This window comes from Bacillota bacterium LX-D, from assembly GCA_031628995.1.
GTDB lineage: Bacteria > Bacillota > DUOV01 > DUOV01 > Zhaonellaceae > JAVLUO01.
In genome coordinates this window covers 57,672-109,534 of the sequence record JAVLUO010000007.1, presented here as the reverse complement: position 1 = coordinate 109,534, position 51,863 = coordinate 57,672, and the positions used below count along the sequence as shown (strand labels likewise).

Annotated in this window: 56 protein-coding genes and 1 pseudogene (1 of these 57 only partly in view); 45 read left to right on the top strand and 12 right to left on the bottom strand. The window is 38.8% G+C overall.

The genetic code is table 11. The features are described from left to right. Positions 1 to 196: 196 nt before the first annotated feature. The 5 genes from RDV78_07760 to RDV78_07740 form a co-directional block, all read right to left on the bottom strand. Positions 197 to 613, bottom strand: a complete 417-nt coding sequence (locus tag RDV78_07760; GenBank protein ID MDS1030378.1) for a hypothetical protein — start codon at positions 611 to 613, stop codon at positions 197 to 199. A 94-nt stretch (positions 614 to 707) separates the two neighbouring features. After that, a complete protein-coding gene (locus RDV78_07755; protein ID MDS1030377.1) occupies positions 708 to 1,040 on the bottom strand; it encodes a hypothetical protein in 333 nt (110 codons plus the stop codon). Positions 1,041 to 1,147: 107 nt separating this feature from the next. Beyond that, positions 1,148 to 2,530, bottom strand: a complete 1,383-nt coding sequence (locus RDV78_07750; GenBank protein ID MDS1030376.1) for an ATP-binding protein — start codon at positions 2,528 to 2,530, stop codon at positions 1,148 to 1,150. Then, positions 2,523 to 3,218 (bottom strand): response regulator transcription factor, encoded by a 696-nt coding sequence (locus tag RDV78_07745; GenBank protein MDS1030375.1) that lies wholly within the window; start codon positions 3,216 to 3,218, stop codon positions 2,523 to 2,525. The genes RDV78_07750 and RDV78_07745 overlap by 8 nt, the downstream gene beginning before the upstream one ends. Positions 3,219 to 3,599: 381 nt before the next feature. After that, on the bottom strand, positions 3,600 to 5,066 hold the full coding sequence (locus RDV78_07740; protein MDS1030374.1) for a stalk domain-containing protein: 1,467 nt from the start codon (positions 5,064 to 5,066) through the stop codon (positions 3,600 to 3,602). 134 nt (positions 5,067 to 5,200) lie between these two features. Between RDV78_07740 and trmB the strand changes: the two genes are divergently transcribed. Next, positions 5,201 to 5,842: a tRNA (guanosine(46)-N7)-methyltransferase TrmB gene (gene trmB / locus RDV78_07735; GenBank protein ID MDS1030373.1), complete on the top strand. Its 642-nt coding sequence runs from the start codon at positions 5,201 to 5,203 to the stop codon at positions 5,840 to 5,842. 11 nt (positions 5,843 to 5,853) lie between these two features. After that, a complete protein-coding gene (locus RDV78_07730; protein ID MDS1030372.1) occupies positions 5,854 to 6,894 on the top strand; it encodes a tetraprenyl-beta-curcumene synthase family protein in 1,041 nt (346 codons plus the stop codon). Positions 6,895 to 6,904: 10 nt separating this feature from the next. On the opposite strand, the gene RDV78_07725 is transcribed toward RDV78_07730, so the two are convergent. Together RDV78_07725 and RDV78_07720 are read right to left on the bottom strand one after the other, a co-directional pair. After that, a complete protein-coding gene (locus tag RDV78_07725) occupies positions 6,905 to 7,876 on the bottom strand; it encodes a polyprenyl synthetase family protein (GenBank protein ID MDS1030371.1) in 972 nt (323 codons plus the stop codon). 121 nt (positions 7,877 to 7,997) lie between these two features. After that, entirely contained in the window at positions 7,998 to 9,323 is a 1,326-nt protein-coding gene (locus tag RDV78_07720) for a glycosyl hydrolase (protein ID MDS1030370.1), read from the bottom strand. Between the two features lie 211 nt (positions 9,324 to 9,534). Here RDV78_07720 and RDV78_07715 point away from each other — a divergent pair, with 211 nt between their 5' ends. The 28 genes and pseudogenes from RDV78_07715 (at position 9,535) to RDV78_07580 (ending at position 34,669) form a co-directional block, all read left to right on the top strand. Next, positions 9,535 to 10,122, top strand: a complete 588-nt coding sequence (locus tag RDV78_07715) for a sigma-70 family RNA polymerase sigma factor (GenBank protein MDS1030369.1) — start codon at positions 9,535 to 9,537, stop codon at positions 10,120 to 10,122. Continuing rightward, the gene (locus tag RDV78_07710) at positions 10,103 to 11,608 is read left to right on the top strand and encodes a zf-HC2 domain-containing protein (GenBank protein ID MDS1030368.1); all 1,506 of its coding nucleotides are present in this window, start codon (positions 10,103 to 10,105) and stop codon (positions 11,606 to 11,608) included. The genes RDV78_07715 and RDV78_07710 overlap by 20 nt, the downstream gene beginning before the upstream one ends. A gap of 244 nt (positions 11,609 to 11,852) precedes the next feature. Further along, positions 11,853 to 13,529 (top strand): arginine--tRNA ligase, encoded by a 1,677-nt coding sequence (argS, locus tag RDV78_07705; protein ID MDS1030367.1) that lies wholly within the window; start codon positions 11,853 to 11,855, stop codon positions 13,527 to 13,529. A 64-nt stretch (positions 13,530 to 13,593) separates the two neighbouring features. Continuing rightward, positions 13,594 to 15,198: a CTP synthase gene (locus RDV78_07700; GenBank protein MDS1030366.1), complete on the top strand. Its 1,605-nt coding sequence runs from the start codon at positions 13,594 to 13,596 to the stop codon at positions 15,196 to 15,198. A 74-nt stretch (positions 15,199 to 15,272) separates the two neighbouring features. Beyond that, on the top strand, positions 15,273 to 16,361 hold the full coding sequence (locus tag RDV78_07695) for a peptidoglycan bridge formation glycyltransferase FemA/FemB family protein (GenBank protein ID MDS1030365.1): 1,089 nt from the start codon (positions 15,273 to 15,275) through the stop codon (positions 16,359 to 16,361). Between the two features lie 10 nt (positions 16,362 to 16,371). Next, positions 16,372 to 17,568: an alanine racemase gene (gene alr / locus RDV78_07690; GenBank protein MDS1030364.1), complete on the top strand. Its 1,197-nt coding sequence runs from the start codon at positions 16,372 to 16,374 to the stop codon at positions 17,566 to 17,568. A gap of 108 nt (positions 17,569 to 17,676) precedes the next feature. After that, positions 17,677 to 18,042, top strand: a complete 366-nt coding sequence (locus tag RDV78_07685) for a response regulator (GenBank protein ID MDS1030363.1) — start codon at positions 17,677 to 17,679, stop codon at positions 18,040 to 18,042. Positions 18,043 to 18,152: 110 nt separating this feature from the next. Next, the gene (locus RDV78_07680; protein ID MDS1030362.1) at positions 18,153 to 18,836 is read left to right on the top strand and encodes a hypothetical protein; all 684 of its coding nucleotides are present in this window, start codon (positions 18,153 to 18,155) and stop codon (positions 18,834 to 18,836) included. A 46-nt stretch (positions 18,837 to 18,882) separates the two neighbouring features. Then, positions 18,883 to 19,737 (top strand): class II fructose-1,6-bisphosphate aldolase, encoded by an 855-nt coding sequence (locus RDV78_07675; protein ID MDS1030361.1) that lies wholly within the window; start codon positions 18,883 to 18,885, stop codon positions 19,735 to 19,737. Positions 19,738 to 19,919: 182 nt separating this feature from the next. Continuing rightward, entirely contained in the window at positions 19,920 to 20,564 is a 645-nt protein-coding gene (gene fsa, locus RDV78_07670; protein MDS1030360.1) for a fructose-6-phosphate aldolase, read from the top strand. A 90-nt stretch (positions 20,565 to 20,654) separates the two neighbouring features. Next, the gene (gene glpX, locus RDV78_07665; GenBank protein ID MDS1030359.1) at positions 20,655 to 21,635 is read left to right on the top strand and encodes a class II fructose-bisphosphatase; all 981 of its coding nucleotides are present in this window, start codon (positions 20,655 to 20,657) and stop codon (positions 21,633 to 21,635) included. A gap of 251 nt (positions 21,636 to 21,886) precedes the next feature. Next, complete coding sequence (gene rho, locus RDV78_07660) at positions 21,887 to 23,140, top strand: transcription termination factor Rho (protein ID MDS1030358.1); 1,254 nt, start codon at positions 21,887 to 21,889, stop codon at positions 23,138 to 23,140. Between the two features lie 157 nt (positions 23,141 to 23,297). Then, positions 23,298 to 24,023 (top strand): LysM peptidoglycan-binding domain-containing M23 family metallopeptidase, encoded by a 726-nt coding sequence (locus RDV78_07655; protein MDS1030357.1) that lies wholly within the window; start codon positions 23,298 to 23,300, stop codon positions 24,021 to 24,023. A gap of 78 nt (positions 24,024 to 24,101) precedes the next feature. Beyond that, a complete protein-coding gene (locus RDV78_07650; GenBank protein MDS1030356.1) occupies positions 24,102 to 25,367 on the top strand; it encodes a radical SAM protein in 1,266 nt (421 codons plus the stop codon). A gap of 105 nt (positions 25,368 to 25,472) precedes the next feature. Beyond that, on the top strand, positions 25,473 to 25,673 hold the full coding sequence (gene rpmE, locus RDV78_07645) for a 50S ribosomal protein L31 (protein ID MDS1030355.1): 201 nt from the start codon (positions 25,473 to 25,475) through the stop codon (positions 25,671 to 25,673). A 70-nt stretch (positions 25,674 to 25,743) separates the two neighbouring features. Continuing rightward, on the top strand, positions 25,744 to 26,655 hold the full coding sequence (locus tag RDV78_07640; GenBank protein MDS1030354.1) for a DUF1385 domain-containing protein: 912 nt from the start codon (positions 25,744 to 25,746) through the stop codon (positions 26,653 to 26,655). After that, positions 26,645 to 27,712: a peptide chain release factor 1 gene (prfA, locus tag RDV78_07635; protein ID MDS1030353.1), complete on the top strand. Its 1,068-nt coding sequence runs from the start codon at positions 26,645 to 26,647 to the stop codon at positions 27,710 to 27,712. Before RDV78_07640 ends, prfA begins: the two co-directional genes overlap by 11 nt. Position 27,713: 1 nt before the next feature. Further along, positions 27,714 to 28,586 (top strand): peptide chain release factor N(5)-glutamine methyltransferase, encoded by an 873-nt coding sequence (prmC, locus tag RDV78_07630; GenBank protein MDS1030352.1) that lies wholly within the window; start codon positions 27,714 to 27,716, stop codon positions 28,584 to 28,586. Positions 28,587 to 28,605: 19 nt separating this feature from the next. Next, entirely contained in the window at positions 28,606 to 29,691 is a 1,086-nt protein-coding gene (locus RDV78_07625) for an L-threonylcarbamoyladenylate synthase (GenBank protein ID MDS1030351.1), read from the top strand. 66 nt (positions 29,692 to 29,757) lie between these two features. Continuing rightward, positions 29,758 to 30,483 carry a ZIP family metal transporter gene (locus tag RDV78_07620; GenBank protein ID MDS1030350.1) on the top strand — a complete coding sequence of 242 codons (726 nt, stop codon included), beginning with the start codon at positions 29,758 to 29,760 and terminating at the stop codon, positions 30,481 to 30,483. A 27-nt stretch (positions 30,484 to 30,510) separates the two neighbouring features. After that, positions 30,511 to 31,068 (top strand): manganese efflux pump MntP family protein, encoded by a 558-nt coding sequence (locus RDV78_07615; protein ID MDS1030349.1) that lies wholly within the window; start codon positions 30,511 to 30,513, stop codon positions 31,066 to 31,068. A gap of 72 nt (positions 31,069 to 31,140) precedes the next feature. Beyond that, entirely contained in the window at positions 31,141 to 31,614 is a 474-nt protein-coding gene (locus tag RDV78_07610; GenBank protein MDS1030348.1) for a low molecular weight protein arginine phosphatase, read from the top strand. A gap of 82 nt (positions 31,615 to 31,696) precedes the next feature. Continuing rightward, entirely contained in the window at positions 31,697 to 32,146 is a 450-nt protein-coding gene (gene rpiB, locus RDV78_07605; GenBank protein MDS1030347.1) for a ribose 5-phosphate isomerase B, read from the top strand. An 18-nt stretch (positions 32,147 to 32,164) separates the two neighbouring features. Further along, entirely contained in the window at positions 32,165 to 32,710 is a 546-nt protein-coding gene (locus tag RDV78_07600; protein ID MDS1030346.1) for a TIGR01440 family protein, read from the top strand. 38 nt (positions 32,711 to 32,748) lie between these two features. After that, the gene (gene upp / locus RDV78_07595) at positions 32,749 to 33,378 is read left to right on the top strand and encodes a uracil phosphoribosyltransferase (GenBank protein MDS1030345.1); all 630 of its coding nucleotides are present in this window, start codon (positions 32,749 to 32,751) and stop codon (positions 33,376 to 33,378) included. Beyond that, positions 33,353 to 33,835 (top strand): deaminase, encoded by a 483-nt coding sequence (locus tag RDV78_07590; GenBank protein ID MDS1030344.1) that lies wholly within the window; start codon positions 33,353 to 33,355, stop codon positions 33,833 to 33,835. Before upp ends, RDV78_07590 begins: the two co-directional genes overlap by 26 nt. Before the next feature lie 205 nt (positions 33,836 to 34,040). After that, a pseudogene (locus RDV78_07585) lies at positions 34,041 to 34,232 on the top strand (manganese catalase family protein). Between the two features lie 50 nt (positions 34,233 to 34,282). Further along, positions 34,283 to 34,669, top strand: coding sequence for a hypothetical protein (locus RDV78_07580; GenBank protein ID MDS1030343.1), 387 nt, complete (start codon positions 34,283 to 34,285; stop codon positions 34,667 to 34,669). A 43-nt stretch (positions 34,670 to 34,712) separates the two neighbouring features. Here RDV78_07580 and RDV78_07575 read toward each other — a convergent pair whose 3' ends face one another. Further along, the gene (locus tag RDV78_07575) at positions 34,713 to 34,988 is read right to left on the bottom strand and encodes a spore coat protein (protein MDS1030342.1); all 276 of its coding nucleotides are present in this window, start codon (positions 34,986 to 34,988) and stop codon (positions 34,713 to 34,715) included. Positions 34,989 to 35,006: 18 nt separating this feature from the next. Then, positions 35,007 to 35,195: a hypothetical protein gene (locus RDV78_07570; GenBank protein ID MDS1030341.1), complete on the bottom strand. Its 189-nt coding sequence runs from the start codon at positions 35,193 to 35,195 to the stop codon at positions 35,007 to 35,009. Positions 35,196 to 35,392: 197 nt separating this feature from the next. On the opposite strand from RDV78_07570, the gene wecB reads away from it, so the two are divergent. From wecB to RDV78_07500, 14 genes are all read left to right on the top strand, one after another. Then, positions 35,393 to 36,538 carry a UDP-N-acetylglucosamine 2-epimerase (non-hydrolyzing) gene (wecB, locus tag RDV78_07565; GenBank protein ID MDS1030340.1) on the top strand — a complete coding sequence of 382 codons (1,146 nt, stop codon included), beginning with the start codon at positions 35,393 to 35,395 and terminating at the stop codon, positions 36,536 to 36,538. 164 nt (positions 36,539 to 36,702) lie between these two features. After that, the gene (locus RDV78_07560) at positions 36,703 to 36,939 is read left to right on the top strand and encodes an AtpZ/AtpI family protein (protein MDS1030339.1); all 237 of its coding nucleotides are present in this window, start codon (positions 36,703 to 36,705) and stop codon (positions 36,937 to 36,939) included. 7 nt (positions 36,940 to 36,946) lie between these two features. Next, positions 36,947 to 37,312, top strand: coding sequence for an ATP synthase subunit I (locus RDV78_07555; protein MDS1030338.1), 366 nt, complete (start codon positions 36,947 to 36,949; stop codon positions 37,310 to 37,312). A 54-nt stretch (positions 37,313 to 37,366) separates the two neighbouring features. Further along, positions 37,367 to 38,041: a F0F1 ATP synthase subunit A gene (gene atpB, locus RDV78_07550; GenBank protein ID MDS1030337.1), complete on the top strand. Its 675-nt coding sequence runs from the start codon at positions 37,367 to 37,369 to the stop codon at positions 38,039 to 38,041. Between the two features lie 72 nt (positions 38,042 to 38,113). Then, entirely contained in the window at positions 38,114 to 38,365 is a 252-nt protein-coding gene (gene atpE / locus RDV78_07545; protein ID MDS1030336.1) for a F0F1 ATP synthase subunit C, read from the top strand. Positions 38,366 to 38,496: 131 nt separating this feature from the next. Then, positions 38,497 to 38,982 (top strand): F0F1 ATP synthase subunit B, encoded by a 486-nt coding sequence (gene atpF, locus RDV78_07540; protein ID MDS1030335.1) that lies wholly within the window; start codon positions 38,497 to 38,499, stop codon positions 38,980 to 38,982. Further along, positions 38,979 to 39,515, top strand: coding sequence for an ATP synthase F1 subunit delta (atpH, locus tag RDV78_07535; protein ID MDS1030334.1), 537 nt, complete (start codon positions 38,979 to 38,981; stop codon positions 39,513 to 39,515). Before atpF ends, atpH begins: the two co-directional genes overlap by 4 nt. A gap of 66 nt (positions 39,516 to 39,581) precedes the next feature. Beyond that, positions 39,582 to 41,087, top strand: a complete 1,506-nt coding sequence (gene atpA / locus RDV78_07530) for a F0F1 ATP synthase subunit alpha (GenBank protein MDS1030333.1) — start codon at positions 39,582 to 39,584, stop codon at positions 41,085 to 41,087. Between the two features lie 67 nt (positions 41,088 to 41,154). Next, the gene (atpG, locus tag RDV78_07525; GenBank protein ID MDS1030332.1) at positions 41,155 to 42,027 is read left to right on the top strand and encodes an ATP synthase F1 subunit gamma; all 873 of its coding nucleotides are present in this window, start codon (positions 41,155 to 41,157) and stop codon (positions 42,025 to 42,027) included. 34 nt (positions 42,028 to 42,061) lie between these two features. Beyond that, on the top strand, positions 42,062 to 43,471 hold the full coding sequence (atpD, locus tag RDV78_07520) for a F0F1 ATP synthase subunit beta (GenBank protein ID MDS1030331.1): 1,410 nt from the start codon (positions 42,062 to 42,064) through the stop codon (positions 43,469 to 43,471). A gap of 13 nt (positions 43,472 to 43,484) precedes the next feature. Further along, positions 43,485 to 43,886 (top strand): F0F1 ATP synthase subunit epsilon, encoded by a 402-nt coding sequence (locus tag RDV78_07515; protein ID MDS1030330.1) that lies wholly within the window; start codon positions 43,485 to 43,487, stop codon positions 43,884 to 43,886. A gap of 258 nt (positions 43,887 to 44,144) precedes the next feature. After that, positions 44,145 to 44,900, top strand: a complete 756-nt coding sequence (locus RDV78_07510; protein ID MDS1030329.1) for a YwmB family TATA-box binding protein — start codon at positions 44,145 to 44,147, stop codon at positions 44,898 to 44,900. 79 nt (positions 44,901 to 44,979) lie between these two features. Beyond that, positions 44,980 to 46,257 (top strand): UDP-N-acetylglucosamine 1-carboxyvinyltransferase, encoded by a 1,278-nt coding sequence (gene murA, locus RDV78_07505; GenBank protein ID MDS1030328.1) that lies wholly within the window; start codon positions 44,980 to 44,982, stop codon positions 46,255 to 46,257. A gap of 218 nt (positions 46,258 to 46,475) precedes the next feature. Next, a complete protein-coding gene (locus RDV78_07500; protein MDS1030327.1) occupies positions 46,476 to 47,189 on the top strand; it encodes a hypothetical protein in 714 nt (237 codons plus the stop codon). A gap of 323 nt (positions 47,190 to 47,512) precedes the next feature. On the opposite strand, the gene RDV78_07495 is transcribed toward RDV78_07500, so the two are convergent. Then, entirely contained in the window at positions 47,513 to 49,279 is a 1,767-nt protein-coding gene (locus tag RDV78_07495; GenBank protein MDS1030326.1) for a B12-binding domain-containing radical SAM protein, read from the bottom strand. A gap of 122 nt (positions 49,280 to 49,401) precedes the next feature. On the opposite strand from RDV78_07495, the gene RDV78_07490 reads away from it, so the two are divergent. Next, positions 49,402 to 50,808 (top strand): sodium-dependent transporter, encoded by a 1,407-nt coding sequence (locus RDV78_07490; protein MDS1030325.1) that lies wholly within the window; start codon positions 49,402 to 49,404, stop codon positions 50,806 to 50,808. A gap of 168 nt (positions 50,809 to 50,976) precedes the next feature. Here the strand turns inward: RDV78_07490 and RDV78_07485 are convergent, their stop codons facing one another. Both RDV78_07485 and RDV78_07480 read right to left on the bottom strand, forming a co-directional pair. Continuing rightward, complete coding sequence (locus RDV78_07485) at positions 50,977 to 51,411, bottom strand: hypothetical protein (protein MDS1030324.1); 435 nt, start codon at positions 51,409 to 51,411, stop codon at positions 50,977 to 50,979. A gap of 7 nt (positions 51,412 to 51,418) precedes the next feature. Further along, positions 51,419 to 51,863, bottom strand: partial view of a nitrite reductase gene (locus RDV78_07480; GenBank protein ID MDS1030323.1) — the 3' portion only. Its footprint extends 269 nt past the window's final position; 445 of the gene's 714 nt are visible here — the last part of the coding sequence; its start codon lies beyond the right edge, outside the window; its stop codon occupies positions 51,419 to 51,421.

Sequence of the window (51,863 nt, the reverse complement as noted above, 5' to 3'; positions counted from 1 at the left end):
CCTCCAGCGCCGATGGTACTAGGGAGTATTCCCTGGGAGAGCAGGTCACTGCCGGAATTAATTTTTAAGTCCAGTTACAAGAGTAGCTGGACTTTTTGAATTTAAACGTGACAGGGGCTGTTCTTTGACATAGCTCTGTTATCCTTTGAGAAAATAAGAGGACGCTGAATAAAATAATTATTCAGCTCCTACTCAATTATTTAGCAAATTTATTCAGCTTGTTTATACAAGCTAAGGTGTTATTAAGTACAGTTATTTTTTCTTTTTGAGTAGCTAATATTTTACTTAAAGCAGTTAGATGGTCAGCCTTTTTGTTTCTTGCCTTAGCTATTTTTAAAGAATTATTGTATTGGACAAGTCTTTTTTCCAGCGCTACAAGGTTAGCATTATTACTGCTGATTTTTTGGAGTAAAGCTTTAACTTGGATAGCATTATTTTTAGTTAGTTTGTTTTTTTGTCGTTCAATACGTACTTTAACTATAGCCGCTTGTTGTTTAACCTGCTTTTGTAGTTTAAGGATAGTTAAATTATTTTTTTTATATTGTTGCAATTTAGAGTTAAGGTTTGGTTGGACAGCGACAGTTTTAGGTGAAACTGTTTGCTTACTTGCCAAAGCAGGTTCCACTTGGACTAAAGTTATACTGCAGCCGAACAAAATACTGAAAACCAATAGAACTGTAACTATTCTGCGCATTTAATTTATCTCCTTAATATTCTAAATCTTCCTCTGGTATCTGGTTGGACTCCATTTGATCAAGGGTTTCAATCAAATCTGTTAGCTGTTCGTCTACTTCTTGAATAAGTTCATCAGCTTCCTGTTCAGAAATTTTGTTTTCAGTCTTGATTAGCAAATCATTTTCTTTAGGTTGTCCAGTGCCGCTATTTTTAGCAGGTTTGGTTGGAGCTGCTTTCTGCGTTGCTTTAGGCTGAGCTGTTGTTGGTTTTTTTTCGGCCTTGGTCGGCTGTATTTCCTGAAAACACCCGCTTAGTACGAAGGATGTTAAGGATAAACATAAGAGCATGATGAATTTTTTATTCATTTTATTCTCCTAAGATAATTTATGCTTGTTTGTCCTATCCTTGATGTGGATTATACAATACATTTGTAAAATAAGTTATAATTAAATGTAAATTGTTTGTAAAGTTGTTATTTGGGCAGACGGACGAAAAAGGTTGTACCTACATGGACGGTGCTTTCCACCCATATTTTCCCCCCGTGCAATTCCACAAGTTCTTTGGCAATTGCTAATCCAAGGCCAGTGCCAGGCTTCTGCCGGCTAGTATCCTTAGCACGGTGGAATTTAGTAAAAATATAAGGCAGTTCATCTGCGGAAATTCCAGGTCCAAAATCTTGCACTTTAATTTGAACCCACTTTTTTTCATCCAGTACTTCAATCCGGATGGGAGTATTGGGCAGAGAGTACTTAAGTGTATTATCTACCAAGTTAAGTAAAATTTGCTGCAGTTTATCTCGGTCTGCATTTAGGGTTAGATTTTCAGTTGAAAAAAAGGTTTGGAAAACAATGTTTTTTTCCTGGGCTCTAAAATGGGTTTGTTCTATTACTTGCTCAATTAATTGTTGTAAAGGAGTTTGCTTTTTTTCTATTTTTATATTTCCTGTCTGTAGCCGAGCTAAGTGCAGTAGATCGTCGACTAATCTGTGGAGCCTAGTTGTTTCTTGAAAGACAATGGTTAAGTATTTAGGATGTTCTTTAGGTTCAACTACCCCATCCAAAATTGCCTGAATAAATCCCTTAATGGAGGTTAGAGGAGTCCGAAGTTCGTGAGAAACATTAGCAATTAAATCTTTGCGCATAGCCTCAATTTTATGAAGCCGGTTTTTCATGTAATTAAAACTTTGGGTAAGCTCAGCAATTTCATCTTGACCTATAACAGGAATGTCTTTGGTATTAAATCCTTCTGCCAGCCGGACAGCAGACTGCTGAATATTTTTAATGGGGCGAGAAATTCTCCAGGAAATAAACAGAATAATCAGGGTTCCGGCTAAAACGGAAAAACAAGCTGTTCCCCAGATTAAGGTATATATTTGATGTAGAGCTAAATTTAATTTTTCCACAGGGGAAAATAAAAGCACAATTCCGGTGCTGGCCTGGCTTAGTTTAATTGGCATGCCCACGAATACAACATATCTTTGCTGGTCATTAACAAAATGTTTTTGATGAATAATTGTTTTACCTTGCAGAATTTGCTGTAAATCTTTGGCTAAAGAGCCGGCCTTGGTAGGATCAGAATTTTTTAATCTGGCACTATCTAAAACATAAATTCTGCTGTCTGTAATATAGCCTAAATTATTAATTGCTCTGTACATTTCTCCAGCCGTAATTTTTTGTGCTTTAGAGTCTAAAACAATCTTCTGCACTTGTTGACCTGCTTTAAGCAGCGTGTTTTGTTTTTGATTAAAAAAGTAAAAGTTGAAAAAATAAGATAAACTGCCTGCTAAGAGCACAACTGTGCCTAAAATAATAGCAGTATAGGTAAATAATAATTTAGTAAAAACATGTTTAAACATTTATAACCTCTAATTTATACCCTACACCATAAACAGTTTTAATCTGCCAATGGTTACTTCCGCTGAATTTTTCCCGTAAATTCCGCACATGCATATCCACCGTTCTGGTTTCTCCTGCATAGGCATAACCCCAAACTTTTTCTAAAATTTGTTCCCGGGAAACAACAATTCCTTGATTAGCGATGAAGTAATTTAAAAGCTGAATTTCCTTTGGAGTTAGGGAAATTTTCTTCCCTTGGAAAATGACTTCATACTTATACATGTTCACCACCAAATCCCCTAAGATTGTTTCCTGTTCAGCAGGGTTATTTGAGTGATTAACATTTTGACGTAAACGGGCTCTGACACGAGCTAATACTTCGTTGGGATCAAAGGGCTTAACTACATAATCGTCTGCTCCTAAGTCTAGTCCCTTAACTTTATCTTCACTAGAATCTTTAGCAGTCAACATAATAATCGGGATATTGCTTTCCTCCCGAATTAGTTTACACAGCTCCCAACCACTAATGTTAGGCAACATGAGGTCTAGCAGTAATAAATCTGGTTTAATTTCTCGAAGCATTTTTAGGCCGGTGCTGCCGTCGTGAGCTAAGAAGACTGTATAGTTTTCCCTTTGCAGATATAAGTTTAGCAGTTGACATATATTTGGGTCATCATCAATAATTAAAATTTTTATTTTAGTTGTCATATTTTTCACCTATGGCTAAAATTTGTTTTTATATATTCTACCTTATTTAGGAGGATACCTGCTAAAAATATATTGCCAAAATATGTATAGGGATAAGGGGAAGGGGGAAGATAGAAGGAACTGCTTTTTGCTGCAGCTTAAAAGTTGTAGCAGACTTGGACAGGAGGCTAGACCTTTAATATTGCTGTAGAGAATTGAGAGCGGCGATTTTAGGCAGGCAAATCGATAAAGGAAGTGTTTATTGCAGAAGCAACCGGAAGGTGACAGTTGTACGGCAAGGGAATCGCTATATAATAGTGTAATGGTTATCTAGCTTACTTATAAATAAGCCTTTTTGATAACCATTACACCTTGTTAAAAACTTAATTTTTCAACAGCTTTTTATAATTGAAAATCAGAAGGTTTAATTATTGTAGCTTTATTAGTCTTTTTCTCCCAGGAAATGCGATAATCTACTTTTTCAAACTCTCTAATTTTCACAAATGTCCGGCCGTTGAAGATTTTGCCGGTAACTGGAACCTCTTCGCCATAACGGATAATAAATGCTTTATTCTGTCTTTGATCCCAGCCTACTTCTTCACCGAAGGTTTCGGCAATCTGGCGCATGGGCAAGTAGGTAGAACCATCGATTACTTTACAGCTCATTTTATTGGCAGTAGTAGTGCCTCCGGTGCTAAAGGTATAGACACCGTTTTTTAAATAGATATGCATAGTCTTAGTTGTTCTTTTAATTAAATTTTGTAAAGTTAAAACATTTTTTTTAGGAGCTTGGACACTAACAGATTGTATAGCTTTGACGTTATTTTTGCTTTCCATTGTTAGTCCAAAAGCTTCATCCCTTTCTGGATCAGCAAATTTAAGCACTGCTGTTAGATTACTTTGAATAGAATCATCTGCTTTTTTTTCTAAGTTGGAGGTAAAAGAAGTTCCCTTCAGGGAATTGGCGGCATCTTTAAATTCAGCACTTTCCAAAGTGGCAGCAAAATCTTTTTTATAGTCTGCCCCATTGGCTTTTACGTCTGCAACAAAAGATTTAATTTGGTCAAGATAATCCTGCTTTTCTTCAGGATTTAAACCTAAAGCAGCTAATTCAGCGGAAGTTAAATTACTGACGTAGGACTCTAAATAAGTGCCTATTAAATCAATGTTGTCAATGGAATAAGAGACAATAGAATCAAGGAATTTAACTGTTCCGGCAGTATCTAATTTAAGTGTATATTTTTTAGTTCCGTCTTGGGTTATTAAATTTGTTTCATAATTTTGGTATACTTGAGTCATTAAGCCATCAAAGAATTTTTCTGCAGAAGATTGCTGCAGAGAAGATAATTCAAATAGGTTTTGCGGCAATTGGTCAGGCAAGTCCGAAGCTTGAGCTAAATCCTGGTTGCTGAGTTTAAGGTATTCAGCATTGCCTAAAGCCCAATTTAGTTCTTTAGTGAGTTCAGGGTCTTTGAAAGTTTTCAAAAATTCTACGGTTTCTTTGATGCGAATGTAGAAGGCATCATTTTGATACATTAACCCTAAAATTTTAGTTTTCTTACCGCTGTTTTTATCGGTAAGATAGAAATTGTAGTCAAAAGTTTTATTTGGTAAATCAACTTGTCCTTCATAGGATAAAGTGTTCTTTTGTAAACTTTCGACTAGGAGCTTTAAATCTGGATCTTCCGTTAGTTCCGTTGGCAGCTGGTTTAAATTAAGAGTTAATTCGCCGCTGTGTCCATAGACTTTTTGTTGATTCATTTCCTTAAGTAAACTGTAGTACCCTTGTTCGGCCTGGCTGCAACCTGCTAGGCTTCCTAAAGCTATAACTAAGACTAGGCAGATAGCCAGCCATTTTACTTTTGGCATTATGTCTCCTCCTTAATTATATATTTTAAACAAACTGTATAATTCGTGAATTATTGGAAAATACCTTTATGTAAATATTGGGGAATTGGTCCAATTTTAGTCAGTTAGATAAGCAAAGAAATGAGGTATGTTTTATGAGATTGAGGAATATTCCAGGGGCGGAAGAAAAATTACAAACTTATGGGTCTTTTGTGCGAGAACCCTTTAAAAATTATGGAAAATGGCAGCAATTTTGGGGAAATAAGAACCCCCTTCATCTTGAGCTGGGAACAGGAAAGGGACAATTTATAACTACTCTTGCTAAGGAAAACCCAGAAATAAATTTTATTGGAGTTGAAAGGGCAGAAGAAGTTTTACTTACGGCTGTAAAGAAAGCTTCCCAGCTAGAATTAGCCAATATGGCTTTCCTTTGGGTGGATATTAAAGATATTTCGCAAATTTTTGCTGCTGATGAAGTAGACAGGCTCTATATAAACTTTTGTGACCCTTGGCCCAAGAAACGCCACCGGAAAAGGCGTTTAACTCATGCTAGCTTTTTACAGGAATATAGTAAATTACTAAAACCTGGTGGGGAAGTTCATTTTAAAACCGATGGAGAGGAATTATTTGAGTTTAGTCTTAATGAATTTAGCGAAAATGGCTGGCAGTTAAAAAATATTTGTTTAGATTTAGCAGCTAGAGGTGCAGAAGGCAACGTTACTACTGAGTACGAGGATAAATTTCGTCAGCGGGGGATGAAAATTTATCGTTGCGAGGCTGTTAATTTATACAAATAGGAGGTAGCAACGTGTCTTTAAAGTTGGTTTATCAATTTGTACGCAAAATTTTTCCTTTAGTTACACTTGAGTTAAAAGCTTGGGAAAATCTTGCCCGGAAGGCACCGGATCAGGAACTAGGTAAACAGGCAGTAGCTAGTCTAAGACAAAAAAAATTTCACGCCCAGGGGGGGAGTATTTTTGCCCTCTATCCAGGGACAGAACATTTGTCTCAGGTAAAATTTATTGTGGCCCTGCAAACAATTAGTGACTATCTAGACAATTTGTGCGATCGGGGAGATTGTTTTGATGGAAATGCTTTCCGGAGGCTGCATCAAGCAATGCTTGATGCCTTAAGACCTGGAAAAGAGCATACTTATTATGAATTTTACCCCAGGAAAAATGACGGAGGTTATTTAGCGGCTTTGGTAGGAGAGTGCCAAAAACAAATTAATGCTCTGCCTAATTACTCCATGGTTCAAGAACAAGTTAGGAAATTGGCACAACTTTATACAGATTTACAAACTTATAAACATGTGGAATTAAGTCAGCGGGAAAATTTGCTTACTAATTGGGCAGCTGAGTATTTAAAAATCTATCCGGAACTTTCTACCTGGGAATTTGCTGCTGCCACAGGGTCTACCTTAGGCATTTTTGTCCTGTCAGCAGCTGCTCATTCGCCTTTTCTAACCCAAGGAACCATTGATAGAATTTATGAGGCCTATTTTCCCTGGATTGGAGGCCTCCATATTTTACTAGATTATTTTATTGACCAAGAAGAGGACCGCCAGTACCAGGATTTTAATTTTGTTGCTTACTATCAAAATTCCCAAAAATGCCAGGAAAGATTGAGCTATTTTTATCAGCAGTCCCTGGAAAGAGCTAGAAAGCTGCCTAATGCACTTTTTCATGTTACTGTGTTGGAAGGTTTGCTTGCGCTATATCTTTCGGACCCTAAAGCTCAAAAGGGAGTATTAGCTGAAATCAGCAAATACTTATTACAGAAGGCGGGTAAGAGAGCAACCTTACTATATAACACTTGTAAATTATTGCGTTTTCTGCAGGTAATTTAAGGTTGACTTCTTAGCAGCTACGGTCAATAGCTAGTAAAGCTATTTCCTGCAATGTTTCTTTGTAAATAGTTGCCGGAATATTGTGCAGGCAGTTGCGGGCAGCTTCGGCATAGGAGTAAGCAATATCTTTAGCTTTTTGCAAAGTACCTGTGCTTAATAGTGCCTCAATAATTTTTTGGCGGTTAGTTGAGCTTATGTTCTTTTCTTTTAAAATATTTTGTACCCAGCTCCTGTGGTTGGGGTTATGCAATAAAAAAATAATGGGCAAGGTAAGAGTTCCTTGTTTTAAATCGGAGCCTACGGGCTTTCCTAAAATTTCCTCTTCCCCCGTAAAGTCTAAGATATCGTCAGTTATTTGGAAGGCGTAACCTAAGTTTAAACCATAATTGCGTAAACTCAGTGCTGTTTCTTCGTCTGCTTCTCCTGCTAAAGAACCGGACTGACAGCTGACGGCAATTAATTTGCCTGTTTTTTTGCTAATTTTATTGTAGTAGCTATTTTCCTCCTGCTCCAGATTAAAGCTGTCCAGAGCCTGTTCAATTTCCCCGGAACACATATCTTCAATGGCTTCCACCACTAAATTTAAGATGTTGTATAAACCGTTTTTAGCTAAAATGTCAAATGCTTTAGCATACAACTTGTCCCCTGCTAAAATAGCAACTTTATTGTCCCACAACTGATTAATTGTTGGTTTTCCATGTCTGCTGCTGGAGTTGTCAATTACATCATCATGGATTAAAGAAGCCAGATGGATTAATTCAACTGCCGTAGCGGCACAAATAACTTTCGGTGAAACATTTTCCTGATGACATTTAGCCGACAAGAGGACCAGAGTTGGACGCAATCTTTTTCCACCGGCCTTGAGCATATATTTGCATATTTCACCTAAAAACCCTGGTGTACTTTGTATTTCTGCATAAAGCTGTTCTTCTACCTTAGCTAGCTCCGGCAGTTCAATAGGTAAACATATCTTTTGTTTCATAGTATACTCCTTTAGCTTTCTTTAACTGCTTAGTTTTCTTATTATTTCCTAGTATGTATTCCTTAACCATAAATTAAACAAAAAACAAGCGATCTCACGATCGCTTGCAGTTAATTCTACTTTATTTGCTAATGGTAATTAAATACTCCGTAGGATCCCAGTTAACTTGGTAGCCCATTTTCCAAGCCGTCTGCTTTAAAGGAATATAATTTCTATTATTTCTTAAAACAGCTCCATTGGGGGTGAATCTACTATAGATGCGGTAGCTGCATGCAGCACCGTTTTTAGTTAAAGTAATGCTTTGAGGATATTTATTAACAGTTAATGCAGCCCCAGTATATTTGGCAAAGGAAGCTGCCGGAACATAAGTGACACTGCCTACAACATAAATAGGATCTTTTAAGTTAAAGAGCTCTTTATCTTTCTGGCCTTCTAAATCTTCACCTACATTAGAAAGGTAATGAGAGTTTTTAATTAGTTTAGAGTATGCACTTAACACTTGTGGGTCATCAGTAATGGCATAATTATTTATTTTACGTCCTTCAGGGGCATTAATTAAATTATTTACATCAAAATAGAAAATAGATTTAACCCGAGGATATTTTTCTACTAGGCCTCGATACATGCGGCTAAGTTTATTTCTGGCAAAATCAATGTAATAGCGATTGTCGGTGACAGTATAATGGGTAACTCCGAATTCAGAAATTTGAATTGGCTTCCGATCGCTAAAGGTATTGTAAACGTAATCTAATAATTCTAAAGGATCCTCATGATCTGCCCTCTGATTAGGCTGGTCATTATGATAAACTACATTATAAATATTTACTCCTACCCAATCCACATATTTATCTCCAGGATAATACTGTAAAATTGTATTTTGTGGAAAGGTAAATACAGTCCAAACCATCATTACATTAGGAGCTTCCTCGGCCATGACATCGTGGACTAAGCGCCATTTGGCAATATATTTTTGAGGATTTCCGCTATAGGCTGCCCAAGTACCGTTCATTTCTGAAGCAAAACGAAGAAAAACAGGCATTCCAGTTTCTTTTAGGCTGCGGGCAAAAGAGCGTAAGTATAAATCGTCTTGCACAGCGTCTAATCCTTCATTAGGTTCCCAGGCAATATGAGGTACAGCACCAACTTTTTGCAATTCCTGAATCCAAGATTGAGGAAATTTTTGCCCATATCCCACATACCTAAAAAATGAGGCATGGTTTTTACCAGTAAGCTCATTGAATTTTTGCATATCAGCTTTGATATAGGTGTCTTGCACCACATAAGCACCTAAGTAAGTGCCTTCTTTGGGCTCATATTTACTTAAGCGGTAGCTGTCACTTTGAATTAGAACTCGTGGAACGGGAGCTGTTTGGCCACTTCCGGTTAATAAGGAAAGTGTAGAAAAAATAGTCACAAGAAATATAGCTATTTTTATTTTACTGGTCATTATATTTCTCCTTTAAATTTCGTATTTAATATATTTTTCTACATCTTTTACCCAAATCCTGCCTAAATAGGGAGGAGATAAAAGGAGTGGAAACAAAGAATTGCCATGTAAAAAAAATAAAACGAAATTTCTTTTAATTAAGACTAAAAAAATGCAAGTTTTTAATTTAAAATATAGTATTAGATTATAGAGTACAAAGGATGTGAAACGTTTGGATGTACTCGTGGACGAAGTTGTGGTTAAGCGGTGCTTAAATGGCGATACTGCGGCTTTTACGGAAATTATCCAAAAGTATCAAAAGCAGATTTTTAGTCTATGCTACCGTCTGACGAATAATACAGAGGATGCACAGGATTTAGCCCAAGAATCATTTCTCAAAATATATCAGGTGCTGGATAAATATGACCAAGAAAAACCCTTTTTTCCTTGGATGTATAAAGTGGCTACTAATGTTTGCTACACAGCACTACGTAAAAGACATGAACAAGATATACCGTTGGAAAAAGTTATTGAATTTGCTCCGACTATTCCTACGGCTGACTCTCAGCCTGAAGAATATGCTGAAACACGGGAGGTTGGCAGGATAGTTCAAAAGGCCATTGCTGAACTGCCGGAAAACTATCGTTTGCCTATTATTTTAAGGTATTTGGAAGATTTTACATACCAACAAATAGCTGAAATAATGGATTTACCCGTATCTACTATTGAGACGAGATTATTTCGGGGGAAGAGCATGCTGCAAAAGAAATTAAGTCTGCTTTTAGAAAGGGGGGCAAAGTATGAGATGCCCGGAAATTAGAGAGTCTATTTTTGCTTACCTTGACGATTTGCTTTCCGCTGAACAGAAAAAAGTTTTTTTGGCTCATCTTGAAAATTGCCCTGCTTGTCGGCAAGAGGTAGACTTAGCACAGCAGACGAATAAGCTATTAGAAAATTTTTGTACTGAAGTGGAACCACCGGCGGATTTTGCCTTAAAGGTTATGGACAAAATTAATACTTACGAAGCTGAGTTGAAAAAAGTAACTAGTATGGAGACGGTAAAAGCTAAGAAAGAACAAGCTGCGGCAGCAACTGCCGGACTGAATAATGCTCAGGTTAAGAAAAGGCTGTTTGCCTCTCGTTTTGCCAGGGCAGCTTCTTTTGCCGCTTTGATTGGCACTACTGGTACACTGCTCATATTTAATGCGGTGGCTAAGTCGCCAAAGATACCTTTAAACTCTTTAACTGCCAAAAACCCTCCTGTTGTTGCCCATTATACGGCAGGGGAATCTGGGCAGGTTGTAAAAGATAAGCAGGATAAAGCCGGTACGGAAGTAAAAGATAAGACCGGAATTGAGAAAACTGCTGAAGATTCTTTAAATATAGAGACAACTGCTAGCCAAGAAAAAACCATTGTCCCACAGTTAGCGGAGAATGGGGATCAAGGATTCACCGGAAAGAACACAGGGGCAGGGGAGAATAAATCAAAAAATAATGGATCTGATACTGAAAATCTGGCGGATAATAAGGTTCAGGACGATGATAGTACACCTCCTACCCGCTTAGAAGGTCCAATTAAAATGGCTAGTGTGGCAGCCGGAATACCTAGCAAAAGTATAATTCTTAAACCGATTGCTGTTGATGATGGTTATAGCAACGTCAGGCCCCAATGGACTGCTTCGGGCAAAAAAATTACCTATTTTTCCACTAAAGAAGCAACAGCAGGTCATTATACTTTGTGGGGAAAAAATTTGGCCGATGATAGCTCTTCCGTTATAGCCTCCAATATTACCGATGTATTACCTTTAATTAAAGTTAATTCAGTTTCCCCAAATGGCAAAAGGACCTTATCCTTTAGCGGGGGACAATTGCTGAATACTAGCCTGGATGGCAGTGAGAAAATAGCTGTTACACCGGTTCTAGAGGCGGAGAATATTAGTTATGCCTGGTCGCCAAACGGAAAGACCATTGCCATTAATGTAAAAAGCAAACGCAGTGATGAACGTGGCTTGTGGCTAGCCCAGCCCGATGGAAGTTGCTGGAAATTAGGCACAAGTATTGGCGGTGGCAATGCTGTCAGTTGGTCGCCGGATGGTGAAAAAATCGCCTTTACAGATGGACAAAATACGATTTATGTTTTATTGCTTGGGAAGGCACAACCTTCTTTACTGCTAGTAGTGCCTGAGGGAGATAAATTAGGATTAATGAGTTTAGAATGGTCGGCAGATTCCCACGGGTTATTGTTAGATTGGGCTAAACCGGGATCAAGTCAGCGTGGGATTTATTTAGCTACCATACCCGAATAATTTAAAACTGAGTTAAACAATATGGCAACCTATTATTTTTCTAGAAAATAATAAGTTGCCTTACTTGTGTTATTTTGCCCTAGAAATATTAAACCAATTACCCCATTGCCTTGACAGCAGGTTAGTTAAGTATTAATCTGAAGTAAAAATTTACTAAAAGAAACGTTGATTTAGCTTAAATTGTCAAATTACGGGTAAAATATCAACAGTTAAAAGTAGAAAGAAGAGGTTGACTGGAGTGTACATGGTTCACAAAATAATTCAAAATATTAAAGAAGCTTTAAAAAATGCGGCCCAAAAAGCAAAAGAAGCTGGAGAACTTAACTATAACGCATTGCCGGAATTTGTTTTAGAAGTGCCTAGAGAAAAGCAGCACGGGGATTTTGCCACAAATTTAGCTATGCTCCTTGCTAAAGAAGCTAAAAAAGCACCTAGACAAATTGCCGAAATTATTGAAAAAAACTTTACTAAAGAAGGCACCTGGGTGCAAGAAATAACTATAGCCGGCCCGGGTTTTATTAATTTTAAGTTGGATAATAGCTGGTTATACGAAATTATTCCTCAAGTATTAGCAGCAGGGAAAGACTATGGTACTTCACAGGTAGGCAAGGGCAAAAAGGTACAAGTAGAGTTTGTCAGTGCCAATCCTACAGGCCTATTACACATGGGCAATGCTCGAGGTGCCGCTCTTGGTGATACTATTGCTAGTTTACTGACTGCAACCGGTTTTGCCGTTAGCCGCGAATATTACATTAATGATGCAGGCAATCAAATGGAAAAGTTTGCCATATCCCTAGAAGCAAGGTATTTACAGGCCTTAGGGCAGAATGTACCTTTCCCGGAAGATGGCTATCACGGGGAAGATTTGTTGGATACGGCCCAATCTTTTATTGCCCAATATGGGGATAAATACTTACATATTGAAGAGGAAGAACGTAGAAAAGTATTAGCTCAATTTGGTTTAGAAGAAAAGATGCAGGCCATTAGAAAAGGTTTGGAAGACTTTGGAGTCAAGTATGACGAATGGTTTAGTGAAAAAAGCCTCTATGAATCTGGAGCTATTGAGAAAACAATTAAGCTGCTGCAAGAAAAAGGCTATGTGTATGAGAAAGAGGGAGCCTTGTGGTTTAAAACTACTCTTTTTGGCGATGAAAAGGATGAAGTACTCGTTAGGTCCAATGGAACCCCAACCTATTTCGCTGCCGATATTGCTTATCACCTAAATAAATTGGAAAGAGGCTTTGAATGGCTGATTAATTTATGGGGCGCAGATCACCATGGCCATGTGGCTAGAATGAAAGGTGCTCTTCAAGCCTTGGGACAAGACCCCAATCGATTAGATGTTGTGATTATGCAGTTAGTGCGGCTTTTTTCCAATGGTGAAATACTCCGGATGTCCAAAAGAACAGGGCAGTATGTAACTCTCCAGGAATTAATGGAAGACGTAGGGAAAGATGCAGCTCGCTACTTTTTTGTTATGCGCGGCGCCGATAGCCATTTAGATTTTGACTTGGATTTAGCAAAATCGGAATCAAATGAAAATCCTGTTTTTTACGTACAATATGCCCATGCACGGATTTGCAGTATTTTACGCCAGGCTAAGGAAGTACAAGAGGTTTCTACAAATAACGGAGAAGCCAATTATGAACTGTTAAAAGAGCCTTCCGAATTGGAATTACTAAGAAAAATTGCCGATTATCCGGAAGTAGTAACTGGTGCAGCCTTAGCCCTAGAACCTCACCGTTTAACAAAATATGCTGGGGAATTAGCTGGGTTATTCCATAGTTTTTACAGCAACTGCCGGGTATTAAATGTGGAACCTGAACTGTCTCAGGTACGGATTAATTTAGTTAAGGCTACTCAAGTGACTCTCAATAATTTATTGAATTTGTTAGGAGTAACAGCCCCGGAAAAAATGTAATGTTCTTGACGCATTTAGTAGAAAAGGCTACAATATTTAAGGCTATTTATTACTGGAGGTTATTATGGCAAAATTTATTTTTGTAACCGGCGGGGTTACTTCATCCCTAGGCAAAGGAATAACAGCGGCATCTTTGGGACGTTTGCTCAAAAGCCGTGGGTTGGAAGTAGCTATTCAAAAGTTTGATCCATATATTAACGTGGATCCGGGGACCATGAGTCCCTATCAACATGGTGAAGTTTTTGTCACAGAAGACGGCGCGGAAACTGACCTGGACTTGGGACATTACGAACGGTTTATTGACATTAATCTTTCTAAAAATAGTAATGTGACAACGGGGAAAATTTATTGGTCGGTTATTACTAAAGAGCGGCGCGGAGACTACTTAGGTGGCACCGTTCAGGTTATTCCTCACATTACCAACGAAATAAAGGAACGTTTTTATAGTGTAGTAGAGGAATCAAACCCAGATGTAGTTATTACGGAAATTGGTGGTACCGTAGGGGATATTGAGTCCCTTCCTTTCTTAGAAGCGATTAGACAGTTAAAGAGCGACATTGGCCGTGAAAATGTTATGTACATTCATGTAACTCTTGTTCCTTTCTTATCGGCAGCTGGCGAGGCTAAAACAAAGCCAACTCAACACAGCGTGAAAGAATTGCGCAGTATTGGGATTCAGCCTGATGTCATCGTCTGCCGTTCAACTCAACCCTTATCCAAGGATATGGAAGAAAAAATAGCTCTCTTTTGCGATATTGATAAAGAAGCCGTTATTCAAAACGTTGATTCGGATTCAATTTATGAGGTGCCATTGCTCCTCGAAGAGGAAGGCTTAGATGAAATTGTTATTCGGAGACTTAACTTAAAATGCGGTCCGACAGATATGCATGATTGGAAGCAAATGGTAGAAAAAATCAAACATCTTTCAAAAGAAGTTTCCATAGCTATTGTAGGAAAATATGTGGAACTTCAGGATGCTTACATGAGTGTGGCTGAAGCTTTGAGACATGCAGGAATTTTCCATAACTGTAAAATTGACATTAAATGGGTTCATGCTGAAAAGCTGGACGACGCAGATGTAGAGGAATACTTGCACGATGCAGATGGTATTTTAGTGCCAGGTGGTTTCGGCGACCGGGGCGTAGAAGGCAAAATTAAGGCTATTCGTTACGCTAGGGAAAATAAAATACCTTACTTAGGGATTTGTCTAGGAATGCAGTTAGCTGTAGTAGAATTTGCCCGTAATGTATGTGGCTTAAAGGAGGCTAACAGCTCGGAATTTGCGGCTAATACATCATATCCCGTCATTGATCTGTTACCGGAACAGAAGGATGTTGAAGCAAAAGGCGGGACCATGCGCTTGGGTAGTTACCCTTGTCACCTGAAAGCTGACAGCTTTGCGGCTAAGGCTTATGGGAAGGACCTAATTCAAGAGCGTCATCGCCATCGGTATGAATTTAACAACGACTTTCGTCAGAAACTAACTGAAAAGGGATTGATAATTAGCGGCACGTCAGCTAACGATCGCCTAGTGGAAATTATTGAATTAAAGGATCATCTTTGGTTCGTAGCTTCTCAATTCCATCCCGAATTTAAATCTCGGCCCAATCGTCCCCATCCCTTGTTTCGGGATTTTGTGGGAGCGGCCCTTGAAAGAAAACAGAGATAGATAAGGCTTTGGTTACTCAAAGCCTTTTTCTTTTGATATAATCGACAATAAGTAATGCTTTAGGAGGAATGAAAGTGAATTGGAAAGCGCGATTAATTGGTGTTGACGAAAGCCGAAAGTTTGATGAATTTACAGCTTGGGCGCCGAAAGGACATATACTCCAATCCTATGAATGGGGAGAGGTAAAAGCATTAACTTCTTGGGAACCTTTACGCTTGGTTGTGGAAGAAGAAGGAAAGATAGTTGCTGCTTTATCTATTTTAAAGCGCAAACTTCCTGTTTTTAATAAAGCTATTTTCTATGCTCCTAGAGGGCCCGTAGTAGACCCTACAAATTATGCATTGATGGATTTCCTCTGGAAGGAGACGAAAAAAATAGCTAAAAAGCACGGTGCTATTCTATTAAAAATAGATCCCGATATCTCTGTTCAAAATCAGGATTTTATTAATTACTTTCAACAGGCAGGATTCCGTTCTGCCCAATCGGGAGAGGGATTTGAGGGCACCCAGCCTAAATTTGTTTTTCGCTTAGATATTAAGCCTACTTTAGAGGAGCTCTTCGCCAATCTGCACTCCAAGACTCGCTATAACCTGCGCTTAGCGGAAAAAAGGGGAGTTACCATTAGAACAGCTGAGAATAAAGAGGATTTAAAGATTTTCTATGATGTACTAATAGAAACAGCCGAACGGGATAAATTTTTAATCCGTTCTTATGCCTACTTTGAAACAATCTGGGAGCAATTAGTGGAAAAAGGGCTGGCCAAAATTTTCTTGGCAGAGTATGAGCAGAAAGTTATAGCAGGTACATTAGCCTTACTTTATGGGGATAAGGTCTGGTATCTTTATGGAGCCTCCAGCAATAAGTACCGAAACGTGATGCCCAATTATTTGCTACAGTGGACCATGATTAAATGGGCTAAAGAGAATAATTGTACATTATACGATTTTCGAGGTGTGCCAGGAGAACTGACTGAGGATAATCCTCTTTATGGTTTATATCGCTTTAAAAAAGGCTTTAATGGAGATTTTACTGAATTCATTGGAGAATTTGATTTGGTTTTTGATAAACTATGGTATGCTGCCTGGAATATGGCAGAGCCTTTATATTACAAGGGAATTCGTAAATTAATCGACTTTAAGAAAAAAATTGCCGGCAAGAAATGAGGTGGGTACTTTGCCTTGGCGCAATTTAGTTGGCAACCGTTGGGTTGAAATCGATACAGATGCTTTACGCTTTAATTTAGCACAAGTTCGAAAAGTTGTAGCACCTGATGTTAAAATTTTAGCTGTAGTTAAAGCAGATGCCTACGGTCTGGGTGCAGTAGAAGCAGCTAGGGTTTTTGCAGCAGAAGGAGTAGCCATGTTAGGTGTTACGACAGTTGACGAAGGCATTGAATTAAGGGAATATGGCATTAAAACCCCAATTTTAGTTTTTAGTCCCTTCCTTCCCGGCGAGGAGGAATTAATTATTAAGTACAAGCTGACTGCTGCTGTTAGCAGCATAAGTCAGCTTGATGATTTGGCTGGCAAAGCTGGTTCAAACCAAAAAGTACCAGTACATATTAAAGTTGAAACTGGTATGGGGCGGACAGGGATACTCTTGGAAAATTTTCAAAACTTTTTAGAAAGAGCAAGAGGATATAAGCATATTTTTATTGAAGGCTTATTTACTCATTTAGCGCAAGCTTCCCAAGGAGATTCTTTTACGCAAAAACAAAATGAGAAATTTCAGCAAGCAGTGAAAATAACTAAAGATATGGGGCTGGAAATCCCTTGCCTCCATATTGCCAACAGTGCGGCTACTATAGATTTACCGGAGTTATCCTATGATATGGTCCGTGTTGGAACACTACTGTATGGACAGCACCCGGCTCAAGTTAAAAATAAGTTAGAATTGCGGGATCCTTGGAAAATTAAAGCCAGGGTTATTCATGTTCAAAAGGTCCCTGCTGGGACAAGCATCGGGTATGGCAGAGATTATATAACTTCCAAGGGGGGCATGATTGCAGTAATTCCCTTAGGTTGGGCCGATGGCTTAACTGTAAGTCCTCAAGTTTATCCAAAAAATTTTTTAGATTTTCTTAAAATGACTGCTAAATTATATTTAAATTTAATTGATAAAAAAAGGTCTTTGGGCATAATTATTAAAGGTAAGAAATATCCTTTGGTGGGCAGACTAGGTATGCAGCTCAGTATGGCCAATGTTGATGAGAAAGTTGCACTAGGGGACGAAGTGGAAGTAAAGATGCGCAGATTATCTACAAACCCCCGTTTGCCGCGAGTTTATTTTCGAGAGGGCAGTGCTTACTTAGTAAGATTAACTAGTGGTGAATGGCAGATAAAGAAACAGGCAGAAGTGTCCAATATTTAACAGATATTTTTAATTGGCTAATTTTAAGCAGGAATTTTTTACCTCTTGCAGAATTATAACAATATTGAATTAATTACGGATTAAAAAATATGCGGGGAGTTCTGAAAAATGAGAGGTAAGAGTAAGATTTTAGTTGTTGATGATCAGCCAGGCATTAGGCATTTAGTGGCAGAAGTTTTAGAGGAAAACGACTACGAAGTAACACTGGCCGCCAACGGACAGGAAGCTTTAAGTGTAATGCATAAAACAAAACCCGAAGTTGTTTTGCTGGACATGAAAATGCCGGATATGAATGGCCTCCAAGTTCTTCAACAAATGAATTCTTCAGGTGAAAATATCCCGGTGATTATGATGACGGCATTTGATGAACAAAATTTAATTGAGCAAGCCGAAGAGTTGGGAGCTAAGGGATTTTTAGCCAAACCTTTTGACATTAATCAAATTATCGAGGCGGTTTCAAACATCTGTTCTTAATTTTCTAATAAAAATTAAAAGATACTTAATTCCTTTTGTGTTGGGAATTTTATCTATGTAGTGCAGGATTTCCGCTAAATTTGACGAATAGAACTTTTGAGGTGAAAAAAATGTGTGTTCCAACACTTAGCATTATTGCCATGCGGTGTCCTGCTTGCAACCAATTGGAATTACACTCTTTATCTTTTTTTGATTTTGCTAGGCAAAGAACTTACAAGATGGAATGTTCCTGTGGACGAAGTCTCCTTAGCGTCGGAACGAAGGATCGAAAAATGTTCTGGCTGCAAATAGATTGTGAGATGTGTGAGTCTAAACATTTATATTATTTTAAGCGTAAGCAAATCTGGTCAGAAAATATTTTGGAAATTGAATGTACAGATACGGGGATTGAAATAGCTTACATTGGACCAAAGGAAAAGATAAGACAGTGTGTACAGCAACAAAACCGTTCGTTGGAGGATATTGCTCAAGAGGTAGGATTTGTAGACTATTTTGATAATCCGGAAGTAATGTATCAGATACTAGACCGGATTAATGAGATAGCAGAAGCAGGGGAACTTCGCTGCCAATGCGGCAATCAAAACATTGAAATAGAAGTTTTTCCTGATTCCTTGGAATTAAGATGCGAAGACTGCAATTCTATTGCCAGGATTAAGGCAGAAACTGCTGGAGATATAGAGAATTTTAAAAATGCCTCAAGAATTCAACTTACCGAATGTGGATTTAATTTTGTCAAATTGTCTAAGGCAACGCGCAGAAAAAGATCTAATAATGGGAAGACTAGTAAAAGGTGAAAACAGCTGCCGAGGGCAGCTGTATTAAATTATTGGAGGGATCTTTATGCCACTAGTGCAAGCGAAAGAATTACTTGATCGAGCAGAGGCTGGGGGATATGCCGTAGGAGCCTTTAACTGCAATAACATGGAAATTATTCAGGCCATAGTTGAAGCGGCAGAAGCCGAAAAAGCGCCTGTAATTGTTCAAGCAAGTCAAGGGGCAATTAAATATGCTGGCTTGGAGTACATAACCGGTTTGACGAAAGTTGCTGCTGAAAAGGCTTCTGTGCCTGTTGCTTTGCACCTTGACCATGGAACTAGCTTTGAACAAACTATGCTGTGTATTCGTTATGGATTTACTTCCGTTATGATTGATGGGTCTAAACTTCCTTTAGAAGAAAATATAGCTTTAACCAATAAAGTGTTAGATGTGGCTAGGGCTGTAGGAGTATCTGTAGAGGCTGAGCTTGGGAAAATCGGCGGCACTGAAGATGATGTAACTGTCAGTGAATGGGAAGCCAGTATGACTGATCCGGCTGAAGCTAAAAGATTTGTAGATGCTACAGGAGTAGACTCCCTGGCAATTGCCATTGGAACTGCCCACGGTCAATATAAAGGGACTCCTAAACTTGATTTTGAGAGATTAAAAAAAGTTAAGGAATTGGTGAAAATACCTATCGTACTACATGGATCTTCCGGTGTACCAGATGATGCTATTAAGCAAGCTATTGAATTAGGCGTAAGAAAAGTAAATATTGATACGAACTTAAGGGAAGCTTTTGTGGCTGGCGTTCGCGAAGTTATTAGCAATAATCCTAAAGAAATTGACCCACGAAAAATTTTGGGACCAGCCAAAAAAGCTATGAGTGCAGTTATTCGTGAAAAAATTAGGCTTTTTGGCAGTGCAGGAAAAGCCTAATCGTCAAATAAATTTGCTGCAGCATTTGCTGCAGCTTTTTCACATTTCAATTCATTTGCCAAGGCAAAAGTATAGTTCAAGTCTAAAAGGATACTATATAGACTAAATGAATACTTTAGTTGCTAGTAAAGACAGTATCTGGCAAAGAGCTTATTTAACAAAATAAAGTCGAGGTGATTTAAGTGCAGTTATTTATTGATACAGCCAATATTGATGAAATTAAAGAAGCCAACAGCTGGGGAATTATTAGTGGCGTAACGACTAATCCCTCTCTTATCGCTAAAGAGGGCAGAGATTTTAAGCAAGTTGTCCGGGAAATTACAGAAATTGTTGATGGTCCCATTAGTGCAGAAGTAATTTCCCTAGAAGCAGATGGTATGATTCAAGAAGCACGAGAGCTGGCTAAAATACACCCCAATATTGTCATTAAAATACCAATGACCTTAGAGGGACTTAAGGCAGTTAAAGTTTTAGCCGCTAAAAATATTCCAACAAACGTTACCTTGATTTTTTCGGCAAACCAAGCTTTAATGGCTGCTAGAGCAGGCTGTACCTATGTAAGCCCCTTCGTAGGTAGGTTAGATGACATCGGGCAAGACGGTATGGATTTAGTCAAGAATATTGTCAAAATTTTTTATCAGTATGATATTGCCACAGAAGTTATTGCCGCCAGCATTAGACATCCTTTACATGTTACTCAAGCTGCCTTAATAGGGGCCGACATTGCTACTGTACCTTTTAAAGTTTTACAGCAAATGGCTGCCCATCCATTGACTAGTTTAGGCATTGATAAATTTTTGGCAGATTGGGATAAGGTTAAAGCCTAAAATATGCTATACTAATCCTGAAGGAACTATGGATATAAGTTATCCTAATTTACGTAAATGGAGTAAAAGGAGAAAAACGGAGGTATTTAGATGGAAAGAGAATTGGCGTTAGAGTTTGCCAGGGTAACTGAGGCTGCTGCCTTAGGTGCAGCTCGTTGGTTGGGACGGGGCGATAAAATTTCTGCCGACGATGCAGCAGTTACTGCTATGCGTTCCGTTTTTGATTCAATTAACATTGATGGTACGGTAGTAATTGGCGAAGGAGAAATGGATGAAGCTCCAATGTTGTACATTGGGGAGAAAGTAGGAACAGGCCAAGGAGGACAGAAAGTAGATATTGCCGTTGATCCTTTAGAAGGGACCAATATTGTGGCTAAAGGGCTGACTGGTGCTATTGCTGTTTTGGCAGTTGCTGAGCCAGGTTGCTTGTTGCATGCACCTGATATGTATATGGACAAAATAGCTGTAGGGCCGAAAGCTGCTGGTGCCATTAATTTAGATGCTCCAGTTATAGATAATTTGACTGCAGTTGCCAAAGCATTGCAGAAAAGTATTTCTGATTTAACTGTGGTAATTTTAGACCGGCCGAGGCATCAACAAATTATTAATGAAGTGCGTAAAGCCGGTGCCAGGATTAGGTTAATTTCTGATGGAGATGTTTCCCCTGCTGTTGCTACAGCTTTTGCACAGTCAGGTGTAGATATTATGATGGGAATTGGTGGAGCACCTGAGGGCGTTCTGGCCGCAGCTGCCTTGAAATGCCTGGGAGGGGAAATGCAAGGCAGACTCATGCCTGAAGACGAACAGGAAATTATGAGAGCTAAAAAAATGGGGTTAGACGATGTACATAAACTTTTAACCATGGAAGATTTAGCTAAAGGCGATGATATAATTTTTGCTGCCACGGGAATTACAGAAAGTACTTTACTAAAGGGTGTTATTTTCCATTCTAATGGAAATGCCACTACCAACACTTTGGTGATCAGAGGAAAAACAGGCACAATTCGTTTTATTGAAGCTATTCACTGTTTAGATAAAAAACCTCAATGGAAAAAACTATGTAATAAATAATTAGAATAATTTTAACTGTTAAATGGAAGAGCTTGGGTTCAAAAGGGAGTATAAAAATCCTTTTGGGCCCGAACTCATTTCAACTTGACCCACGTTGCCAGATAATGGTACAATAATTTATGATTACATTTATTTCCCCTTTCACCCTGCCTAATTATCCGATTAGCCAGCATTTAATCCCTAGAGAAGAAAATTTCCAGGAAATAATAGTATCTATTTGAATGTAATAAATTACATTAGGAGGAATGATTTTGCAGCATGTTGATTTAGAAAGTAAAACCATGGTCGAGCTTTATCAAATGGCCAGGGAATTAGGTATTACAGGGTATTCTAAACTGCGAAAAAAAGAGTTGATTTTTGAAATAACAAAGGTCAAGACGGAAAAAGACAGTTATCTATTTGCGGAAGGCGTTTTGGAAATTTTGCCGGAAGGCTATGGCTTTTTACGACCTTTTAAATATTTCCCCAGCGAAGATGATATCTATGTATCCCCATCCCAAATTAGGCGTTTTGACATGCGAACTGGCGATAAAGTTGGCGGCCAGGTTAGACCGCCTAAGGAAGCTGAAAGATATTTCGCCCTGCTTAGAGTTGAAAAAATCAACGGAGATGACCCTGAATTATCCCCTAAAAGATTGCACTTCGATGCTTTAACTCCAATTTATCCTAAATCAAGATTAACTTTAGAAACACAGGAAAGTGATATTTCAGCAAGGATAATTGATTTGATCTGTCCTTTAGGCAAAGGCCAAAGGGGTTTAATTGTTGCCCCTCCCAAAGCGGGAAAAACTATTTTATTGGTGAAAATAGCCAATGCTATTTCAGCTAATTATCCAGATGTAGAACTGATTATTTTATTAATTGATGAAAGGCCGGAGGAAGTAACAGATATTGAGCGTTCTGTGAAGGCAGACGTAGTTAGTTCAACTTTTGATGAGCCGCCGGAAAATCATGTTAAAGTTGCCGATATGGTCTTGGAGAGAGCTAAAAGGCTAGTTGAGCATAAAAAAGATGTAGTAATTCTCTTAGACAGCATTACTCGCTTGGCTCGAGCTCATAATTTAGTGGTGCCCCCAAGTGGCAGAACTTTATCTGGAGGCGTGGATCCGGCAGCACTTCATAGACCTAAACGCTTTTTTGGAGCAGCCAGAAAAATTGAAGAAGGCGGCAGCCTAACAATTTTGGCCACAGCATTAATTGAAACAGGAAGCAGAATGGACGATGTTATCTTTGAAGAATTTAAGGGCACTGGCAATATGGAATTGATTTTAGACCGTAAGTTAGCTGAGAGAAGAATTTTCCCAGCTATTGATATAAAACGTTCTGGTACTAGAAGGGAAGAACTCCTCCTTTCCAGAGAAGAATTGGAATTAATGTGGAATTTCCGGAAAGTTAATAATTCTTTAGGCAGCGTAGAAGTTGCGGAAATGCTGTTTGATGCTTTGCAAAAAACAAAAACTAATCAAGATTTGCTTCGAGCTTTGCCAAAATTATTCCGAGCCTAAAAAACAACTAGAAGAACCCTTGCATTATTCATAATGCAGGGTTTTTTTGTCTAGGATGGAGAAATTAGAGCTTAAATGTATAATTTTCTATTGCAAGGGTCACAATAGAACTTGAGTTTTATATTTACATTTAATACAAAAAATATGAGGTGAAAAAATGAATTTTATGAAGTCCAAAATCTGGCTGGCTGCGCTATTACTAGCAGTATGCTTTAACTCCTTTAGTTTGCTGGCCGCAGAGGCAGGACAAAAACTAGTTGACTTATGGCAAGTAAGAATGCAGGTTCTTAGGTTTTATCAGATTCAAGAAGGGGACACTTTATGGGGAATTGCCCATCAGTACGATGCTGATATCCACAAAATAATGGGAATCAATTATTTAACTAATCCGAAGGAACTAAAAACTGGCGCAGTTTTAATTATACCGACTAATTTTGCTTATACACCTTTTGATGCAGAAATAAGGAATTATCCGCAAAGCGCCTATAAAATAGCTTCTCGTAGCTACTATTCTTTAGAATGGCCCGTAACTGGACCAATTACTTCTAATTTTGGTAAGCGAGGAGAGGAATTTCATCATGGTTTAGACATTGGTGCACCAGCAGGACAAAAAATAAGAGCCATTGGAGATGGGAAAGTTATTTTTGCCGGGTGGAAAAATAACATTTATGGATTTGCGGTTATTATAGACCATGGAAACGGCCTTAAATCTTTATACGCTCATGCATCATCAATTTTAGTCAAAGAGGGTGCCTGGATTAGTGCAGGACAAGCAATTGCTAAAGTAGGGGATACGGGTAGGACAACAGGCCCCCACCTACATTTGGAAATTCGCCAGGATGGGCAGATAGTTAATCCGAAAAGATATTTAGTTCAGAGGTAAGTATGTCGATAAGTATGCTATAATAGAAATGTTTACACCTTACCTCCCGCTTTGCTTTTCGGAAAGGAGTTTTTATGCTTGTATCACTTAGCTTTTGCTAACGAGAAAGGACAACTATTTGAACATCCTCATTTTGGGCCAACTGGTAGACTAGGAGATCAATGGGTAGAGCCTTTAGAGGAAGAATTGATTCCTTTGCCTCAAGGGGCGTCTTTAACAATGCTGCCAGGCTGTTTGCCCATGGGAATGACTGCTCAAGGCCAATTCAAAGCGGTAAAACATAGCCCGTTCAATCGAAAAAAGGCTTTAGCAGTTGGTGCTTTACTGCCCCAGGGCTATTCTAGAACTTTGCTGCCAGGCTATGTGCGGGAGGATTTAGGACAGTTGCCTTTAATGGGCTATACGGCTGTAGCTTTTAAAGATGGAGAACTTTATGCAGCTGCAGTTCAAACAGACGAGGATGATCATTGGAACCCTAAATATTATAATACGGCAGATTTAGCAGCTAAGGTAAGGCTGAAATTAGAAAAATTGCCGAAAAATAGAATTTTAGCTCAATTAGCTAAATGTGCCTTAGAGTATGAGTGCTTTACGGCTCAAAATATATTTTATGAACGGTGGGAGGGAGGCTTGCCTAGTTCTCCTGCTTGTAACGCCCGCTGTATGGGCTGTATTTCAATGCAGCCGGCAGAATGTTGCCCGTCTCCCCAAAGCCGCATTAATTTTAAACCAGAAGTTGATGAATTAGTCCAAATAGCTGTGAATCATCTAGGGGACGAAACAGCAATTATTAGTTTTGGCCAGGGCTGTGAAGGAGAGCCATCTTTACAAGCTCAGCTCCTAGCAGAAACTATTCGTCAAGTCCGGGAAAAAACTGACTGTGGCACTATCAATATGAATACTAACGGAGGTTTAACCAAGGAAATTTTGCAAGTGATTGAAGCGGGCCTGGATGCAATGCGTGTTAGTTTAATTAGCCCTAATCCTGAAATTTATAATGCTTATTACAGACCGCAAAATTATACTGTGCAAGATGTGGCTGCAACTCTCAAATTTGCAGCGGAAAAAGGTGTACATACTTCCGTGAATTTGCTGACTTTTCCCGGCGTAACGGATAGGGAAGAGGAAATGGAAGGGTTAATTACTTTTGTTCAAGAAAATGGCGTAAAATTGCTTCAAATCAGAAATTTGAATATTGATCCTGATGTTTTCTTAAAGGCAATTCCCCAGCCTCAGGGAGAAACAATAGGTATTACTAGATTTTTAGATATTTTGCACAAAGAATTGCCTCAGGTAGGAATTGGAAATTATACGAAACCAGTTGTACGAAAAGTTCTTGAATAGTTGCCAAGATTCTATTTTATATGGTATAATTTATTTTGTTGTATTCCTGTTCTGAAACGGATCACAATAGATACTTAAAGATTGGTTGAAAAGAGGTGACACCAAGTGAAAAAGGGTATTCACCCCGAGTTCCAAAAAACAACAATTACATGTGCTTGCGGTAATGTCATCGAAACAGCTTCGGTTAAAAAAGACATTAAAGTAGAAATTTGTTCCGCATGTCATCCTTTTTATACGGGCACTAAATCACGTATTGTAGAAAAAGGCGGACGAGTCGAACGTTTCAAAAAGAGATATGGCATGTAAGAAAAGGGCGGAGCGTATGCTTCGCCATTCTTATCTAAGCGGGCTGTTTTAAGGGAAAGGAAGTGACAACATGGCTGAACCATTTCAATACGGCGGACAAGCGGTTATTGAAGGAGTTATGATGCGAGGCCCCAAAGATTGGGCTGTTGCCGTGCGTAAAAAAACAGGCGAAATTATTGTTGACAAGAAAAAAATTAATTCCATAGTACAACGCTACCCTTTTCTAAAATGGCCTTTGCTTCGCGGCGTTGTTGCTCTTTTTGAGGCAATGATTCTTGGTATTAAGGTTCTAACTTACAGTGCCAATATGTCTGTTGATGATGATGAAGAAGAGACCCTAAGCAATAAAGAAATTGCTTTGACCATGGTGGTGGCTGTCGGTTTGGCCTTACTGCTCTTTGTTGTTATCCCAACTGTAGCAGCCTATTTCATGAAAGCATATTTTAATGTATTCTGGCAGAATATATTAGAAGGATTTTTACGCATTGGAATTTTTATTGCTTATGTATATGGTATTGGTAAAATGAGTGATATCCAAAGAGTATTCCAATATCATGGAGCGGAGCATAAGACAATTCATACTTACGAAGCAGGAGAAAAGCTAGAAGTAAGTAACGCCAGAAAACACTCCACTCTCCATCCACGCTGCGGAACTAGTTTTATGCTTGCTGTACTAGTGCTGACTATTTTTTTATTTTCCTTTTTTACTGCTCCCAATATATGGGTTAGGATTGGTTCTCGGCTGCTGCTAATGCCTATTGTTGCTGGAATTAGTTATGAATTTATTAAATGGTCAGGTAAACATGCTCATCATGCATTGGTTAAAACTATGATTGCACCAGGCTTGTGGCTGCAAAAATTAACAACTAGAGAGCCGGATGATAAACAGCTGGAAGTGGCAATCTGCGCCTTAGAAGCTGTCTTAGATGAGCAGAAAAGGATGGAAAGTGAAAGGCTGGAGGTAGTAGATTATGTTAGATAAATTACAAACTATAGAAGAAAAATACGAGACATTAGGACAACTTTTGAGCAAACCAGAAATAGTTTCTGATCAAGTTGAATTTCAAAAAACAGCCAAAGCTCATTCTGCTTTAACGGAAATTGTCTCAGTTTTTCGTGAGTATAAAAAGGCGCTACAGGAAAAAGAAGAAGCGGATTTAATTTTAGCTGAAGAACAAGATCCCGAATTAAGAGAAATGGCTCAACAGGAGTTAGAGCGGTTGGCAGAGCTTTTGCCTGAATTAGAGCAAAAGCTAAAAATATTGCTTTTGCCTAAAGATCCTAATGACGAGAAGAACGTTATTATGGAAATCAGAGGCGGTGCTGGAGGAGAAGAGGCAGCTCTCTTTGCAGGAGAATTATTTAGGATGTACAGCCGCTACGCAGAACGGCAAGGCTGGAAATTGGAAATTCTTAGTGATCACCCTACTGACATGGGTGGATATAAAGAAGTAATTTTTGGCATTAATGGTTATGGTGCTTACAGCCGCTTGAAATTTGAAAGTGGTGTCCATCGGGTTCAACGGATTCCGGCTACTGAATCAGGAGGAAGGATTCATACCTCCACTGTTACAGTTGCTGTATTGCCGGAAGCCGAAGAGGTTGATGTACAAATCAATCCTAACGACATTAGAATCGATATCTTTTGCTCCAGCGGCCCGGGAGGACAATCTGTCAATACTACTCAATCGGCAGTAAGAATTACCCACTTACCTACGGGGATTGTAGTATCTTGCCAAGACGAAAAGTCCCAGTTGAAAAACAAGGAAAAAGCTTTAAAAGTATTGCGAGCTAGACTTCTGGAGAAAGCCCAAGATGAACAGCAAGGTGAGTTGGCAAGTGCTAGAAAAAGCCAAGTAGGTACGGGAGACAGAAGCGAAAGAATTCGAACCTATAATTTTCCTCAAAGCAGAGTAACGGATCATCGTATTGGCTTAACTTTACACAAATTAGATCTTATTCTTGAGGGAGATTTAGATGAAATCATTCAAGCCTTAATCACCACAGAACAAGCTGAAAGGCTAAAGAAGGTGGAATAAAGTGGCCATAAATAATGAACCGCCGACAGTGAAGACAGAACTTTCCTGGGCGGTTCCTTTTTTACAGAAAAGCAGTATTTCAAGTGCCCGGTTGGAAGCAGAAGTAATCTTGGCCTATGTTTTAAGTTGGGATCGCGTAAAACTGCTCACAAATTTATTTTCCAAGATTGATTCAGCTAAGCAGCAGTCTTTCCGTAAACTGGTTGGTCAGAGGGCCACCCATTATCCCTTGCAATATCTACTTGGGCGGCAGGAATTTATGTCAATTGAGTTTCAAGTAAACCCTAGTGTACTTATTCCCCGAGATGATACAGGAATTTTGGTGGAAGAAGTTTTAAAATTAAAGGGAAAAACTCCTTTGAATTCACGTATCGTAGATGTGGGTACTGGCAGCGGTGCAATTGCTGTTGCTCTAAAAAGGTTTTGGACGGAAGCACAAGTATCTGCCGTAGATATTTCTGCACAGGCACTGGAAGTGGCTAGAGAGAACTCTGCAAGAGCTGGAGTTAAGATAGATTTTGTCCAAGGCGATTTATTACAACCTTTTCTTAAGGAAAATAGTAAATTTGATATAATTGTTTCAAATCCTCCTTATATTCCCACAGAGCAGCTTCCTCTATTACAGCCAGAGGTGACTTACGAACCCCATTTGGCCTTGGATGGAGGGACGGATGGTTTAGTTTTTTACCGGCGTCTAGCTGAAGAAGCCCCTAAGCTTTTGGCTAGCGGTGGTTGGTTAGCTATGGAAATTGGTTGTGAGCAAAGTGAATCCGTAGCAAAGTTGCTGGCTGGCAAATTTACAAATATTCAAACTTTCAAAGACTATGCTGGCTTAGAGAGAGTAGTATTGGCTAAAAAATCTGATTTTTCATAAAGAAAAGTTGGTGTATTAAATGAAAAAAATAATCACTAAGTATTATAAGATTGATCCAAAGGTTCCTTCTTTGCCGCCTATTCAGGAAGCTGCAGAAATTATTAGAAGGGGAGGAACTGTAGCTTTTCCTACGGAAACTGTTTACGGACTGGGAGCAAATGCTTTAGATCCCCAAGCTGTGTCTAAAATATTTCGAGCAAAAGGAAGGCCTGGGGATAACCCTTTAATTGTCCATATTGCTAATCCTAAAGATGTTGCTCCTTTGGTTAGCTCTATTCCGCAAGAAGCTGAAAAATTAATGAAGCTTTTTTGGCCAGGGCCTTTAACACTAATTTTCCCAAAAAGTTCCATTGTACCATCTGCTGTCACTGCTGGAATCGAAACTGTGGCTATTAGAATACCAGCCCATCCGGTGGCTTTAACCTTAATTAAAGCAGCTAGAGTACCTATTGCTGCTCCAAGTGCCAACCTATCAGGTAAACCTAGCCCCACAACAGGTCTTCATGTTCTAAAAGACTTAGCGGATAAAATAGATATGGTTTTAGATGGGGGAAAGGCCAATGTGGGGGTGGAATCTACAGTTCTCGATTTAACTGTAGATCCTCCTTTGATTCTTCGTCCCGGTGGGATTACCCTGGAACAATTAAGGAAGGTACTTGCAAAAGTTGAATTAGACCCTGCTTTAAGTAATGAAAGTATACTTGAAGGCATTGTGCCTAGGGCACCGGGAATGAAATATACCCATTATGCACCTAAAGCGGAAGTTTATTTAGTTGAGGGGAATCCCGGGCAAGTTGCTAAAAGGATGCAGAAACTGGTACAGGAATATCAGGAACAGGGCAGGAGAGTCGGCATTTTAGGGACAGAGGAACTGCTTTTCCGCTGCAAAGATTTAACTTCTCCCGATCATTGGGAAATCTTAGGTTCAGAAGAAGATTTGGCGGAAGTAGCAGCTAGACTTTTTAATGCACTGCGCAACTGTGATCGTTATCATTTAGATATAGTATTCGGACAGACTTTTCCTGAAGTTGGCATGGGGAGAGCTATTATGAACCGTTTAAAAAAATCTGCAGGTCATAGGGTAATTTACGCTAACGAAGAGTAATATTTAGCCCAAAAACGCATAGTTATTATGTAGCTACGGCGAATTTTTCCAGGCATGGAGGCTAAAATGTTTGATACTCTTTTATTAAGTGTGCTTGCCGGTCTGGCGACTTTAGTAGGGGCCCTAATTATTGCTGCTTTTGGTAAGCCTTCCGCAAAAACGCTGGCTGTGTTTTTTGGTCTAGCCGCGGGAATGATGTTTAGTGTTGTGACGACGGATTTAATACCTTCTTCTTTAGAATATGGCAGTTTAAAAACATTGCTGCTAGGATTTGTTTTTGGCATAGTTTTATTAAAAATTTTAAATAAAATTCTTGTTTATTTAAATAGAAAAAATAAAAATAGCACTAACAGTTATCTGCGACGAATGGGTTATCTAATTTCTATTGGCATTGCGCTCCATGATTTACCAGAAGGGATTGCCATAGCAGCTGGTTTTAGCGCCGACACTAAATTAGGCTGGCTCCTTTCCATTGCGATAGGGCTGCATAACATACCAGAAGGAATGGTTACTGCCGCCCCTTTGTATATGAGCGGACTGTCGGTCCGTCGCATTTTAAGTATTGTGGGGTTAGTTAGTATCTTTACCCCTATTGGGACTTTAATTGGACTAATCATCGTAAGCATCTCACCTTTATATATTTCTTTTTTGCTAGCTATGGCAGCAGGTGCCATGAGTTATATAGTATTTTGGGAAATTGTACCCGAATCCCGTAAGCATCATCCCAATTATGCTTTCTGCGGAATGATTTTGGGATTTGTGGTCATATTATTGTTAGGTGTGCTTGAGTAACAGTACATGAAAGTAGGTATATAAATTATGACGCTAGGAACAGTATGGCTGGTGGCCGTTGCCTTAGGAACAGATGCCTTTTCAATGGCTGTTGGTATTGGTTTAGTTGGGATTAAATGGCGTAGAATTATATTTATTTCACTTCTAATTTGTGCTTTTCATATATTTATGCCTTTGATAGGTTTATTTTTAGGTTCCCTTTTGGGTAAGGCAATAGGTCGCTTTGCTTCCTTTATTGGGGCCATTGTTTTGCTTTTTATAGGTATACAAATGCTGAGAGAGGGCTTAAAAAGCAACAAGGAATTAACAAATGTAGCTGAGGCTATTCCTAAAGCTTATAATAGTCTTTGGGAGGTAATGATTCTAGCGTTAAGTGTAAGTTTAGATGCACTAACTGTTGGTTTTGGATTAGGAACTATCCAAGTTAGTTTGCAGCTAACTGTTTTAATAATGGGGTTAGTCGCAGGTTTAATGACTGCCACTGGCTTTCTATTGGGCAAAAAACTAGGACATTGGTTAGGGGAAAAGGCCCAAATCATTGGTGGTCTAATTTTGGTGCTAATTGGTGTTAAAATGTTTTCTTAGTCTAATGAAAAGGTCCCTGCCTTAGGATAGTTTAGGCCGGGGAAGTACATGGCTTAGTGGAGGTAGTTCTCTTTGAAGGAAATTTTATTTGTTTGTACAGGCAATACTTGCCGCAGTAGTATGGCGGAAGCATTGGCTAAGGACTATATGCAAAAAAACAATTTACTAGCATGTATGAAGGTGGCTTCTGCAGGTACATTTGCTTTTAATGGTTCTCCTGCCTCAGACAATGCTGTAGCTGCTTTGCAAGAGAAAAATATTGATTTATCAGCTCATCGTTCCAGGGCACTGGATAAAGAACTGCTTTTAGCAGCTGATTTAGTCCTTACGATGACTAAGAGCCATAAAAGGCAGATTTTAGCATTGCATCCAGAGTTCGGGGAGAAGACTTTTACCCTTTATGAGTACATAGGGGAAAACCCTCAGCAAGATGTATCCGATCCATTTGGACAACCTTTGGAAGTATACCGCAGTACTGCTTCTGAGCTGGAAAAAGCAGTGCGAAAAGCGGTGCAAAAATTTGCCGGACAGAATTTAGGTAGTTAAAGGAATCTAAGCTGTATTTGTAGAAAAAAACTTAGGCTAATCTATAGGACATGCCTAGCTCTTATAATATCGAGGTGATGAAATGAAAATAGCAATAGGATCAGATCATGGCGGGTACGCTTTGAAAGAAAAAGTCGTTGCCTATCTTCAAGCGAAGGATGTGGAACTTACAGATTTCGGAACTATGGGCGTCGATTCCGTAGATTATCCAGATTATGCTCTAAAGGTAGCAGAGGCCGTAGCTGAAGGTCAGTATGATCGGGGAATCTTAATTTGCGGTACAGGTATTGGCATAGGAATTGCAGCCAATAAAGTTCCCGGGATTCGGGCTGCCCTTTGTAACGATACTTTTTCAGCGCGTGCTTCTAGAGAACATAACGATGCTAATATCTTAACTATGGGGGAAAGAGTAATTGGCCCAGGGTTGGCTTTAGACATTGTGGATATTTGGCTAAAAACCGAATTTGCTGGCGGCAGGCATAGCCGACGGATAGCCAAGATTAAAGAAATAGAACAAAAATATTTTAAATAATTAAAGCGGGTTGAAAAGATGAACTTAGAGCAAATTGCCCATGAAACAAGGCAGGCTATTGGAGGGCTGCTAGAAGCAGCTAGTTTAAAAGCTGGGCAGATCGTAGTTGTTGGCTGTAGTACCAGCGAAATAGCAGGACATAAAATTGGCACAGCATCAAATGAGAAAATTGCTGAAGTAGTTTTACGGGAAATATTAGAACCTTTAAAAGCAAAAAATATTTTTTTAGCAGTTCAGTGCTGTGAGCATTTGAACAGGGCAATCGTCCTAGAAGAAGCAGCAGCATTGCAGTATGGTTTAGAGGAAGTTACGGTTATTCCTGTGCCTAAAGCCGGTGGTTCCTTAGGGGCAGCGGCGTATAAGAATTTTCATAAGCCTGTTGTTGTAGAAACAATCAAAGCACATGCAGGGCTGGATATTGGAGATACCTTTATAGGGATGCATTTAAAACCAGTTGTAATCCCTGTTCGATTGCCTCTTAAGCAAATAGGTTCTGCCCACCTCACCTTGGCTTATACCAGGCCAAAACTAATTGGAGGCCAAAGGGCAGTTTATTGTAAATAAATTGCTAGATTGCTACTAGATTTGAGGAGGTTAAAACTATGTCCAAGGTACATGTTTTAGACCATCCCTTAATTCAACACAAATTAAGTTTAATTAGGGATGAAGAAACTGGTTCTAAGGATTTCAGAGAGTTAGTTGAAGAAGTGGCGTTATTAATGGCTTATGAAGTAACTAGAGACTTTCCCCTGCAAGAAATTGAAGTAAAGACACCATTGCGTATTTGTAAAACCAAGGTGATTGCAGGCCGAAAAGTAGGTATTATTCCAATCTTGCGGGCGGGATTGGGCATGGTTAATGGAATGTTAAAGTTGATTCCAGCTGCTAAAGTTGGACATGTAGGCTTATACCGGGATCCGGATACTTTGCAGCCTGTAGAATATTACTGTAAGCTGCCGACAGATGTGACAGAAAGGGATTTAATTTTGGTAGATCCTATGTTAGCTACAGGGGGTTCTGCTTCTGCAGCCATCTCCTTTATGAAAAAACGAGGTGTCAAAAATATTAAATTAATGTGTTTAATTGCTGCTCCTGAAGGAGTTAAAAGGGTACAAGAGGAACATCCCGATGTGGATATTTTTACTGCTTCCGTTGATGAATGTTTAAATGACCATGGTTATATAGTACCTGGTTTAGGTGATGCAGGTGACAGATTGTTTGGGACTAAATAAATTTAGAACTAAAAGACCTACTTGGGATGAATATTTTATTGAAATTGCCCAGGTTATATCTAAACGTTCCACTTGCCTAAGACGTTCCTACGGTGCTGTAATAGTGAAGGACAAAGTAATTGTTAGTACAGGGTTTAATGGATCTGCCCGGGGGGAAATAAATTGTGTAGATGCAGCCAAATGCGTGCGGGAGGAATTAAAGATACCTAAAGGTGAGCGTTACGAATTATGCGCTGCAGTTCATGCTGAACAGAATGCCATTATCAACGGCGACCCTGTAAAAATGAAGGGTGGAACAATTTATATTGCAGGCTTTAATTCCGATGGTACAGCAGCCTCAGGAGAGCCTTGTCTAATATGTCAAAGAATGATTAAAAATGCCATGCTAAGTAGAGTTGTTTATTTAGAATGTAATGGTTCCATAAAAGAAGTAAATTTAGAAAAGAAAAATGTTTAGTAAAAGTAGGGCTCAAGTATGTTGGGCCCTACTTTTATATAATCAATTAAGGCAGATGTAATTTGCGTCTAGAATAATTTTAGTTTAATTTTTTGTCGAATTGTTAGTGTTTTCTGCTGCAATACAAATTAAATAAGTATAAAGCTTTCTTTCAAGGTAAAACTAAAATTGACCCACGATGATAAAATGGCGAAGGAGACTAAATATGTTTAAACATGATAAAAAGTTATTGGAAATGGTCCAAATTGAGAGACCTAATCCTACTTATGCAGCAATGCTGCAAGAACAGCTAGGAGGCCCTCAAGGAGAATTAAAGGCAGCAATGCAATATATAACGCAAAGTTTCAGAATTAAAGATCCAGCCATTAAAGATGTATTTATGGACATAGCAGCTGATGTGCCGCAAAGTCCAGTGCAACACTAATTTTAGGAGGGAAGGTGTTTAAGGTGAAACTAAAAAGTGACGAACAGTCTATTCTGGCAACTTTTAAAAGCAGTACAAATGCTGAAAAGGCATTAAAGGCGTTGGAAGAGGCAGGATTTAGGGAAGTACAACTGGATAGAATAAGCGAGTTTGGAGTTAATGCCAATAGTGAATATAACAACCCAATTGCCGGACAGGCATTTACCCAAACAGGCCTAACCTTATACAGTGGAGACAGTGAAACAGATCAATCAACAAGAATATTACTTTCCGGCGATCCTTCTGTAGGAGGATACGGCGAAAATTATAATCGAGCTCAGGTTCCGCCTTTTCTGCTAACAGTTGTTTGTAAAAAGGAGCAAGTTAATGGGACTGTTAAAATAATTAAAGAGCATGAAGGAGAAGTATAAATCAAAGGCTATTGCTGTGTGCAATAGCCTTTGAACTTTTAACTTACTGCATATTTGAGCTATTTTGGTTAAACATGTTTTGAGCTGAACTAATCATACTTTGATCAGCCATGGCAGGTTGATACCATCCTTGCTGGCTCATTAATTCAAAAATATGATGCTGATGTTTTAAAGTCATATCTAACGCCCTTAAGGCTTCGTTTCTAAGTTCCATATTGGAACATTCTAAAACAAAATTTGTGAGGCTTTGAGCAGAATATTTATGCTCATTTAGGATTAGTTGCATAATATCCCGGTCTGATAATTGAGAGTTTTGCATGAGATTCCCTCCTTATTATTAAGAATTGATAAAGCTTGAGAAACGTTGCATTTGTTGCTGATGCTCTCGAACCATAGTTTCACAAATATTTTTGCATCTAGGATCTGAGCAGATCTGAGTGCCGAATTGAAGGAATTTTGTTGTTGCTTCGCAAGATCTCATATGTTCTTGCAAGAAAAGGGTTTCTGCAGTTGTTAAATTGATCATTTTTTCAACTCCTTTTTATATGTTCTCTGCTGCACAAAATTTATTTTTACCTTGATTAAAAAAAATATAAGTAAAAATTAAAAAAAAGTGGAAAAGAATAATGTCTAATATTAAATTTTTTTGCTTGAACAAGTCTAAACATAGCTTTACAATAAAATATATGATGAATAAGGACAGCTTTAGAAAGGCGTGAAGAAATGATTAAGGTTTTGTGCGTTTTCGGTACTCGGCCGGAGGCTATAAAGATGGCTCCTTTAGTTAAGGAATTAGCCAAATACCCTAATGAAATTATTAGCAAAGTAGCTGTAACGGCACAGCACCGGGAAATGCTGGACCAAGTTTTAGATCTTTTTGCCATTAAGCCTGATTATGACTTGGATATTATGCATAACCAACAAACTTTAACCCAGATTACTACTAGGGCTTTAGAGGGGTTAGATAAAGTATATGAGGAGGAAAAACCTAATTTAGTACTAGTCCATGGGGATACGACGACTACATGTGTGGCTTCCTTAGGGGCTTTTTACCGTCAAATTGCCATTGGACATGTTGAAGCAGGCTTAAGAACAGGAAATAAGTATTCACCTTTTCCGGAAGAAATGAATCGTAAGATAACAGGTGCAATTGCTGATTTTCATTTTGCCCCTACAACAACAGCAAAGGAAAATTTATTACGGGAAAATATCGCACCAGAAGCAATAACCGTGACAGGTAATACGGTTATCGATGCACTTCTGGCTACAGTGCAGGAAAGTTTTCCCTTAGCCCAAGTACCTGGATTAGATAAGGTTGATTTTACGAAAAGAGTTATTCTAGTTACGGCACATCGAAGGGAAAATTTGGGTGAACCCATGCGGCAGATTTTCAACGGCCTGCGGGAAATTGCTCTAGAATTTCCAGAGACTGAAATAGTTTTTCCCGTTCATAAAAACCCTAAGGTACGGTCCGTAGTCCATGAAGTATTAGGTAACCTACCTCAGGTGCATTTAATTGAACCATTAGATTACCAGCCCTTCGTGAATTTAATGGCACGAGCTGATTTAGTACTGACAGATTCTGGAGGGCTCCAGGAGGAGGCTCCTGCTTTGGGCAAACCGGTGCTAGTGTTAAGGGATACTACGGAACGCCCAGAGGCTGTGGAAGCAGGTACAGTAAGTTTAGTAGGTACCGGTTTTGATGGTGTTTATGCAGAAACAAAAAGATTACTAACGGATCCTCTTTATTATGAAAAAATGGCCAACGCTGTTAACCCCTATGGAGACGGCAAGGCTGCTCAAAGAATTGTGCAAAGTATCAGGTACATTTTTAAGCTGAGTACTGAAAAATGCCGGGAGTATATTTAAGATGCAATAGTATTTAACAAATTTTTAACATATAATACAAGAATTATTACAAGGAATTCAGTAAATTAAGTCGAATAAAACAGTGGTTATAAACATCTAAATATTCTGAACACATAACGTTACATGTAGATAGATGAAAATACTAAATACAAAAAGGTGAGCCAATGGAAGATAAGAATCATGAGAAGAAAAAAAGCGATTCTGTATATATGTCTGCCATAGGTCAGGCAACTCAGGTTGGCGTAACGATGATGGCTAACATCTTTGTAGGTCTATTTTTTGGACGTTTTTTAGATAGTATTTTTCATACAAAACCTTGGTTGACAATTGTGTTTATTTTGTTGGGTGCACTAGCTGGCTTTTGGGGTACATACAAACTTATTACAAGTAAAGAAAGGTAAATTCTACGTGGACATACAAGTAATATTTCAAAAAAGACCCATTGCTATTATATGTGCATTTTTAGTTATTGCTATAAGTTATGCTATTATTAAAGATTCATGGGACGTTGCCTTAGGTTTTTTATTAGGCGTTTTTACCACAATTGTGTATTTTGCAATTTTAGTAAGAAGAGTATCAAAATCATCAGAATTGCCTGTCAAAACCGCTGTTACCTATATGAAGGTAGGGTGGATATTGAGATTAATCATGGTGGTTTCCACAGTAACCATTGCCGCCCAGATTCCTGTATTTAATTTATTTGCCGTAATACTTGGCTTGATTTTAAGTCAGCTTGTAATAATGGGTACTGTAGCCGGTACCAATTTAAAGTGAGCAAATTTAAAGTAAAGAGCAACAAAATCTATGCTGGAAAGGGGTGATTTTAATATGCATGAAGAGATTGGGACTCATTCTATTATCCATTTAGGAGGCGTTCCTCTGCATTTTGACACATTGCTTAGTTCATGGATTGTAATAGGGATCATTTTAGTTTTAAGTATCTTAATAAGGCGTAATATTAAAGTGATTCCTGGGAAGTTACAAGTAGCTATGGAGACAATTGTTTCCTACCTAGGGGGAGTTGCCGATGAGAATCTAGGTACAGAGTCGAAGAAATATATGCCGCTGATTTTAGGCTTATTTTTGTACATTTTCATAGCTAATCAACTAGGTTTGCTACCAACGTTAGGTTATATCAAATCGCCAACTAGTGATTTGAACACAACTCTAGGATTGGCCTTAATGGTAATTATTTTAGTTCAAATTGTGGCTATCCGTAAAAAGGGTTTAGGCAAATATTTAAAACATTTTATCGAACCATATGTGTTTTTCTTGCCAATTAACATCATTGAAGAGGTTGCTAAACCAATTACACTTGCCTTTCGTCTTTTTGGCAATATTGTAGCTGGCGAAATTGTCATAGTTGTACTGGGTATGCTGGCGCCCTATATTATTCCTTCGGCGTGGCTGCTGTTCAGTGTTTTTGTTGGCTTGATTCAAGCGTTTATTTTTACAATGCTGACCATTTCTTACTTGTCTAATGTTCTTGGGGATGAACATTAAATTCAAATTGGTTTTAATTAATAATAATTAATATAAAACAACTTTATGCAAATTTGGAAAGGAGAGAAAAAAATGGATTTAGTTCTCGTAAAAGCTGCTGCTTTAATAGGTGCGGGTTTAGCATTAGGATTAGCTTCAGTTGGTGCTGGTGTTGGTGACGGTCTTGTAACTTCTAAAGCACTTGAGGGTATGGCAAGACAACCTGAAGCTAAAGGTACTCTCTTGGTTAACATGCTTATTTCCGTTGGTTTGATTGAAGCACTTCCTATTATAGCTGCGGTAATTGCAATCGTTATGGTTTTTGCAAATCCACTTTTGAAGTAGTTGACTGATATTCGGTGTTAACGGCGATGACGCAATTGTCTAGGTGCAGCGTCGTCGCTTTCCTTATGGGGAAACGCTCAAAACTACGTAATTTATCCTTGTTATCTCTGACTTGAGAGGAGGGGTACTAAGTGATCGAGATTGGCTTTGATCTTTTGATTCAAGTTATAAACTTTTTAATTGCTTTATGGGTCTTAAAGAAATTTGCTTATAAACCTTTGGTAAATGCCATTGAATCTAGGCAAAAACAAATCCAGGATTCTCTTGATTCTGCTGCAGAAGCCAAAGTGAAAGCAGATGTTTTATTAAAAGATTATGAAAAACAATTAGCTGATGCTAAAGCTGAAGCACAAGAAATTGTTGGCCGGGCTACAAAACTCGGCGAAGATATGAAAGCTCAAATTGTTGCTGAAGCAAAAGCTGAGGCTGAAAAGACCTTAGAAAAAGCTAAAGCAGAAATTGAAGGCGAAAAAGCTAAGGCTTTGGCACAAATTAGAGGCGAAATTTCTGAAATTGTTATAACGGCTGCCGGAAAAATAATTGCCAAAGAAATTTCAGCCAAAGATCATGAAAAATTGATTGGACAATTTGTTGCAGGGGTGGGTAAAGTACAATGAATGATATAGCAATAGCCCGCCGGTACGCTGAAGCACTATTCGAATTAGCTGTTGAAAAAGGTCAATTGGATCAAGTTAAAGCAGACCTAGCTGGTGTTTATGATTCCTTAAAGGCCAGCGCTGATTTGAAAAGAATTTTAGATGATCAGTTATTGGATGCAGCTCAGAAGCAAGATATTTTTAGAGAAATTTTTAGTTCACATCTTCAGGATCTCACCTTGAATTTTATAATGACAGTCTTTGAAAATAGGCGGGAGCGCTATTTGGGCGGCGTTTTAGAGGAATTTTTTAAATTGGTTAATGCCAGCCGGGATGTGCTTGAAGCTGAAATAAGGACAGCGGTGGAAATCCCAGAAAAAGATGCTAAAGTTTTAATACAAAAAATTTCTGAGATTACAAAGAAAAAAATTAATCCTAAGTATAAGGTAGATGCTGAGATCATTGGTGGGGCAATAGTAAAAATCGGCGATAAAGTTATTGACGGTTCTGTTGCTACACAACTGGCTAAATTAAAAGAAAGCCTTATGAGTTAAAATACCTTATAAAATATAATACTAAGAAACTAGCCTAGAGTAACGTAAAACTGCGAGGTGAAAACTATGAATTTAAGGCCGGATGAAATCAGCTCGATCTTAAAAAGCAAGATAGCTAATTTCGGGACAGAGGTTGAAGTTTCTGAGGTAGGTACAGTAATCCAGGTTGGTGACGGTATTGCCAGGGTTTATGGTTTAGAAAAAGCTATGGCAGGTGAAATGCTAGAATTCCCAGGTGGAATTCTAGGAATGGCTTTAAACCTGGAAGAAGAAAATATCGGTTGCGTTATCCTCGGTCCTTATACCGGAATTAAAGAAGGAGACGAAGTAAAACGTACTGGTAGAATTGTTGAAGTTCCAGTAGGTGAGGAAATGATTGGCAGGGTTGTTAATGCCTTGGGACAGCCTGTTGATGGTAAAGGCCCAATTAAGGCTAAAAAGTTTAGACCTATTGAAGCTCCGGCTCCTGGTGTAATTAATCGTAGATCTGTTTATCAACCATTACAAACTGGTTTAAAAGCTATTGACTCTCTTGTGCCTATCGGTAAAGGCCAAAGGGAATTGATTATTGGTGACCGTCAGACAGGCAAAACTGCTTTGGCTGTAGACACAATTATTAACCAAAAAGGCAAAGACGTAATTTGCATCTATGTTGCCATTGGTCAAAAGGCATCTACAGTTGCTGGCGTTGTGAAAAGCCTGGAAGACCATGATGCAATGAAGTACACAATTGTTGTATCCGCTGCAGCCAGTGAACCGGCTCCAATGCTTTACATTGCCCCATATTCTGGCTGTGCTATGGGCGAAGAATTCATGTACGATGGTAAAGATGTTTTAATTATCTATGATGATTTATCAAAACAAGCTGCTGCTTACAGGGAACTTTCTCTGCTTTTGAGACGTCCTCCCGGGCGTGAAGCATTCCCTGGCGACGTATTCTACTTGCATTCTCGTTTGCTGGAAAGGGCAGCTAAACTTAGTGATGATTTAGGGGGAGGTTCCTTAACGGCACTGCCTGTTATTGAAACCCAAGCAGGTGACGTTTCTGCTTATATTCCTACTAACGTTATTTCAATTACAGACGGACAGATTTTCCTTGAGTCTGATTTGTTCTATGCTGGTGTAAGGCCTGCTATTAACCCAGGTATTTCCGTATCCAGGGTTGGTGGTGCCGCTCAGATTAAAGCTATGAAGCAAGTTGCAGGTCGTTTAAGAATGGATTTGGCTCAATATCGTGAATTGGCTGCATTTGCTCAGTTTGGTTCTGACTTGGATAAAGCAACTCAAGCTAGATTGACTCGTGGGGAAAGAATCGTAGAAATTTTAAAACAAGGTCAATATCAACCAATGCCTGTAGAAGAGCAAGTTGCAATTATTTTCGTTGCTTCTAACGGCTACCTTGATGATGTTGCTGTTGAGAAAGTATTAAAATTTGAAAGTGAGTTTTTAAATTATTTACGCAACAGTAAGGCAGAAATTCTAAATGAAATTGTTTCCAGCGGAAAAATTTCTGATAGTTTGGCTGAACAACTTAAAACTGAAATTGTGAATTTCAAAAAATCATTTTCCTAATTAATACTTCTAGCTCGTCATAAGGTCATAGACAGACTAAGTCAAGGCCGAAAGGGGTGAATAATCTATGCCAGGAATGCGGGATATTAAGCGGCGGATTAGAAGTATTCAAAGCACCCAAAAAATTACAAAAGCAATGAAAATGGTTGCTGCTTCGAAACTGCGCAGGTCACAAGTCAAAGTTGTCGAAGCAAGACCTTATTCTTCTAAACTACAAGAAGTCCTTGGTAGATTGGTGAACGCCAGCGAAGGCTATAGCCACCCATTATTGGAAAAGAAGGATTCTAATAAAGTAGGTTATCTTGTCATTACTGCAGACCGAGGTTCCTGCGGCGGTTATAATGCCAATATCCTCAGAATGGTAGACGCTAGCAATAGTGATCGTAAAGACCAGTGTGAGATTATTGCAGTAGGCAAGAAGAGCTTAGATTATCTGCGTAGAAGAGGGTACAATATTATCCGTGAATATGTGGATATTGGGGATGAGCCTAACTATATTCAAGCAAGAGAGCTGGCTAAAGAGGTTGCTGAGATATACTTATCCGGCAAAATTTCGGAATTACATTTAGTATATACTAAGTTTTATTCCGCTATTAAACAACAACCTTTGGATGAAGTGCTGCTTCCTATAGCCGGCGCAGATGTGGAACAGAAATCTGAAGAAAATAGTAACACCTATCAAGCCGAGTATATTTATGAACCATCTGCTGCAGCAGTACTGGATACACTTTTGCCACGCTATTTAGAGACTTTAATCTATAAGGCTCTACTTGAGTCGAAAGCTAGTGAACAAGGTGCCCGGATGACGGCAATGGATGCGGCTACTAATAATGCCGGTGAAATGATTCAAAAACTAACCTTAACATTTAACAGAGCACGTCAGGCAGCCATCACCAGGGAAATTACTGAAATAGTAAGTGGCGCGGCAGCTTTGGACTAAATAAAGGAATAGCATAGTAAAGGAGTGATACTAGGTGAACAAAGGACGTATCATCTCGGTTATTGGTCCGGTAGTTGACGTGCAGTTTGATGAACAATTGCCGGAGATATATAACGCTGTTAAAATTCGCAGTGCAGACCAAAAAGAAAAAACAGAACAAGAGATAAATATTACTATGGAGGCTATGCAACAGCTAGGTAATAATACTGTTCGCTGCGTTGCTTTGTCTTCAACAGACGGGTTGCAAAGAGGAATGATTGCTGTTGATACTGGAGAGCCAATTTCCGTACCTGTTGGTGATGCTACCTTAGGTAGAATGTTCAACGTTATTGGCGAACCTATTGATGGTAAAGGACCTATTGAAACAGAAAACAAACTGCCTATTCATAGGCCGGCTCCAACCTTTGAAGAATTAGAGCCTTCAACAGAAATTTTAGAAACTGGCATTAAGGTCGTTGATTTACTGGCACCTTACGCAAAAGGTGGTAAGGTTGGTCTTTTCGGTGGTGCTGGTGTTGGTAAAACCGTTTTAATTATGGAGCTTATTAGAAACATTGCTTACGAGCATGGCGGCTATTCTGTATTTGCTGGTGTTGGTGAGCGTACTCGTGAAGGTAATGACCTCTATCAAGAAATGAATGAGTCTGGGGTTATTAATAAAACAGCAATGGTATTCGGACAAATGAATGAGCCTCCTGGAGCTAGGATGAGAGTTGGTTTAACGGGGCTAACAATTGCTGAAGAGTTCCGTGATGCCCAAGGGCAAGACGTTTTACTCTTTATTGACAACATCTTCCGTTTCACTCAGGCTGGTTCTGAAGTATCCGCATTGTTAGGCCGGATGCCTTCCGCCGTTGGTTATCAGCCGACCTTAGCAACAGAAATGGGTGCCTTACAAGAACGGATTACATCTACCAAGAAGGGTTCCATTACCTCAGTTCAAGCTATTTATGTACCTGCTGATGACTTGACTGACCCTGCACCTGCTACAGCATTTGCGCACTTAGACGCAACTACTGTATTATCTAGACAAATTGTTGAGTTGGGTATTTACCCTGCAGTGGACCCGCTTGACTCTACATCAAGAATTCTTGATCCTAGAATTCTTGGAGATGAACATTATCAAGTAGCTCGTGGTGTACAACAGGTTCTACAACGTTATAAAGAACTACAAGATATTATTGCGATTCTTGGTATGGACGAGTTATCAGAAGAGGATAAATTAGTTGTATCAAGGGCTAGAAAAATTCAACGTTTCTTATCACAACCATTCCACGTTGCGGAGGCATTTACATCTATGCCTGGGAAATACGTTCCATTAAAAGAAACCATTCGTGGTTTCAAAGAAATTCTTGAGGGTAAACACGATAATTTACCTGAACAAGCCTTCTTGATGGTTGGTACGATTGACGAGGCTGTTGCCGCAGCGAAAGAATTAGCTTAAGGGCGTGATGACAATGGCAGATAAGATTGTCATGGAAATAGTAACGCCTGAACGCCTGGTCTTAAGGGAGGAAGTAGACGAAATTAAATCTGTTCCTGCCAGTCAAGGTTGTTTAGGTGTCTTACCTAACCATGCTCCTTTGATTACAAGCTTAGAACCTGGTGTTTTAGAATACACCACTGGCGGGCAAAACTCCAAAATTGCTGTAAGCGGTGGATTTATGGAGGTCTTTGCCAATAAAGTAACGATCTTAGCGGATACGGCTGAAAATAGTGATGAGATTGATATGGATAGAGCACGAAGAGCCAAGGATAGAGCGGAAAGACGTTTAAAAGAACGTCCAGACGGATTGGATATTAGGCGTGCTGAATTAGCTCTGCGTAGAGCTGTAAGTAGAATTAAAGCTGCAGAGTAATATTTCCACTCATTCCACAGATTACTTGCAGGAAAACTATAAAAGAAGTAGAACACTAAGAAAGTAAATTGCTTTTTCAGCAATTGACCTAAGGACAAAAAGTCTGCGGATATTCCGCAGGCTTTTTGTTATGCTAGCCTAGCGATAATTAATCGCTAGGCTTTTTAAAACCCATTTTTGAGTCAACATGATTATCCGATGAATAGTTGGTAAAAATAGTTTTATAGGATAGTGTGATGTAAAGATGGGGGGATTCTAGTGCTTAAAAAGTTATTCCTAGTTATAGGCCTTATTATAGTTTGTGGGGCATACTGCTTCATTGCATTACCTAATTTAGACATAGTTAAAGCTAAGAGAGATCCTGTCATATGTGCTTTCGATGCATCTCATGCAAATTTAAAAGAGGCTAGCATCCAAGGGTGGGCTCAGCTTAAAAGCACTAAGGTAGACCAGGACGAACTCCTTCCTACGTTGAAAGATGCGGCAACTCAGCTCGTACCTGACGCTGTTCTGACCTGCACCACAACAAGTGGACCGAGAGTCCAAGGATTTACTTTGGAAGGCAGCTCTGGTCAAGATATTAGCTTTTACGGTATAATTCAGTCTAGTAAGGATTTAAAAGGGAAAGTTACAACCTATTTGCTGTTAAGTTTAACGGAAAAAGGAAAAGACAAGAACATAACTAATTGGAAAAGGAAGCTAGAAAAGATATTTGCTGATTTACACGCTAGGCCTAATATTTCAACTTATCTTACTGGTACTATTGAACAAAAACTAACGCAGCACCAAAAAGAAGCTCTAATCGCTAAAATGTTTGCCGAAGCACAAGCTAAAAAAATCGAGGGGATATCCAACCAAAATTTGGTAAGCTTTAGCGGATATAGCCGAAAAATTAAAGAAAATGTAAAAGTCAAAGATTACAAGCTAAACTTAAATGCTGCAGTGAGTTATAATGAAGTGGAGCGCAAAACTTATGTGCTTTTAGGTTCCCCACTTTTAAATGGAGAATATTAGGGGTTAAATCTTAATTGACAATAACAGGGAAAAAGCAATGGAAGATTGTGAATGTATAAAAACAGGGGGGCAAGACTAGTTGGAGAAGATCGTCGTAACAGGAGGCAAAAAATTACAGGGAACCATTAGCGTCAGCGGTGCTAAAAACGCAGTACTACCAATCATTGCCGGAACGCTTTTAGCAGAAAGCCAATGCACCTTACAGGAAGTTCCGCATCTTGCTGATGTGAAAACAAGCTATCAGGTATTAGAACTTTTAGGTGCGAAGATTGATCATATAGAAAAAAACAAAGTTACTATTAATGCCTCCGAAGTCAAGCAACAGGAAGCAGTTCATGAATTGGTTAACAAAATGAGGGCTTCATTTTTAATAATGGGTCCTCTTTTAGCGCGCTATGGCCAAGCAAAAATAGCTTTACCTGGGGGATGTGCCATTGGAACTAGACCCATTGATTTGCACCTAAAGGGTTTTGCCGCTTTAGGAGCCGAAATAATTATTAGGCACGGCGTAGTAGAGGCAAGAGCAAGTAAATTAAAGGGAGCAAAAGTATACCTAGATTTCCCCAGCGTAGGTGCAACGGAAAATATTATGATGGCTGGGGTTTTAGCCGAAGGAATAACTATCATTGAAAACGCAGCCGAGGAGCCGGAAATTGTTGATTTGGCTAATTTTTTAAATAGTATGGGAGCGCATGTTTCCGGAGCCGGTACAAATATTATCAAAATTGAGGGAGTGAAGCAGCTGAAGGGTGTGAGTCACTCCGTTATTCCAGACCGCATTGAAGCTGGGACATATATGGTCTTAGCGGCAGCTACCGGCAGTGAACTGGTAATTGAAAACGTAATTATAGATCACTTAAAACCTGTTGTGGCAAAATTAGTTGAAGCAGGAGTAGAAATTACTGAAGAGTATAACGGCATTCGAGTTAAGGCTAAAGGGGAAACTAAGGCAGTAGATATTAAAACATTACCTTACCCCGGGTTCCCGACGGATATGCAAGCACAAGTTATGGCCATGCTCACTACGGCTAAAGGAACTAGCGTAATTAGTGAAACTGTATTTGAAAACCGCTTTATGCATGTAGATGAATTTAAGCGAATGGGTGCCAAAATTATTATTGAAGGGCATAGCGCCATCGTTAAAGGAGTTAAACATTTAACCGGGGCACCTGTCAAAGCTACAGATCTAAGAGCTGGGGCGGCTTTAATTATTGCAGGTTTAATGGCAGAGGGAGAGACAGAGATAGGCTGTATTCACCATATTGACCGTGGCTACGACGACATCGTTGGTAAGCTTCAGAAGATTGGAGCTGAAATTAAACGGGAAGAAAGAGAAAAATATGATTGTGAAGCTTAAAATCTAAATAACTCAACTGTCCAATATGCGTAAGCCTCCTATACTTGGGGGCTATTTTTTTATTGCCTAATACATGGCTTGTATTTATAAATAAAATACCAAAAAAATATTGAAAAGAATATATATATCTATGTCAAAAAAGCTGCATCCACATATTATGTATCAGGTGGAAGTTAAAACCACCTAAAAAATAATACTTTTTATAGGGAGGAATAACTTTGAGTTACCGGCAAAATCAACCTATTGAATTGGAATGTCGTCCAGAATTAAGGGAAGTAGTATGTCGTTTTGGTGAAAAATGCTTCCACGATACCCATTATATTTGCAAAGATTCCGCAGGAAATTGTCTCCCAGCAGATGCTTGCCCCTTCGATGCAGTTGTCAGCGGTTTAACAATTACTTCAGTAACACCTTCTGATAGCTGTGCCCAAATCACAGGAACTTATGATATTGATGTATTTTTCCGCTTTGATAATCAAAGAAGAGTTGGCGTTGCAACACGTAAAGACGCAGCTTTTACAGTTCAAGTTCCTCTAGGAGATGTAAATGAGTGCTTTGATATCTTTTGTGAGGATGGTCCATTGCCACGCCGGGTTTGCGTTTTTAATACCCGCTTAGAAGTTATTGAAGCTGCTTTAGAACCAGACGATATAGATGCCAATATTTGTCCCCGCTGCGAATTTCGTTTTAGAGTTGTTGTGGAAAAGATTTTTAGGGCCTTTGAACATGCTTTACAAGTTGTATGTGCACCAGTATGTTCAATTGATGTTTGTCAGCCAGCACCCACAACCGAAAGCCCCTTCTGTCCGCCATTTACTAATCCAACAGAATGTCCTTCATTCTGTGAAGAAGATGAAGTATTTAATCCTGATAATTGTAACACCTGTCCACCGCCTCAAGTTACACCAACTACAACACCAACAGCAAACTAAAGAGGAGGAGCAGGTAAATACCTGCTCCTTCTTTAGTTTGCCCGGCATGTTTGCACAAGACATTGCATAGGCGAGGATATAAAGGTCAGTTTGAGAAAATATCTATGACAACCCGGCGTAACTCCGCAAGCCCATTAAAAAGTATGGACTTACCAAACAAGTGGTTTAAGGAATAGGGTTAATTGATTTGGAAACATACAATGTCGCCGTTTTGTCTCGCTTCTGCGAGAAGTGGCTGAGGGTTTATCAGGAGCCGTATACGAGGCCCGTACGTACGGTCCTGTAAGAAGGATAAAGCCGAAGCAAATTGCTTCGGCTTTATCTTACTCGATGTTCACAGGTACTAAGATAAAAGGACTTCGCTTAAAATGCTTACTGGGATGACCATAATCAAATAGCAGAGTAACTTTGTCTGGGGTATAGTTTTTGCCGCCAGGGTTTTTAATAATCTTTTGTACATTATAGTTAAAGTGCTCAAAGTGAACCTTTTTAGCAATCTGTTTGGCCGAGAGAGAGCTGTAGTGGGGTAGATAGTGCTGAATGTGTTCAGGAACTCGTAAAAATTCGTAACATTTATTTTTAAAATGAGGGTCATCTACCCCATGCAAAAAATCGGGAACAATGCTTTTTACATGGCAAAGATAATCTAACTTTAAAACTTCTATAAAGACATGGACATGGGGAAGTTCCATGTTTTGATAGAAAGTTAAAAGTATTTTATACAGTTCTTTTTGGCTATGAGCTAAAGAATAAAGCCCATTATGTTCCCAGTAATTGCTTAGATCTTCATAGAATCTAAATGAACTTTGATAAAAGTTAGTACAAATAAATTCTAAGGAAAATTGAAAACTTCCTGAATTAAAGTAAAGTTCCAGAAGTTCCTCAATGTTTTTTAATGCTAAAATTTCTTTATAGCTAATAAACTTGTTTTGTAGTACTTCGTAAGGAGGAGTACTTTTATATAAATAGTTGTAGAGCTGTTGTTGTTCCCTGATGGCAGACCCTTTTAAAAGCTTTAAAAAACCTAATTGTAAATTGTGGGGCTGTAGAGCATATACTTGATTAAAAGATGTCTGAAATGTAGTATAGCCTTCCTTAGGTAATCCGGCAATTAAATCCAAATGTAAATGGATATTAGGGGTAGCTAAAAGCCGCTTAATGCTTTTACTTAACTTTTGTAAATCAACTTGACGGTTAATAGCTTCCATAGTTTCCTCACAAGTTGATTGGACTCCAATCTCAAATTGAAATAAACCAGGTCGAACTTTGCTTAAAAAATTGAGTTCTTCTTCATCTAATAAATCACCAGTAATTTCAAAATGAAAATTTGTATATCCGTTATCATGGGCGGCAATGAACTGCCAAATTTCTAAACAATGACTTTTTTTAACATTAAAAGTCCGGTCAACAAATTTGACTTGCTGAACACGGGCGTCTAAGAAAAATTGCAAATCTTTTTTTATCCTAGGTAAGGAAAAAAATCTTACTCCTTTAATTGTTGAAGATAGGCAGTAGGTGCAACTATGGGGGCAGCCTCTAGAACTTTCATAATAAATGATTTTATTGGTTAAGCTATCCATGTTCTCTAGGTAGGGAAAAGGTATTTTATCTAGCTGTTGGATTAAAGGCCTAGGTTGGTTTACCGTAATTCTTTGGTCTAAACGGTAAACCAAACCTTTAATGTCTTCTAGGTTTCCTTGACCTAGAATAAGATGATTAAGGAGCTCTTGAAAGGTTTCTTCACCTTCACCGCAAATTATATAGTCGATAGACAGATGCTCTGTAAGGATCTCTTGAGGGTCATAAGTAACCTCAGGGCCTCCTAAAAGGATTTTTACTTTGGGCTGAACTTTTTTTAAGTGTTCAATTATCTCTAAGGTCTTGGTAATATTCCAAATATAACAGGAAAAGCAAATAAGGTCATAGGAGCCTTTATAAAGTTCAGCAAGTATCTTATCCTCATTTTGGTTAATGGTAAATTCCTGAATACTAATATTGTCTCGGAATTTTTGACAGTAGCTTTGTAAATAGTAGATGGATAAGGATGAATGAATATGTTTAGAATTTAAAGTAGTTAGCAACACTTTCATGAACAAGTTCTCCTATCTATTGCACAATTTACTAATTATCATAACAAATATGTACATAAATAACAAAATTTAATAAGCCGGGATTATAATCATATTATAAGTTTAAATAAGGGGGCAGTAGGGTGCAGAATAATGCTGAAAAAAGAAAACATAATTTAGGGCGGGATAAGTTTGTTACTAGCTTAGGTGTTATTGCTGCTACTTTAGGCTCTGCCATTGGTTTAGGTAACATTTGGAAGTTCCCTTTCCTAGCGGGACAAAACGGTGGAGCAGCTTTTATTCTCATTTATTTAATCTGCTTAATCCTTGTGGGGTTGCCTTTACTGTTAAGTGAATTGATTATCGGACGAACTACAAATGCCAATCCCGTAGGAGCATTTAAAAAATTGGCTCCCAGGACACCCTGGTTTTTGACAGGTTTGACGGGCTGCATTTCAGCTTTCTTGATTATGGCCTTTTATTCTAATGTGGCAGGTTGGGTATATGCTTATATTTTTAAAGCTGCCAGCAGAGTTTTGTCAACCACTAAACCAGAGATAACGGGCAGCGTATTTAATACATTTGTCAGCGGAGTGGGAGAACCTTTATTTTGGCAGTTTATGGTATTGCTGGTAACTAGTTGTATTATCTTAGCTGGGGTAAGTAATGGCATTGAACGAGTCACTAAAATTCTCATGCCCATTTTATTTTTTCTACTAATTATATCTGATCTGAGAGCACTGACTTTGCCTAATGCCTGGGAAGGTGTAAAATTTCTTTTCCAGCCTGATTTTTCAAAAATTACAGGGGCGGTAGTTCTAACAGCTTTAGGCTTATCTTTTTTTAAGCTTTCCATTGGTATTGGTACAATGGTTACCTACGGCAGCTATATTAGCAAAAAAGAAAACTTAGTGAGTACGGCGGCAAAAGTTGCTCTTTCCGATACTCTAGTTTCCATTTTAGCAGGATTAGCTATTTTCCCTGCAGTATTTGCCTTTGGTTTTCAACCTGATGCAGGAGCTTCATTGTTGTTTATTACTATTCCTACTGTCTTTAGCTCCATGCCATTAGGCAATGTTTTTATGGTTTTGTTTTTTATCCTTTCCGCTATTGCCGCAACTACGGCCATTACTTCAATGTTCGAAGTACCTGTAGCTTATTTTACAGAAGAGTTTAAGCTTTCCCGTCCTAAGGCAGTTTTACTTACATTAGGGGCTTTAATGCTTGTAGGCTCCACAGCTACCTTATCCTTCAGTGTCTTAAGTGATTTTAAACTTTTTGGCAAAACTATGTTTGATTTGTTTGACTATACTACCTCAAATATCTTAATGCCCTTAGCTGGCTTGGCAACGGCAGTTTTTTTAGCTTGGAAATGGGGCTTTAAAAATATTGCTCAAGAAGCATCTAATAACGGAAAAATACAAAATATAAGACTATTGAGGATAATTACCCTTATCTTAAAATATATAACCCCCGTGGCTATTATTCTCGTTTTATTAAGTGGATTAAACTTTTTAAATCCTATATTAAAATTGCTGCATCTTTATTAACTAATTCAGCATAGACTATCTTTTGCTCCCCACACCATCAATTTCTAGGTTAGGGAAATCAGACTGAGTTTATCAGGAGCCGTATACGAGACCTGTATGTACGGTTCTGTGAGAAGGATAAAGCCGAAGCAAATTACTTCGGCTTTACCTTACTCGATCTGACTAAAGTTATTTATTTTTGAACTTATCCAAGAGCTTTTGCCCAATAGTGCTATCCTTTTTCAATACTTGCATTAAGTAGCCAAAGGCACTTCCTTCGTAGGGAATGTTTTCTCCTAGGAGGGCTGTTTCTAAGGACATGCGGATTATATTAATGATACAATCGTTTTCATGGTTATCTTGACAATCTTGGCATTGGCTTAGAACCTCCACTAATGCGTTTATTAGATCCTCTTGGTAATAAATTTTGTAATCTCCCGTTGGAACTAAGCTGCCTCCTTTAGCAATGCTCACAACATTTTTCTTTTCAGCATATTCCAGCGCTATTTTAGCAAAACCAATCAGACATTTTCCCTGGGCACATTTGGAGCACTCTTCTGTGGTTTTACAGCATTTCTGCACAACTTGATTAATCTTAGCGATATCTATATTACTTGCAGACATTTGACTCTCACCTTCCTAAAAATTGTAGAAAATCGTTATCACTATCTTCAGGTTGATATTTATTTAAGAACTCATTATCAGGCGTAAACTGTTCTATTCCTATTCTTCCAATGGTTTTACAAATTCGTTCTTTGGGCTGACCTAAAGAACGGTATTTATCCAGGACAAAGTCCAGTACAGCTTTTACACCCTGGACATTAACTTCCGAACAGAGTAAAGTTCCATGTTCCGGCTGCCTGCTTCCTCCTCGCCCTCCTAAATAAATACTATAGGTATCAGGCCCGGTAGCAATAATGCCGTAATCGGCACAGAGCGGGTCAGTGCAGCCTCGTTGGCACCCTGCTACGGAAATTTTAAAATCATGAGGCACCTTTTGGTCCATATATATTTCTTGAAGTTCAGTTGCTAACTTAAAGACGTCTGTTAAACTTCGTAAGCAAAACTGTTCCCCA

Excerpts from the sequence above, each read along its gene's own strand:
- RDV78_07755 (MDS1030377.1), bottom strand. The coding sequence starts at position 1,040 with ATGAATAAAAAATTCATCATGCTCTTATGTTTATCCTTAACATCCTTC.
- RDV78_07750 (MDS1030376.1), bottom strand. The coding sequence starts at position 2,530 with ATGTTTAAACATGTTTTTACTAAATTATTATTTACCTATACTGCTATT.
- RDV78_07745 (MDS1030375.1), bottom strand. The coding sequence starts at position 3,218 with ATGACAACTAAAATAAAAATTTTAATTATTGATGATGACCCAAATATA.
- RDV78_07740 (MDS1030374.1), bottom strand. The coding sequence starts at position 5,066 with ATGCCAAAAGTAAAATGGCTGGCTATCTGCCTAGTCTTAGTTATAGCT.
- trmB (MDS1030373.1), top strand. The coding sequence starts at position 5,201 with ATGAGATTGAGGAATATTCCAGGGGCGGAAGAAAAATTACAAACTTAT.
- RDV78_07725 (MDS1030371.1), bottom strand. The coding sequence starts at position 7,876 with ATGAAACAAAAGATATGTTTACCTATTGAACTGCCGGAGCTAGCTAAG.
- RDV78_07720 (MDS1030370.1), bottom strand. The coding sequence starts at position 9,323 with ATGACCAGTAAAATAAAAATAGCTATATTTCTTGTGACTATTTTTTCT.
- RDV78_07710 (MDS1030368.1), top strand. The coding sequence starts at position 10,103 with ATGAGATGCCCGGAAATTAGAGAGTCTATTTTTGCTTACCTTGACGAT.
- argS (MDS1030367.1), top strand. The coding sequence starts at position 11,853 with ATGGTTCACAAAATAATTCAAAATATTAAAGAAGCTTTAAAAAATGCG.
- RDV78_07700 (MDS1030366.1), top strand. The coding sequence starts at position 13,594 with ATGGCAAAATTTATTTTTGTAACCGGCGGGGTTACTTCATCCCTAGGC.
- RDV78_07685 (MDS1030363.1), top strand. The coding sequence starts at position 17,677 with ATGAGAGGTAAGAGTAAGATTTTAGTTGTTGATGATCAGCCAGGCATT.
- RDV78_07680 (MDS1030362.1), top strand. The coding sequence starts at position 18,153 with ATGTGTGTTCCAACACTTAGCATTATTGCCATGCGGTGTCCTGCTTGC.
- RDV78_07675 (MDS1030361.1), top strand. The coding sequence starts at position 18,883 with ATGCCACTAGTGCAAGCGAAAGAATTACTTGATCGAGCAGAGGCTGGG.
- glpX (MDS1030359.1), top strand. The coding sequence starts at position 20,655 with ATGGAAAGAGAATTGGCGTTAGAGTTTGCCAGGGTAACTGAGGCTGCT.
- RDV78_07655 (MDS1030357.1), top strand. The coding sequence starts at position 23,298 with ATGAATTTTATGAAGTCCAAAATCTGGCTGGCTGCGCTATTACTAGCA.
- RDV78_07640 (MDS1030354.1), top strand. The coding sequence starts at position 25,744 with ATGGCTGAACCATTTCAATACGGCGGACAAGCGGTTATTGAAGGAGTT.
- prfA (MDS1030353.1), top strand. The coding sequence starts at position 26,645 with ATGTTAGATAAATTACAAACTATAGAAGAAAAATACGAGACATTAGGA.
- RDV78_07625 (MDS1030351.1), top strand. The coding sequence starts at position 28,606 with ATGAAAAAAATAATCACTAAGTATTATAAGATTGATCCAAAGGTTCCT.
- RDV78_07620 (MDS1030350.1), top strand. The coding sequence starts at position 29,758 with ATGTTTGATACTCTTTTATTAAGTGTGCTTGCCGGTCTGGCGACTTTA.
- RDV78_07615 (MDS1030349.1), top strand. The coding sequence starts at position 30,511 with ATGACGCTAGGAACAGTATGGCTGGTGGCCGTTGCCTTAGGAACAGAT.
- rpiB (MDS1030347.1), top strand. The coding sequence starts at position 31,697 with ATGAAAATAGCAATAGGATCAGATCATGGCGGGTACGCTTTGAAAGAA.
- RDV78_07600 (MDS1030346.1), top strand. The coding sequence starts at position 32,165 with ATGAACTTAGAGCAAATTGCCCATGAAACAAGGCAGGCTATTGGAGGG.
- upp (MDS1030345.1), top strand. The coding sequence starts at position 32,749 with ATGTCCAAGGTACATGTTTTAGACCATCCCTTAATTCAACACAAATTA.
- RDV78_07575 (MDS1030342.1), bottom strand. The coding sequence starts at position 34,988 with ATGCAAAACTCTCAATTATCAGACCGGGATATTATGCAACTAATCCTA.
- RDV78_07570 (MDS1030341.1), bottom strand. The coding sequence starts at position 35,195 with ATGATCAATTTAACAACTGCAGAAACCCTTTTCTTGCAAGAACATATG.
- wecB (MDS1030340.1), top strand. The coding sequence starts at position 35,393 with ATGATTAAGGTTTTGTGCGTTTTCGGTACTCGGCCGGAGGCTATAAAG.
- RDV78_07560 (MDS1030339.1), top strand. The coding sequence starts at position 36,703 with ATGGAAGATAAGAATCATGAGAAGAAAAAAAGCGATTCTGTATATATG.
- atpB (MDS1030337.1), top strand. The coding sequence starts at position 37,367 with ATGCATGAAGAGATTGGGACTCATTCTATTATCCATTTAGGAGGCGTT.
- atpE (MDS1030336.1), top strand. The coding sequence starts at position 38,114 with ATGGATTTAGTTCTCGTAAAAGCTGCTGCTTTAATAGGTGCGGGTTTA.
- atpH (MDS1030334.1), top strand. The coding sequence starts at position 38,979 with ATGAATGATATAGCAATAGCCCGCCGGTACGCTGAAGCACTATTCGAA.
- atpA (MDS1030333.1), top strand. The coding sequence starts at position 39,582 with ATGAATTTAAGGCCGGATGAAATCAGCTCGATCTTAAAAAGCAAGATA.
- atpG (MDS1030332.1), top strand. The coding sequence starts at position 41,155 with ATGCCAGGAATGCGGGATATTAAGCGGCGGATTAGAAGTATTCAAAGC.
- RDV78_07515 (MDS1030330.1), top strand. The coding sequence starts at position 43,485 with ATGGCAGATAAGATTGTCATGGAAATAGTAACGCCTGAACGCCTGGTC.
- RDV78_07495 (MDS1030326.1), bottom strand. The coding sequence starts at position 49,279 with ATGAAAGTGTTGCTAACTACTTTAAATTCTAAACATATTCATTCATCC.
- RDV78_07485 (MDS1030324.1), bottom strand. The coding sequence starts at position 51,411 with ATGTCTGCAAGTAATATAGATATCGCTAAGATTAATCAAGTTGTGCAG.